General features: G+C 64.2%; 50 protein-coding genes. 26 read left to right on the forward strand and 24 right to left on the reverse strand.

The annotated features are described in order from the left end of the window. Positions 1-156 precede the first annotated feature (156 nt). The 3 genes from GFD32_RS08570 (at position 157) to GFD32_RS08580 (ending at position 1944) form a co-directional block, all read left to right on the forward strand. Positions 157-639, forward strand: coding sequence for an OsmC family protein (locus tag GFD32_RS08570; RefSeq protein ID WP_205599068.1), 483 nt, complete (start codon positions 157-159; stop codon positions 637-639). Between the two features lie 53 nt (positions 640-692). After that, positions 693-1220: a cupin domain-containing protein gene (locus GFD32_RS08575; RefSeq protein ID WP_163576144.1), complete on the forward strand. Its 528-nt coding sequence runs from the start codon at positions 693-695 to the stop codon at positions 1218-1220. A gap of 163 nt (positions 1221-1383) precedes the next feature. Further along, positions 1384-1944 (forward strand): flavin reductase family protein, encoded by a 561-nt coding sequence (locus GFD32_RS08580; protein ID WP_163576145.1) that lies wholly within the window; start codon positions 1384-1386, stop codon positions 1942-1944. Positions 1945-2075: 131 nt separating this feature from the next. On the opposite strand, the gene GFD32_RS08585 is transcribed toward GFD32_RS08580, so the two are convergent. Continuing rightward, a complete protein-coding gene (locus GFD32_RS08585) occupies positions 2076-3005 on the reverse strand; it encodes a LysR family transcriptional regulator (RefSeq protein WP_163576146.1) in 930 nt (309 codons plus the stop codon). A gap of 176 nt (positions 3006-3181) precedes the next feature. On the opposite strand from GFD32_RS08585, the gene GFD32_RS08590 reads away from it, so the two are divergent. The 4 genes from GFD32_RS08590 (at position 3182) to GFD32_RS08605 (ending at position 7535) form a co-directional block, all read left to right on the forward strand. Beyond that, on the forward strand, positions 3182-4171 hold the full coding sequence (locus GFD32_RS08590) for a Bug family tripartite tricarboxylate transporter substrate binding protein (RefSeq protein ID WP_163576147.1): 990 nt from the start codon (positions 3182-3184) through the stop codon (positions 4169-4171). Positions 4172-4195: 24 nt separating this feature from the next. Beyond that, entirely contained in the window at positions 4196-4630 is a 435-nt protein-coding gene (locus GFD32_RS08595) for a tripartite tricarboxylate transporter TctB family protein (protein WP_163576148.1), read from the forward strand. Positions 4631-4661: 31 nt separating this feature from the next. Next, the gene (locus GFD32_RS08600) at positions 4662-6158 is read left to right on the forward strand and encodes a tripartite tricarboxylate transporter permease (RefSeq protein ID WP_163576149.1); all 1497 of its coding nucleotides are present in this window, start codon (positions 4662-4664) and stop codon (positions 6156-6158) included. Between the two features lie 63 nt (positions 6159-6221). Further along, a complete protein-coding gene (locus GFD32_RS08605; protein ID WP_163576150.1) occupies positions 6222-7535 on the forward strand; it encodes an aminotransferase class V-fold PLP-dependent enzyme in 1314 nt (437 codons plus the stop codon). An 85-nt stretch (positions 7536-7620) separates the two neighbouring features. Here the strand turns inward: GFD32_RS08605 and GFD32_RS08610 are convergent, their stop codons facing one another. Continuing rightward, complete coding sequence (locus tag GFD32_RS08610) at positions 7621-8520, reverse strand: LysR family transcriptional regulator (RefSeq protein WP_163576151.1); 900 nt, start codon at positions 8518-8520, stop codon at positions 7621-7623. A gap of 106 nt (positions 8521-8626) precedes the next feature. Here GFD32_RS08610 and mdlC point away from each other — a divergent pair, with 106 nt between their 5' ends. The 3 genes from mdlC to GFD32_RS08625 all read left to right on the forward strand — a co-directional run bounded on the left by mdlC (position 8627) and on the right by GFD32_RS08625 (position 12792). Beyond that, positions 8627-10207, forward strand: a complete 1581-nt coding sequence (mdlC, locus tag GFD32_RS08615) for a benzoylformate decarboxylase (RefSeq protein WP_163576152.1) — start codon at positions 8627-8629, stop codon at positions 10205-10207. Between the two features lie 48 nt (positions 10208-10255). Further along, a complete protein-coding gene (locus GFD32_RS08620) occupies positions 10256-11275 on the forward strand; it encodes a TRAP transporter substrate-binding protein (protein WP_163576153.1) in 1020 nt (339 codons plus the stop codon). A 65-nt stretch (positions 11276-11340) separates the two neighbouring features. Continuing rightward, complete coding sequence (locus tag GFD32_RS08625; protein WP_163576154.1) at positions 11341-12792, forward strand: aldehyde dehydrogenase; 1452 nt, start codon at positions 11341-11343, stop codon at positions 12790-12792. A gap of 50 nt (positions 12793-12842) precedes the next feature. On the opposite strand, the gene GFD32_RS08630 is transcribed toward GFD32_RS08625, so the two are convergent. After that, the gene (locus GFD32_RS08630; protein WP_163576155.1) at positions 12843-13301 is read right to left on the reverse strand and encodes a MarR family winged helix-turn-helix transcriptional regulator; all 459 of its coding nucleotides are present in this window, start codon (positions 13299-13301) and stop codon (positions 12843-12845) included. A gap of 338 nt (positions 13302-13639) precedes the next feature. Between GFD32_RS08630 and GFD32_RS08635 the strand changes: the two genes are divergently transcribed. Continuing rightward, a complete protein-coding gene (locus GFD32_RS08635; RefSeq protein WP_163576156.1) occupies positions 13640-15478 on the forward strand; it encodes a feruloyl-CoA synthase in 1839 nt (612 codons plus the stop codon). A 21-nt stretch (positions 15479-15499) separates the two neighbouring features. Then, positions 15500-15931, forward strand: coding sequence for an acyl-CoA thioesterase (locus tag GFD32_RS08640; protein WP_163576157.1), 432 nt, complete (start codon positions 15500-15502; stop codon positions 15929-15931). A gap of 98 nt (positions 15932-16029) precedes the next feature. Here GFD32_RS08640 and GFD32_RS08645 read toward each other — a convergent pair whose 3' ends face one another. The 8 genes from GFD32_RS08645 to GFD32_RS08680 all read right to left on the reverse strand — a co-directional run bounded on the left by GFD32_RS08645 (position 16030) and on the right by GFD32_RS08680 (position 23128). After that, positions 16030-16500, reverse strand: a complete 471-nt coding sequence (locus GFD32_RS08645) for a MarR family winged helix-turn-helix transcriptional regulator (protein WP_163576158.1) — start codon at positions 16498-16500, stop codon at positions 16030-16032. A gap of 89 nt (positions 16501-16589) precedes the next feature. Beyond that, positions 16590-17237: a maleylacetoacetate isomerase gene (gene maiA, locus GFD32_RS08650; RefSeq protein WP_163576159.1), complete on the reverse strand. Its 648-nt coding sequence runs from the start codon at positions 17235-17237 to the stop codon at positions 16590-16592. Continuing rightward, a complete protein-coding gene (locus tag GFD32_RS08655) occupies positions 17234-17941 on the reverse strand; it encodes a fumarylacetoacetate hydrolase family protein (protein ID WP_163576160.1) in 708 nt (235 codons plus the stop codon). Before GFD32_RS08655 ends, maiA begins: the two co-directional genes overlap by 4 nt. Positions 17942-17994: 53 nt before the next feature. Then, entirely contained in the window at positions 17995-19044 is a 1050-nt protein-coding gene (gtdA, locus tag GFD32_RS08660; RefSeq protein WP_163576161.1) for a gentisate 1,2-dioxygenase, read from the reverse strand. 19 nt (positions 19045-19063) lie between these two features. After that, positions 19064-20266: a 3-hydroxybenzoate 6-monooxygenase gene (locus GFD32_RS08665; protein WP_163576162.1), complete on the reverse strand. Its 1203-nt coding sequence runs from the start codon at positions 20264-20266 to the stop codon at positions 19064-19066. 36 nt (positions 20267-20302) lie between these two features. After that, positions 20303-21562, reverse strand: a complete 1260-nt coding sequence (locus tag GFD32_RS08670) for a TRAP transporter large permease (RefSeq protein ID WP_163576163.1) — start codon at positions 21560-21562, stop codon at positions 20303-20305. 3 nt (positions 21563-21565) lie between these two features. Continuing rightward, a complete protein-coding gene (locus GFD32_RS08675) occupies positions 21566-22081 on the reverse strand; it encodes a TRAP transporter small permease (RefSeq protein ID WP_163576164.1) in 516 nt (171 codons plus the stop codon). Positions 22082-22120: 39 nt separating this feature from the next. After that, positions 22121-23128, reverse strand: coding sequence for a TRAP transporter substrate-binding protein (locus tag GFD32_RS08680; protein WP_240455585.1), 1008 nt, complete (start codon positions 23126-23128; stop codon positions 22121-22123). A 261-nt stretch (positions 23129-23389) separates the two neighbouring features. On the opposite strand from GFD32_RS08680, the gene dctP reads away from it, so the two are divergent. The 6 genes from dctP (at position 23390) to GFD32_RS08710 (ending at position 30527) form a co-directional block, all read left to right on the forward strand. Continuing rightward, positions 23390-24523 (forward strand): TRAP transporter substrate-binding protein DctP, encoded by a 1134-nt coding sequence (gene dctP, locus GFD32_RS08685; protein WP_163576165.1) that lies wholly within the window; start codon positions 23390-23392, stop codon positions 24521-24523. Positions 24524-24589: 66 nt separating this feature from the next. Then, positions 24590-25114, forward strand: coding sequence for a TRAP transporter small permease (locus GFD32_RS08690; RefSeq protein ID WP_163576166.1), 525 nt, complete (start codon positions 24590-24592; stop codon positions 25112-25114). Further along, positions 25114-26412 (forward strand): TRAP transporter large permease, encoded by a 1299-nt coding sequence (locus GFD32_RS08695; protein ID WP_163576167.1) that lies wholly within the window; start codon positions 25114-25116, stop codon positions 26410-26412. Before GFD32_RS08690 ends, GFD32_RS08695 begins: the two co-directional genes overlap by 1 nt. A 121-nt stretch (positions 26413-26533) precedes the next feature. Continuing rightward, positions 26534-28093: an acyl CoA:acetate/3-ketoacid CoA transferase gene (locus tag GFD32_RS08700; protein ID WP_163576168.1), complete on the forward strand. Its 1560-nt coding sequence runs from the start codon at positions 26534-26536 to the stop codon at positions 28091-28093. A 17-nt stretch (positions 28094-28110) separates the two neighbouring features. Next, entirely contained in the window at positions 28111-29301 is a 1191-nt protein-coding gene (locus GFD32_RS08705) for a thiolase family protein (RefSeq protein WP_163576169.1), read from the forward strand. Positions 29302-29462: 161 nt separating this feature from the next. Next, positions 29463-30527, forward strand: coding sequence for a porin (locus tag GFD32_RS08710; RefSeq protein ID WP_163576170.1), 1065 nt, complete (start codon positions 29463-29465; stop codon positions 30525-30527). Between the two features lie 108 nt (positions 30528-30635). On the opposite strand, the gene GFD32_RS08715 is transcribed toward GFD32_RS08710, so the two are convergent. The 10 genes from GFD32_RS08715 to GFD32_RS08760 form a co-directional block, all read right to left on the reverse strand. Beyond that, the gene (locus GFD32_RS08715; protein ID WP_163576171.1) at positions 30636-32075 is read right to left on the reverse strand and encodes an amidase; all 1440 of its coding nucleotides are present in this window, start codon (positions 32073-32075) and stop codon (positions 30636-30638) included. 89 nt (positions 32076-32164) lie between these two features. Beyond that, entirely contained in the window at positions 32165-33388 is a 1224-nt protein-coding gene (locus GFD32_RS08720) for an MFS transporter (RefSeq protein WP_163576172.1), read from the reverse strand. A gap of 14 nt (positions 33389-33402) precedes the next feature. Continuing rightward, positions 33403-34323 carry a SphA family protein gene (locus GFD32_RS08725; protein ID WP_163576173.1) on the reverse strand — a complete coding sequence of 307 codons (921 nt, stop codon included), beginning with the start codon at positions 34321-34323 and terminating at the stop codon, positions 33403-33405. 68 nt (positions 34324-34391) lie between these two features. After that, the gene (locus GFD32_RS08730; RefSeq protein WP_240455586.1) at positions 34392-35387 is read right to left on the reverse strand and encodes a helix-turn-helix domain-containing protein; all 996 of its coding nucleotides are present in this window, start codon (positions 35385-35387) and stop codon (positions 34392-34394) included. A gap of 89 nt (positions 35388-35476) precedes the next feature. Beyond that, positions 35477-37276: an acyl-CoA dehydrogenase gene (locus GFD32_RS08735; protein ID WP_163576174.1), complete on the reverse strand. Its 1800-nt coding sequence runs from the start codon at positions 37274-37276 to the stop codon at positions 35477-35479. A gap of 12 nt (positions 37277-37288) precedes the next feature. Continuing rightward, positions 37289-38074 (reverse strand): 3-hydroxyacyl-CoA dehydrogenase, encoded by a 786-nt coding sequence (locus GFD32_RS08740; protein WP_163576175.1) that lies wholly within the window; start codon positions 38072-38074, stop codon positions 37289-37291. A gap of 18 nt (positions 38075-38092) precedes the next feature. Beyond that, complete coding sequence (locus GFD32_RS08745; protein WP_163576176.1) at positions 38093-38863, reverse strand: crotonase/enoyl-CoA hydratase family protein; 771 nt, start codon at positions 38861-38863, stop codon at positions 38093-38095. A 247-nt stretch (positions 38864-39110) separates the two neighbouring features. Further along, entirely contained in the window at positions 39111-40133 is a 1023-nt protein-coding gene (locus GFD32_RS08750) for a TRAP transporter substrate-binding protein (RefSeq protein WP_163576177.1), read from the reverse strand. A 35-nt stretch (positions 40134-40168) separates the two neighbouring features. Beyond that, positions 40169-41137: a PDR/VanB family oxidoreductase gene (locus tag GFD32_RS08755; protein WP_163576178.1), complete on the reverse strand. Its 969-nt coding sequence runs from the start codon at positions 41135-41137 to the stop codon at positions 40169-40171. Continuing rightward, a complete protein-coding gene (locus tag GFD32_RS08760) occupies positions 41134-42201 on the reverse strand; it encodes an aromatic ring-hydroxylating dioxygenase subunit alpha (protein WP_163576179.1) in 1068 nt (355 codons plus the stop codon). The genes GFD32_RS08755 and GFD32_RS08760 overlap by 4 nt, the downstream gene beginning before the upstream one ends. Positions 42202-42354: 153 nt before the next feature. Here GFD32_RS08760 and GFD32_RS08765 point away from each other — a divergent pair, with 153 nt between their 5' ends. Next, complete coding sequence (locus tag GFD32_RS08765) at positions 42355-43056, forward strand: GntR family transcriptional regulator (protein ID WP_163576180.1); 702 nt, start codon at positions 42355-42357, stop codon at positions 43054-43056. 68 nt (positions 43057-43124) lie between these two features. On the opposite strand, the gene GFD32_RS08770 is transcribed toward GFD32_RS08765, so the two are convergent. Next, positions 43125-44237 carry an NAD(P)-dependent alcohol dehydrogenase gene (locus GFD32_RS08770; RefSeq protein ID WP_163576181.1) on the reverse strand — a complete coding sequence of 371 codons (1113 nt, stop codon included), beginning with the start codon at positions 44235-44237 and terminating at the stop codon, positions 43125-43127. 15 nt (positions 44238-44252) lie between these two features. Then, positions 44253-45671 carry an aldehyde dehydrogenase family protein gene (locus GFD32_RS08775; protein ID WP_163576182.1) on the reverse strand — a complete coding sequence of 473 codons (1419 nt, stop codon included), beginning with the start codon at positions 45669-45671 and terminating at the stop codon, positions 44253-44255. Positions 45672-45880: 209 nt separating this feature from the next. Between GFD32_RS08775 and GFD32_RS08780 the strand changes: the two genes are divergently transcribed. The 5 genes from GFD32_RS08780 (at position 45881) to GFD32_RS08800 (ending at position 50596) form a co-directional block, all read left to right on the forward strand. Continuing rightward, positions 45881-46888: a helix-turn-helix domain-containing protein gene (locus GFD32_RS08780; protein WP_163576183.1), complete on the forward strand. Its 1008-nt coding sequence runs from the start codon at positions 45881-45883 to the stop codon at positions 46886-46888. Positions 46889-47139: 251 nt separating this feature from the next. After that, positions 47140-48168 (forward strand): TRAP transporter substrate-binding protein, encoded by a 1029-nt coding sequence (locus tag GFD32_RS08785; protein ID WP_163576184.1) that lies wholly within the window; start codon positions 47140-47142, stop codon positions 48166-48168. A gap of 6 nt (positions 48169-48174) precedes the next feature. Further along, positions 48175-48702: a TRAP transporter small permease gene (locus GFD32_RS08790; protein ID WP_163576185.1), complete on the forward strand. Its 528-nt coding sequence runs from the start codon at positions 48175-48177 to the stop codon at positions 48700-48702. Beyond that, on the forward strand, positions 48692-49981 hold the full coding sequence (locus GFD32_RS08795; protein WP_163576186.1) for a TRAP transporter large permease: 1290 nt from the start codon (positions 48692-48694) through the stop codon (positions 49979-49981). The genes GFD32_RS08790 and GFD32_RS08795 overlap by 11 nt, the downstream gene beginning before the upstream one ends. Positions 49982-50152: 171 nt before the next feature. Continuing rightward, complete coding sequence (locus GFD32_RS08800) at positions 50153-50596, forward strand: hypothetical protein (RefSeq protein WP_163576187.1); 444 nt, start codon at positions 50153-50155, stop codon at positions 50594-50596. A 64-nt stretch (positions 50597-50660) separates the two neighbouring features. Here GFD32_RS08800 and GFD32_RS08805 read toward each other — a convergent pair whose 3' ends face one another. After that, positions 50661-51554, reverse strand: coding sequence for a helix-turn-helix domain-containing protein (locus GFD32_RS08805; RefSeq protein ID WP_163576188.1), 894 nt, complete (start codon positions 51552-51554; stop codon positions 50661-50663). Between the two features lie 162 nt (positions 51555-51716). Between GFD32_RS08805 and pobA the strand changes: the two genes are divergently transcribed. Together pobA and aroQ are read left to right on the forward strand one after the other, a co-directional pair. Then, on the forward strand, positions 51717-52901 hold the full coding sequence (gene pobA, locus GFD32_RS08810; RefSeq protein WP_163576189.1) for a 4-hydroxybenzoate 3-monooxygenase: 1185 nt from the start codon (positions 51717-51719) through the stop codon (positions 52899-52901). A 128-nt stretch (positions 52902-53029) separates the two neighbouring features. Then, entirely contained in the window at positions 53030-53470 is a 441-nt protein-coding gene (aroQ, locus tag GFD32_RS08815; RefSeq protein WP_163576190.1) for a type II 3-dehydroquinate dehydratase, read from the forward strand. The last annotated feature ends 308 nt before the right edge of the window (positions 53471-53778 follow it).

Below are 53778 nucleotides of genomic sequence, written 5' to 3' on the forward strand. Positions count from 1 at the left end.
GATCGAGTACATCGAGATGGAGTACAACAGCTGCCGGCTCCACTCGACCCTGGGCTACCAGACGCCGAGGGAGATTGAACTGGCAGCTGCGGCTTGAAAATGTGTCCGCTCTGACTTGACCAGAACAAGGACAGCCTTAACCGACACTATCTCGATGTGCCAGAGGATGCCTGGATCACCGATCACGCGCGGGCGATGCCCGGCGAGAAGAAAGACTCGGTTCACGGAGCCGTCGAGCTGGCCAACAGCGGGGGCGTTCGCCACCAGTACGGTATCCACAGCGCCGTGGGTGGCGACCACGATGCCCCGAACCCCGGAGACTACCTTTGCGCCGCGCTGGCGGCCTGCCTGCACTCAACGCTGCGCATGGTGGCTAAGCGCCTGGGCGTGACCATTCTGAACAGCGAGGTCATGGCCACAGCACAGGTGGATGTACGCGGGGCCCTGATGGTGGATTCAAGCGTGCCGGTGGGATTCCAGCGCCTGCATTGCGATGTGAGCCTGGAGGTGCCCGACGATACCGGCCAGCGAACTCTCAACACCCTGATGGCAAGCGCCGAGCACAGCTGCGTTGTATTCCAGACGCTGCAAAGTGGCACCAAAGTGACCACTGACTGGTGCATCGGCCAGATGTCCTGAAACCGGTAACGGCGCAAGACCATGTTTCAACGAGAGCGAACGGGAGAGATTTTATGATCCATACACAAAAATTAGTCGGAATTGCCACCATCTTGATGGCTTTGACTGTCAGTGCTGTCGCTGAGGCAGATGAACCGAAGCCGATCGCGGCGGAGCCGCTCACCCAGCGACACGTCTTTGACGGCGATGTCTCAGTCAGGATCACCCAGAAACTGGAAGGACTACCTGAACAGGCCATCTCGTTTGACGATGCATCGCATCTCACGGTGGTGCGGTTCACCATTCAGCCGGGCGCTGTTTTCCCATGGCACACCCACCCGGGCACGGTACTGATCACCGTCACTGAGGGCGACTTCGAGTTCATTTTCGCGGAAGACTGTGTGAATCGGAAGTACGGCCCCGGGGGCGCGTTGGTGGATCCGGGCGACACCGTCCACACGGCGCTGAACCCGAGCCGCACTGCGGAGACCGAGGTGGTTGCCGTGCTACTCGGTGCCCCCGCCGAAGGGGCGCTGACCCTTCCGGTTGATAAGGAACGGAGCGACGCCCTGGACACGGAGTGCGGCATCAAACGCACCTGATTCGGCGTGTGCGCCGGGCCAGGTCCTATTGAATCTGCAGCAGGGCATCCTCGATGTCCTTGCTGCACTTATATCAAGACACCCGCTGGCTGGCCGAACCCTGCCTCCCCTGCGGCTGCTACACTGTTGTCGGTATCGATAACCGCTGATTGGATGCGCAATCATGAGCGAACGTGTCGAGAAAGCGTCCGTGCCTCTGGAAAAGGTGCGCCGCTACCTGGAGCCGGGGCCCATCGTGCTGGTCTCGTCGGCTTGCGATGGGCAGCACAACATCATGACCATGGGTTGGCATACGGTGATGGCGTTCTCGCCGTCGCTGGTGGGCTGCATCATCTCTGGCGGCAACCACAGTTTCGAGATGATCCGCCGTAGCCGCGAATGCGTCATCAACCTGCCGACGACGGCCTTGACCGATCAAGTGGTGGGCATCGGCAACAGCAGCGGTGCCGAGGTCGACAAGTTCGAGCAGTTCGGGCTGACTGCCCAGCCGGCGGAGCGGGTGGGCGCCCCGCTGATCGATGAGTGCCATGCGCACTTCGAATGCCGCCTGTTTGACGACTCCCTGGTGGAGCGCTACGACTTCTTCATCTGGGAAGTCGTGTCGGCCCGCGCGGCGGTAGCGCCCGAGTACCCCGAGACCCTCCACTACACCGGCGACGGTGTCTTCATGGTGGCCGGCGAGATCATCGACCGGCGCGAGCAGTTCTTGCCCCAGATGCTGTAGGTCTTGTCCGACACGGCCATGGGCTTCCCCCCTCCCGCTCCCCAATCGCTTCGATGATGCTCTCGCAGAACCAGCGCTGTGAGGGGGAGCGGTTGGCCTGGGTCTGCCAGTGCAGCGCGACTTTGGCTGCGTCAATCACGTACGGTGCGTTTCTCGGACAAGAAGAAGGGGCGGGTGAAGTCGGCTGCGTCGCCGAGGCGCTGGGCGAGTTCCTCGAGCAGTCGGATACGCACTCCACCATGGTATAGCGCGTAGTAGCCGATCATGGGCAGGCGAGGGGTGGTCTCGAGAATCTCCAGCCCCTGCTCGCGGGCGAAACGCTGGACACAGAGTTTTGGCAATACGCTGATGCCACGCCCCGCCGCGACTAGGCCAACCAGCGCCAGCAGGTTATCGGCAGTCAGGTTGGCGGCGGCCATGCCCTGGTGGGAGAGCCAGCGATTGACGTCCTGTGCGAATCCGGAGCGCTTACCCTGGCTGATGAGTGTGTAGCGTTCGAGCGCTCCTATCGGGATGGGGCGAGGACCGTCCACCAAGTTCTCTCTGGCCATGAAGGCCATCTCCACCTCTTCCAGTAACAGGGCTTCCACGCCCGGCTGGGCGAAGGCCTCGGGGACCTGCGGTATCACCACCAGGTCCAGTTCTCCGTCCTGAAACTGCTGGTACAGGGTACGGCTCATGTCGATGGTGATGTCCAGCCGGATGTCGGGTCGCTCTGTGGTGTAATCCCTGAGGAAGCCCGGTAGCCAGGTAAGGGCGGCCAGATCGGTGAAGCCGATACGCACACGATGCAGTGTGCGCTCGGGTTGCTCGTTAAGCTCGAGGATCCGATTCGCGCCATCGAGCGTCGTGTAGGCCAGTTCCAGCAGCCGTTCCCCTTCCTCGGTTAGCCGCGCGTTGCGGCGTGAGCGGTCGAAGATGCAGAGGCCGGTGGCCTGCTCCAGCTCGGAGATGCGCTTGGAGACGGTGGACTGCGTTGCGTTGAGGCGCTGGGAGGCACGCTCGAACGTGCCGAGCTCGACCACCTGAACGAAAGTTTCGAGCTGCTTGAGGGTCAACATGGCGTCGCCGAATAATGAAAATTTCGACTTATAATATATGCAATTTATTCGCTTTTTTGAAAGAGTGGAGTGCTTTTAAGTAGTGGGTGAGTGCTCTTCGGCGTCAGGCTAGGGCTGGCCCCCGCCCAGCTACCTGTGCTGGCCATGAAAATATAACAGCAATAAGGAGTTAGAAGATGAAGACTCAACCCGTATCGATGCGAAAGGTGATGCTGGGCGCGATGACGGCGCTGCTTACGAGTGGCCTGAGCACAGCGACACTGGCAGCTGACTATCCCACCAAGCCAATTCAAATGATTGTCTCCTTTGGAGCAGGGGGCAGTACCGACACCATGGCGCGCATCTTCGCCAAGTACGCCGAGGAGGAGCTCGGCCAACGGGTAGTGGTGGTCAACCGGCCTGGTGCGGGCGGTGAACTGGGCTGGGTACACCTAGCCAATGCCGAGCCGGATGGTTACACGATCGGCCTGATCAACTCGCCAGTGGTGGAGGTATACCCCTTCACTCGCGAGGAGACCGTCGGCTACTCGCTTGACGAGATTCGGCCTCTCGCTAATGTGATTACCGATCCCGGTGTACTGGCGGTCGCTGCCGACAGTCCCTACCAGTCCCTGGATGACCTGGTCGCCGCAGTGCAGGACGATTCGGAATCGGTGGTTATCTCCCACGAGGGCGTTGGGGGGGACGATCATCTCGCCGCACTCAACTTCGCCGAGGAGGCGGGCATCGACCTGAGCTTCGTGTCCTACAACGGCAACGCCGAGGCGACCGCCGCGCTGCTGGGCGGCCACATCACCGCCTTCGAGGGCAACATGTCGGAAGCGGCAGCCCAGATCCAGGAAGGCAAGGTACGTGGGCTGGCGGTATGGGCCGACGAGCGGGTCGAAGCCATCGCCGATGTGCCCACCGGCAAGGAGCAAGGCTATGACGTCCAGTCCGCCGCGTCGCGTGGATTCGCCGTGCCGGCGGATGTGCCTCAAGACATCTACGACACCCTGCTGGACGTGACTCGCCGTGTCGTCGAGACCCCGGAATTCCGTGCTGAGATGGAGCAGCTCAACATGCCGGTCAACCCCATCTATGGGGAGGAGTACGTCGACTTCATTCAGGACAGCCACGATCGACTGAAGGCGCTCTGGGAGAAAGATCCCTGGATCGAGCAGTGATAGGACGCGCGGAGAGATAATCCCATGACTCTCGATACAATCGACCGTTGCGTGGCCGTGCTGGTGGGAGCGATGTGTGCGGCTGCGGTGGTCATGGGCCTGGGAATGCGAGGCGACGCGGGGGTCTTCCCCGTGATCGCCGGCACGTTGGGGGTGTTGGCCTGCGCGGGGATCGTGCTTGGCACCCTTCGCCGCCGTATCCCTGACGAGCTTCCCTCGCCGTTGGCATGGCAGCGCTTCACCGTATGGTGCTTGTGCGTGCTGGGGCTGCTCGGGCTGATGATCATGGCCGGCACCTTCGTTGCGTTGCCCTTGTTTCTGCTGGCCAGCTTGCGTTGGTTGGGCCACTTGCGGTGGCCAGCGGCCCTAGCCATCGCCGTGGCGTTCTCTGCCGTGATCTACGGGGTCTTCGTATACCTGCTGTCCGTGCCCCTGCCTGCCGGCTGGCTGGCAGGCTAGACGGCAGGCGACCTCAGCCAAGAGGCTTCCTATGGATGTACTGTTTCTTGCCCTCGGCAATGTGCTGACGCCGATGGCCTTGCTGACGCTGTTTCTCGGCACCCTGGCCGGCATGGCAATCGGCTCGCTGCCGGGGCTCTCCTCGACGATGGGCGTGGCCCTGTGCATTCCCATTACTTTCAGCATGCCGCCGGATCTGGCGCTCATCCTGCTCGGCGCGGTGTACGTCAGCTCGGTCTATGGCGGGTCGGTGACGGCGATCCTGTTGCGAACCCCGGGCACGGATGCCTCCATCGCCACCGCCCTCGATGGCTATCCGCTGGCCGAGGCCGGGCGGGGCGGCGAAGCGCTGGGCATGGCGACTCTCGCCTCGTTGTTCGGCGGGCTTTTCAGCGTGATCGTGCTGATCGCCATCGCCCCGCCGCTGTCCACCGTGGCGCTGGCCTTCGGCCCTCAGGAATACACCATACTAGCGATCTTCGGGCTGGTGACCATCGTCGGTGTGGCGTCGGATCGTCCGCTCAAGGGCGTTCTCTCGGCGGCGGTGGGGCTGGTACTGGCCTGTGTCGGTCTGGACGCCTTTACCGGCATGCAGCGCTTCACCTTCGGCTATGGCGAGCTATTCGATGGGGTGCCGCTGCTGCCGGTATTGATCGGGCTGTTCTCGGTCTCTCAGGCTTTCAACCTCTGCGTGCCCGAAGGCGGGGGCGTGCTGACGGGCAAGGGGCAGCCGCTCGAGGGGCGCCGCCTGCCGCTGTGGCACGATATCCGGCGCTGTCTGCGTACCCTGTTGCGCTCCTCGGTGATCGGTTCGATAGTCGGCATTCTACCCGGGGCCGGTACTAGCATTGCCTCTTTCATCTCCTACAACGAGGCGCGTCGTCACTCCCCGACTCCTGAGCGTTTCGGCAAGGGGGAGTTGGAAGGGGTGGCGGCCTCGGAGTCGGCCAACAACGCCGTGACCGGCGGCACGCTGATTCCCACCCTGACACTGGGCATTCCCGGCAATGCGGTGACGGCCGTGTTCGTCGGCGGCTTGACCATCCACGGCATGATTCCTGGGCCGAGCCTGTTCACCCAGCACGCTGAGACCACCTACACCCTGATCCTGTCTCTCTTCCTGGCCAACATCCTGTTTGCGGTGACTGGCCTGTGGTTGTGTCGCTATCTGGTGGTGGTGACCAAGGTACCAGGTGCCGTGCTGGGGCCGATGATCCTGATATTCAGTGTGATAGGCACTTATGCGCTGCGCAACGAGGTCTTCGATGTCTGGCTTGCGGTAGCCTTCGGCGTGCTGGGCTTCTTCATGGAGCGCTGGCGCTACCCCGCCGCACCTCTGGTGATCGCCCTGATCCTCGGTCCCATCCTCGAGGTCAACTTCCGCCGCTCGATGCAGATCGCTCACTGGGACCTGACTACCTTCTTCACCCGGCCCTTGTCACTGACGCTGTGCCTGCTGGTGGTGCTGGCGCTGGCGTATCCGCTCTGGACCCAGTGGCGTCGGGGCCGCAGCAGCGCCCAGCACTGATTCCCACTGCTTTTTCTAGGAAGGCCAGGGCGCCCATGGGCCTGACCGATGGAGATTTCGACCATGACGACAACGCCAACCTCCACCGCGACCGCACACCAGCCCCTCGCGGCGGAAGGTGCTTTTCTTCCGCGGGAATTGCTGAGCCAAGTACGGGGGCACTTCCTTCACGTGGATACCTGCCCCTTCACTGGAAAGCGGGTGTTCTTCGAGAATGCGGGTGGCTCGTTGACGCTCGAGTCGGTGGTAGCGCGCAGTGCCGAAGTTGCCGGCATTCCCGACAACGAGCACCGCGATAACCCCGCTTCCCATGCCGTGTCGCGGATCGTTTCCGCTGGGCGCGACGACCTGGCCACCTTTCTTGGCGCCAGTGGTGGGGTCATCTTCGGTGGCGAGACCGGTACTGAGTGCCTGTTCCGCGTGATCCGCGCCGCGGCACTCGCCGCCGAGGCGGGCGGCAGCATCGTCGCGTGCTCGGTGGAGCATCCTGCGACCTATGATGCCACCGCCCAGTGGGCGCGCCGCACCGGCCGCGACTGGATCGAGGTTCCCTTCGATGTCGAAACCGGCCGAGTGACGGCGGCGCACTACGCCGATTGCGTGCGTCCGGATACCCGCATCGCGACCATTCTGCATACCAGCCCGGTCACTGGCATGAGCATGGACGTCGCCGAGATCGCGCGAACCATCCGTGCCGTGGCCCCCGAGTGCACGATCATCGTCGACGGTATCCAGCATGCGCCCCATGGGTTCCTGGCCGTCGATGACTACGGTGTCGATGCCTATGTCATCTCGCCCTACAAGGCGTACTGTCGCTTCAACAACGGCTATGCATGGCTCTCCGATCGCCTGAGCGTGGTCGATCATGATCGGCTCTCGGGCAAGCCCGCCGATGCTTGGGAGTTGGGTAGCCGCGACCCGTCGGCCCTGGCCGGGGTCAGCGCAATGGTCGACTACCTCACCTGGCTGGGCGGACACTTTACCGAGGAGCCGTCTCGTCGTGCTTGTTTGGTCGCCGCCGGCGAGGCGATGTGCGCCCACGAGCGCGCTCTTGTGCATCGGTTGCTCCATGGCGGTGCGGGTCAGACCGGGCTGGTCGACTACCCTGGGCTACACCTGATTGGCCCGGTGGATTCACCGTACCGCGAGGGTGTGGTGTCGTTCGCCGTCGAGGGAGTCGATGCCAAGCAGGTGGTTGCCGAACTTGGGGCGCGGGGCATACGCGTCCATGCGCGAAGCGACGACGTCTACTCCGGCAACATCTTGCGCCCGCTTGGGCTCAAGGCGGTCACCCGAGTCTCGCTGGCGCATTACAACAGTGCCGACGAGATCGACGCCTGCCTGGTGGCCCTGGCTGAAGTGCTGCCGCGGCCGTAAAGCCTCTCCCTGTCGCCATGTTTTGCCCCAAGGCATGGCGACGACCGACCCTATTTGGCTTACGCTTTGCTTCACTCACCCAGCCTCAGCACCCCCGCTCCCCAATCGCTTCAATGATGCTCTCGCAGAACCAGCGCTGTGAGGGGGAGCGGCTGGCGTGTGCCTGCCAGTGCAGGGCGACCTCGAACTCGGGCACCTGAAAGGGCAGTTCTTGGATGGTCAGCGGCGAACCCTGCGTGAAACTGGCGGCGACCTGCAACGGCATGATCGCCACCAGGTCGCTGTCGTGGAGCACCTTCGGCAGTACCGAGAAGTGCGGGATCTCGAGGCTCACCTTGCGCTGAATGCCGCGTTGGCGCATCACTTCTTCCACCATCCCGTGCCCGGAAGACGAGGTCACGGCGACGTGGCGCGCGGCCATGAAGCGCTCGCGGGTCAGGGGGCCTTCCCCGAAGCGCTCCGGGTTGAGCAGGCACACGTAGCGGTCCTTCAATAGCACATGGCGCGCTATTGCCGTCCCCGTCAGCGGGCGGCTGCAGATCAGCGCATTGACCCGGCCGGCCGCCAGCCACTCCTCGGCGTGTTCGATCTCCAGCGGTACCACTTCCAGCTCGGCTTGCGGCGCCTGGTCGTGCAGGTGGCGCATGAGCGTCGGCAACAGCGCCATCTCCCCCAGGTCGGTCAGCGCCAGTCGGAAGCGGCGGGTACAGGTGGCCGGGTCGAAATCGCGGCTGCTCTCGATGGTGTCCTGAAGCTGCTGCAGGGCGTCACGCAGCGAGGGGTAGAGCTGGCGTGCCGTCATGGTGGGTTCCATGCCTTGGCGGGTACGCACGAACAGGCGGTCTTCGAACAGGTCGCGCAGCCGGGCCAGCGCATAGCTCACTGAGGGTTGGGTGACGTAAAGACGCTCGGCCGTCTGGGTGACGCTGCCGGTTTCGTACAGGAGCACGAAGGTGCGCATGAGGTTGAGGTCGACGTGGTTCATTGCATAGACACATTTTATTTTTGATAGAAAAAGTATCGATTTGCTCGATTGTAGCAGTGCCGGCTAGCGTGAAGGCACGTACTGCACCAAGGACAAGGAATCGAGCATGCCGAGCGTTCACGCCGTCACCTATTCGCTCCTGCGCCGCCAGGGCATCACGACCGTCTTCGGCAATCCCGGCTCCAACGAACTGCCGTTCCTCAAGGGGTTTCCCGAGGACTTCCGCTATGTGCTGGGGCTGCACGAAGGGGTGGTGGCCGGGATGGCCGACGGCTACGCGCTGGCCAGCGGCCGGCCGGCGTTCGTCAATCTGCACGCCGCGGCGGGCACCGGCAACGCCATGGGGGCGCTGACCAACGCCTGGTATGCCCACTCGCCGCTGGTGATCACCGCCGGGCAGCAGGCGCGTTCGATGATCGGCGTGGAGTCGATGCTGGCCAACGTCGAAGCGCCGCAACTGCCCAAGCCGCTGGTCAAGTGGAGCTACGAGCCGGCCTGCCCCGAGGACGTGCCGCGTGCCCTGAGCCAGGCGATCCACAGCGCCTCGCTGCCGCCGCGCGGCCCGGTCTATGTCTCGATTCCCCATGACGACTGGGATCGCGACGCCGGAGAAGACGCCGAGCTGGTGGTGGCGCGCGAGATCGACCACGCCGGGGTGCCGTCATCCGTGCAGATCGAGCGATTGGCCGAACGGCTCGATGCCGCCGACAACCCGGTGCTGGTGCTGGGGCCCGAGGTCGATGCCCGCCAGGCCAACGGGCTGGCCGTGGCGCTGGCCGAACGCCTGCGTCTGCCGGTATGGGTGGCGCCTTCCGCCTCGCGCTGCCCCTTTCCCAACCGTCATCCCTGCTTCCGCGGCGTGCTGCCGGCGGCCATTGCCGGTATCACCGCACACCTGGAGGGGCACGACCTGATCGTGGTCGTCGGCGCCCCGGTGTTCCGCTATCACCAGTATGCACCGGGGCGTTACCTGCCCGAGGGGGCGCGGCTGGTGCACGTGACCGGCGATGCTGTGGAGGCGGCCCGGGCGCCCATGGGCGATGCCCTGGTGGGCGACGTTCACGCCACCCTCGAGGCGCTGCTGCCGCATATCGCGCCGAGCGAGCGGGCCATGCCCGAACCGTTGCTGAAGCCGGCTGCGGTTGAGGATGGCGAGGGGCGCCTGGCGCCGGCCAACGTATTCGACACCCTCGATGCGCTGGCGCCGGAGGATGCCATCTACGTCAAGGAGTCGACCTCGACGGTGGAGCTCTTCTGGGAGCGCGTCGCGATGCGCGAGCCCGGCAGTTACTTCTTTCCCGCTGCGGGGGGGCTCGGCTTCGGTCTGCCGGCGGCGCTGGGCGTGCAGCTCGCCCAGCCGCAGCGTCAGGTGATCGGCGTGATCGGCGACGGTTCGGCCAGCTACGCCATCACCGCGCTGTGGAGCGCCGCGCGGTACCGGATTCCGGCGGTGCTGATCATTCTCAGGAATGATACCTACGGCGCCCTGCGCGGCTTCGCCCGCCATATGCAGGTGGACGACGCCCCCGGGCTCGACGTGCCGGACATCGACTTCTGCGCACTGGCGCGCGGCTATGGGGTCGAAGCGCGCCTGGCCGATTCCCGCGATGCCCTGGCGGCAGCGCTGCAGGAAGGTTTCGCCATGGACCGACCGCTGCTGATCGAGGTGCCGACCCTGCCTTCCTGACGAGGCCGGGGACAGCCGATACAACGACAAACAAGAGAGGACACCGTCATGAAACACGCCATCTCACGCCTGATGATCGCCACGTCCGCGCTGGGGCTGTGCGCCTCGGTCGGTGCCGAGACCACCCTGCGCATGGCGCATCTCTGGCCGGAAGGTTCGGCGGTCAATCAGGATATCTACCAGGCCTGGGCGGAGCAGGTGGAGCAGGATTCCGAGGGTCAGCTCAAAGTCGAGATCTATCCCTCACAGACGTTGAGCAAGGCCGATCAGGCCTATGACGCGACGGTCAACGGCATCGCCGATATCACCGTCACGCTGCAGGGCTATACCGCCGGGCGCTTCCCGCTCACCGAGATCGTGCAACTGCCCGGTATCGTCAACAGCGCCTCCCAGGGCGCATGCATCCTGCAGACCCTCTTTGAAGAAGGGGACATCGCCGGGGAGTACGACGACACCCGGGTGCTGTTCCTGTTCACCACTGGGCCGGCTTACCTGCATACCCGCGACACCGAGATCCGCACGCCGGCCGACCTCGAAGGCCTGCGCATCCGTCGCCCCAGCGAGGTGGCCGGCGAGATGCTCGCCAGCATGGGCGCTCAGCCCCTGGGCATGCCGGCGCCGGACATCTTCACCTCGCTACAGCGCGGGGTGATGGATGGCCTGAGCTTTCCCTGGGAGGCGATGAAGGTGTTTCGCATCAACGAGCTGACGAACTATCACCTGCAGGTGCCGTACTACGCCGGCACCATCGTGGCGACGATGAGCCAGGCGAGCTACGAGCGGCTTTCCCCCGAGATGCAGGCGGTGATCGACGAGAACAGCGGCATGGAATGGGCCCTTCGGGCAGGGCAGGTCTTCGATGCGCTCGACGAGGCCGGGCGCGAGGAAGCCGTGGCCCAGGGCGACACCATCCACGAGGTGGAGGCTCCGCTCGACGACCCCGACTGGTCCGGTCCGCTCGAGCAGGGTACCGAGAACTATCTCGAGCGGCTCGAGGAGCGTGGTCTGGACGAGGCCCGCGACATTCATCGGAAGGCGCTGGCCTTGCGCGAGCAGTGCGAAGCATGAGCGCTAGCGTTAGGATGCTAACGAGCCCACGAGAATGGCTCACGAATAACGATCTGGAGCACGCCATGAATACCCTGGAATTGCTGATCGGCGGCCAGCCCCGGCCCGCCCACGAGTCCACCACCTTCGAGCGCGCCAATCCGCTGAGCGGCCAGGCCGTTACCCAGGCGGCGGCCGCTTCGGTCGAGGATGCCAAAGGGGCGGCGGACGCCGCGGCGAAGGCTTTCGAGACCTGGTCGCAGAGTGGCCCCGGCGAGCGCCGCGCCAAGCTGCTCAAGGCCGCCGACCTCATGGAAGCCCGTCAGGCCGAGTTCATCGAACGCATGGTGGACGAAACCGGCGCCACCCCGGGCTGGGCCGGCTTCAACGTGATGGTGGCCGCCGGCATGCTACGCGAGGCGGCATCGTTGACCACCCAGGTGCAGGGCGACGTGATCCCTTCCGACGTGCCCGACAACCTGGCCATGGGCGTGCGCGTGCCGTGCGGCGTGGTCGTGGGCATCGCGCCCTGGAACGCGCCGATCATCCTCGGCACCCGGGCCGTGGCCACGCCGCTGGCGTGCGGCAACACGGTGATCCTCAAGGCCTCGGAGCAGTGCCCGGCCACCCACCATCTGATCGGCGAGGTGCTGGTCGAGGCGGGGCTCGGCGACGGAGTGGTCAACGTGATCACCAATGCGCCAGCGGATGCCCCGGAGGTGGTGGAAGCGCTGATCGCGCATCCCGAGGTGGCGCGCATCAACTTCACCGGCTCCACCGGGGTGGGGCGGATCATCGCCGAGAAGGCCGCGCGCCATCTCAAGCCGGTGCTGCTGGAACTGGGCGGCAAGGCGCCCCTGCTGGTGCTGGACGATGCCGACCTGGATGCCGCCGTGGATGCGGCGATCTTCGGCGCCTTCTTCAACCAGGGGCAGATCTGCATGTCCACCGAGCGGCTGATCGTCGATGCCTCGGTCGCCGATGCTTTCGTCGAGAAGCTCGCTGCCCGTGCCGCGGCGCTCGAGGCCGGCGATCCGCGTGACGACGGCAATGCGCTAGGTACCCTGATCGATGCCGAGTCGGGGCACAAACTCAATGCGATGCTCGACGATGCCGAAGCCAAGGGGGCGCGTCTGGCCAGCGGCGGCAGAGCCGACGGCGTGATCATGCAGGCCACCGTCGTCGATGGGGTGATGCCCGACATGCGGCTGTATCGCGAGGAGTCCTTCGGGCCGGTGGTGGCGGTGATCCGCGTCGACGGCGAGGAGGAGGCCGTTCGGGTCGCCAACGACAGCGAGTACGGCCTGTCGGCGGCGGTGTTCAGCCGCGACACGGCGCGCGCCCTCAAGGTGGCCGGACGCATCCGCTCGGGCATCTGCCACATCAATGCCCCGACCGTGCACGACGAGCCGCAGATGCCCTTCGGCGGCGTCAAGTCCAGCGGCTACGGCCGCTTCGGCGGCAAGGCCGGCATCGAGGCGTTCACCGAGCTGCGCTGGCTCACGCTGCAGCTAGGGCCACGGCACTATCCGATTTGACCCTTGGTTGCCGAGCGGCCTTCGCAAGGCTGAGCGGGCTCGAGCCCCGCTCAGCCTCCCTTCCGGGCCTCGATGATGCGATCGAGCAGGCCCAGGAGCCACTCACGCTCTCCCTCCTTCATGAAGGAATCGAAGTTCTCTTCACCCGCCGAGACCTTGCGATTGAGCCGCTCGGTGAAGGTCTTGCCCTTGTCGGTCAGGTAAAGCGCATAGGAGCGGCGGTCATCCTTCGACTTGCGCCGCTCTACGACTTCCATGCTCTCGAGCTTGTCGATGGCCGCCACCATGGCGGAGCGGTCCACGTCCAGGGCCGTGGACACGGCGGTCTGGGTGAGCCCCGGGTTGTGATAGATGATGGCGAGGATGCTGAACAGCCCCGGTGTGATGCCTTCCTGGGCGCAAGCCTCGAAGAACACGTCGAAGTAGACGAGCTGCGCCCGGCGTAGCTTATAGCCGAGACGCGATTGCAGCATGGAGTAGTCGATACCGTTCTGGTCGTCGTTGCTCATAGATTGGTCGGCCCTGACGTTGGGTGAGCCACGCGGCGGCAAGCAGCAATCAGCCTATCGAAAACCGGTCGGTTAGGCCCGTTAGCGCATCAAACTTTAGTCGTGTCTCGACCAGTGAGTTCGTGACCGAGACATGCTGTCATGCGCATATCATGCTGATATTGAAAGATTATTTTGCCTTCCGTTGGCCCCATTAAGCAGAATGTTATGCCGGCAAAATGTTTGACATGCCAACAGTTTAAAAAAATACTGGGTTGCATGTTACCAAGGCTCCCAAGCCGAGGGTAGCGAGATGCCCCTTTCGATGCTGATAACGATCACAAACAGCAGGAGCGCCCATGTCTTACCCCTTCCGCGATGTCCGCTTGGGCACCGCCACGGCCAAGCTGATCCCGCGCGCTGACGGAACCCAGCTTCTCAACGTCGAGGAGCCCCTAGGCGATTACCCTGACACCCTGCTCGACTGCCTGGAACGCTGGGCCGACGAGGCGCCCGACCGCACCTTCGTCGCACGACGCGGTGCCAGCGGCGAATGGCAGCGCCTGAGCTATGCCGAGACCCTGACGCGAGTGCGCTGTCTGGCGCAGGGGCTGCTGAACCACGGCCTGAGCGTCGAGCGGCCCCTGGCCATCCTCAGCGGCAATTCCATCGAGCATTTGCTGCTGGCGCTGGCGGCCATGTACGTGGGCATTCCCTTTGCCCCCGTCTCGCCGGCCTATTCGCTGGTCAGCCGCGATTTCGGCAAGCTGCGCCATATCGTCGAACTGCTCACCCCCGGCATGCTGATGGTCGACAAGGCCCAGGATTTTGCCCCTGCCGTGGCGGCGGTGCGGCCGGCCGACTGTGACTGTCTCGCCGTCGACCCGGCAGGCCATACGGGTATGCGTGCCTTTGGCGAGCTGCTGGAGACGCCCGTAACCGCGGCGGTGGATGAAGCCCGCGCGGCCGTCACCCCTGAAACCATCGTCAAGATCCTGTTCACCTCCGGCTCCACCGGCATGCCCAAGGGGGTCATCAACACCCACCGCATGCTCTGCGCCAATCAGGAGATGCTGGCCTCCCTGATGCCTTTCATGCGCGATGAGCCTCCGGTCCTGGTGGACTGGCTGCCCTGGAACCACACCTTCGGTGGCAACCATAACGTCGGCATCGTGCTCTACAACGGCGGGACCCTCTACATCGACGATGGCCGCCCCGTACCGGGCGAGTTCGAGACCACTATCGCCAATCTGCGCGAGATCGCGCCGACGGTCTACTTCAACGTGCCCAAGGGCTTCGAGATCCTGGTGGATTACCTCAAGCGCGAGGATGACCTGCGCGAGACCTTCTTCTCCCGCCTCAATCTGATGTTCTTCGCCGCGGCGGGGCTCTCCCAGCACATCTGGGACGAACTCGACCGCTTGGCCATCCGGACCCTGGGCTGCAAGGTGGGCATGCTGACCGGCCTGGGCGCTACCGAGACCGCCCCCTCGGCGATGTTCGCCTCGCTGGAGGAGTCCCGCTCCGGCGTGGTGGGCCTGCCGGCGCGTGGGGTGACGATCAAGCTGGTGCCCAACGGCGGCAAGCTGGAGTGCCGGGTGCAGGGGCCCAGCGTGATGCCGGGCTACTGGCGTCAGCCCGAGATCACCGCCAGGAGCTTCGACGAAGAGGGGTTCTACTGCCTGGGCGATGCGGTCAAGTTCATCGACCCGGACGACCCTCAGCGCGGCATGCGCTTCGACGGGCGCATCTCCGAGGACTTCAAGCTGGATACCGGCACCTGGGTCAGCGTCGGGCCGCTGCGGGCGCGCATCATCGAAGCCGGTGCCCCCCATGTGAAGGACGTGGTGATCGCCGGGCTCGATCGGCCCTATGTCACGATCATGGTATTTCCGGACCTGGAGAAGTGTCGTGAGCTGGCAGGACTGGGCCGCGAGGCCGATGCCGCCACGGTGCTGGCCAGCCAGCCGGTGCGCGAGCGCTTCCTGCAGATGCTGCGCGATCTGGACGCCCACAGCACGGGCAGCTCCACGCGGGTGCGCCGAGCGGTGCTGCTCGACGAGCCGCCGCGGCTGGATGCCCACGAGGTCACCGACAAGGGCTCGATCAACCAGCGGGCCGTGCTCGACAACCGCGCCGCCGTCGTCGACGAGCTGTATCGCGAACCATCGCCGCCGCATGTGCTGAGTCTCGACTGAGAGGCACCCAGGATTTTCTCCATGCCGACTCATACCCATGTTAGGACCGTCGAGTGGGGCGACTGCGATCCGGCGGGGATCGTCTTCCATCCCCGCTATCTGGCCTATTTCGATCATGCCACCAATCTCTTGTTCGCCAGTGCCGGTCTAGCCTTGTCGACGCTGCAGGAACGCTTCGAGGCGATCGGCTACCCGGTGGTCGATCTGCGCAGCCGCTTTCTCACGCCCTGCCATTACGGTGATGAGGTTCGCATCGAGACGCGGATCGTCGAGTTTCGCAACAGCAGCTTCGATATAGACCATCGCTTGTATCGTGGGGATGCCTTGGCCGTGGAGGCGACGGTGACCCGCGTTTGGGTGGGACGACATCCACGGAATGCCCAGCGCTTGCAAGCTCTGCCGGTGCCTGAGGAAGTGAAGCAGGCCTTGCAGCAGGTAGAGGGCTATCCGTGATGCGATGTTGCTCACTGCGCCCTCGGCAAGCTGATCTTGAAACCGGATTGGAGGTGATAAGCCCCTGGCGTTCTTCTCCGTGATGGAGCGTTAGAGGCTCAGCCGGCGTTGCGGATCGGTACTCGGCTCAGCGCGTTGTTCTCGTCGGCCATGCGTTGCAGCAGGCTGCACAGGGTCTCGCGCTCCTCCTCGGTCAGTGGGCCGAGGATCTCGTCCTGGGTCTGGAGCACGGCGGGCTCGGCCTCCATGCGCAGCGTCTCTCCCTCGGGCGTGAGGGTGACAATCATTGAACGGCGATCCTCGGGATTGCGCTGCCGGGTGACCAGGCCGCGCTCCTCGAGCTTACGCACCACCACTGCCACGGTATTGCGGTCCAGAGCGGTGTGACCGCCCAGGGTGATCTGATCCAGTGGCCCTTTCTCGTCCAGGGCGGAGAGCACCACATACTGCAACTGGGTCAAGTTGTACTCTTCGCACTTCCTGAGGAAGATCGCCACGCTGATCTGGTGGCAGCGCCTCAGCAGGTTGCCGGGGAGAGAGTTGGCTTTGGTGAGGGGCGATCCGGTCATGATGGCGATTCTCGATGAAGCGTAAGCGATAAGGACGCTGTGGCCGGGTGCGTGGGCAGTCGGCCACGGTGCGGTACTGCTGCCCCGTTTCACCCGGCATGAGGGTGGTTCTCTGGCAGGGCATCGACGAAGGCAGGCAACTGCAGACAGTTGTCATAGATGTTTTGCAGGACAGGGTAGCGCGACATGTCGACGTCGAAGCGGCGGTTGTTAGCGACCTGGGCGAACAGACAGAGGTCGGCCAGGCCGGGGGCATCACCATAGCAGAACTGACTGCGCCGGACATCGCCGGCCAGCTGTTTCTCCAGGGGGGGGAAGCCCTGGTCGACCCAGTAGCGAAACCATGCGCCCACTGATTGCTCGTCAGCACCTAGCTCGCCGCCGAGGTATTGCAGCACTCGCAGGTTGTTGACCGGATGGATATCGCAGGCGATGGCGTGTGCCAGCGAGCGCACCCAGGCGCGATCCAGCAGGTCGCTGGGCAGCAGGGGCGGTTCGGGGTGCGTCTCGTCCAGATACTCGATGATCGCTAGGGACTGGCCAAGCACGCTGCCATCTTCGAGCTGCAGGGCCGGCACCAGGCCCTGCGGGTTGAGTGCCAGGAAGCCTTTGGACTGGTGCTGCCTGTCGCGCAGCACATAGGAGACGTGCTCGTAGGCCAGCCCCTTGAGGTTCAGGGCCGCGCGGACCCTGACCGAGGCGGAGCTGCGAAAGAAGTTGTGCAGGACCAGGCTCATATCCCCTCCCGCGGCGCCACGATGGTGATCGAATGATCGCCCACGCCGTCGATGCCGCCGGTAACCTTGTCGCCGACCTGCAGCGGGCCAACACCGGCCGGGGTGCCGGTGTAGATCAGGTCGCCGGGCTGAATGCGCATGGTGTGAGAAAGGATGGAGACGATCTCTTCCACGTCCCAGATTAGATCGGCGATATCCTGGTCCTGCTTGATCTCGTCGTTGACCGCCAGCCAGATGCGGCCGGTAGTGGGGTGCCCGATCTCGCTGGCCTTGCGCAGCGGCGAGATCACTGCGGATTCGTCGAACGCCTTGCCCCAGTCCCAGGGCCGCCCCTTCTCGCGGGCCTCGAGTTGCAGGTCGCGGCGGGTCAGGTCGTTGCCGGCAGCATAGCCGTAGATGTATTCCCTGGCCTTGTCCGTCGGAACCTGGAATCCGGCCTTGCCGATGGCCACGACGAGTTCCATCTCGTAGTGGAAGTTCTGGGTCTCAGGCGGATAGGGGACGTCGCTGCCGTCCGGAACGATGGCATCGGCCGGCTTGGTGAAGAAGAAGGGAAATTCGCGGCTCGGGTCGCGACCCATCTCGCGGGCGTGGGCTTCATAGTTGCGGCCCACGCAGAAGATACGGCGCACCGGAAAGCGTTGGTCGTCACCTTCGATGGCGACGCTGGTAACGGGGTAGGGTTCGAAAACGTAGTCTGTCATGGTGATGGCACCTGTTCTTGGGTAGTGGCTTGGTTTGGGGCTTTCCAGGCGTCTTACTGAACGCCGCGGTTTTCGCGCCAGATCCCCAGCTTTTGCTGGGCGACGCGGTCGGAGTAGCTGAACAGCACGGCGTCCTCGTCGGCCTCATGTACCACCGGGGACCAGCTGGGTACCACGAAGATATCCTTGGGCTTCCAAGCGAAGGTGGTGTCGCCGATGGTGGTGCGGCCGGTGCCCTCGACGACGCTGAACACCGTGGCGTCGGTACAGCGGTAGCCGGCGGTCTTGAAGCCCTTGGGCAGCAGCTGCACGAAGGGCGCGATGGTGGGCATGGCGAAGCCGCCGTCTACCGGATTGACATAGCGCATTTTGAGACCGTGGCAAGGGTCCCACTCGTCACGCTGGCGCATGGTCTCCAGCGCCTCGCGGGTGCGCTCGTAAGGGTAATTGAAGATGGGCGAGGCCAGACCGCGCTTCTCGAAGTCAACCGGCAGCATGTTGGCGCCGTAGCGTGCCAGCGAGTCGCCAGTGGGCCTGGTGATCGCTTGCATGTCCTCGTTCAAGCTCTCGGCGAAGGAGGCGTCATAGAACGAAACCATGGGGATATCCAGACCATCCATCCAGATCATCGGTTGGTCGGACTCGTTGCCGTGGTCGTGCCAGGCCCAGGGTGGCGTGATCACGAAGTCGCCTTCTTGCATGATCGTGCGCTCGCCGTTGACCGCGGTGCAGGCACCGCCACCGTCCATCACGAAGCGCAGTGCCGACTGACTGTGGCGGTGTGCCGGGGCTACCTCTCCGGGCATCACCAGCTGCAGGCCGGCATACAGTGAGGTGGTAATGCGGCTTTGCCCGCGCAGCCCGGGGTTCTCGAGGATCAGTACCCGGCGCTCGGCTTCCTTGGCGGTGATCAGCTCGCCGGCCTCCATCAGCAATTGCCGGGCCGTTGCGAAGTCCCAGAGGTGCGGCTCGCAGCCGCTCCTGGGGGTAGGGGTGATGATATCACTGAGCACGTTCCACAGAGCGCTGAAGTCCTGCTTGGCAAGTTTCTCGTAGTAGGCCTCGCGCTCGGGCGAGCGTTGCGGCTTTTCGGTAAGCGACATGGTCTGTTCTCCTATGAACTCAGCTGTCTTGTGACGTGGTGACGTTGCTCAGGCCGCTGCCGCCGTAGAGCCACTCGATGCGATCGTAGAAATCGTCGGGACTCATGGCGCGCATGGTGGCGTTGCGCATGGCCGCCTTGCCGTCGGCCGGGTGGTAGATGTACTCGCCCATCAGGCGTGAGTAGGTTTGCACTCGGGCGGTGCGTGAGAATCGGTCGTTGCGGTAGGCCTCGAAGGCGTTACCCAGGTCTTCCTTATCGCCGAGGTGATAGGAGAGGCAGACGGCGTCCTCCATGGCCATGCAGGCTCCCTGGGCCATGTACTGCAGCATCGGGTGGGCGGCGTCGCCGAGCAGTACCACACGGCCGTCGATCCACTGCTCGTTGGGATCGCGGTCACATAGCACCCACATCTTCCAGTCCTTGCCGTGCTCGATGATCTGGCGCGGACGCTCGGCGATATGCGCGAAGCCTCGGTAGACCTCTTCCTTGGTCACCGGCTTACCGGCCACCGGCTCGGGGGCGTCGTTGTGGTAGGTCACCACCAGGTTATAGACCTCGCCACCCTTGAGCGGGTAGTGGACGATATGGCACTTGGGGCCGGCCCACAGCGTGGCGGCGTTCCAGCGCAGTTCCTCGGGCATCTGCTCGGTGGGGATCACCGAACGGTAAGTGGTGTGTCCCGAGACCCGTGGCGCGCCGTCGCCGACCAGCTTCTGGCGGATCGGCGACCACAAGCCCTCGGCGCCGATCAGGGCGCGGCCGGTGAATCGCTCGCCGTTTTCGAGGATGGCGATGACACCTTCGGCGGACTGTTGGTAGCCCTCGACTCGCGAGCGGGTACGAATCTCGATCAGATCGCTGGCCTCGCAGGCATCCAGCAGCACCTTGTGCAGATCGGCGCGATGCACCACTGCATAGGGGTTGTTGAAGCGCTTGCGGAACTTGTCGCCCAGGGGGATGGCGGCGATCCGACGATCCTCGATAGCATCCATCAGTAGCAGGTCATCGATGTAGACCGCCTTGGCGCGCGCTTCGTCGCCGACGCCGAGGTAGTCGAAGGCGTGGAAGGCGTTGGGACCGATCTGGATGCCGGCACCGATCTCGCCGAGCTCGGGGGCTTGCTCCAGCACCAGGGAAGGAACGCCCTGGCGGGCCAGCCCCAGGGCGGCGGCCAGGCCGCCGATGCCGCCGCCGGCGATGATGATGGTGTCGTTGCTCATATGAGGCACCTCTTTCGTTCGGTTGCGGTAGGGCGTCTAGCGGAAGACGCTCACGACCCAGGGGTTGAGGATGATCAGGAGAATCACTAGGCAGGCCGCCAGGATGAAGGGCGTGATCCATAGGGTGATGCGCGACAGGCTGACGTTGCTGATCGCCGAGGCGACGAAGAGTCCGGCGCCCACCGGGGGCGTCAACAAGCCCAGGGTCAGGGTCATGCAAGTGACGATGCCGAAATGCACGGAATCGATGCCGTAGCTGCCCTGGGCCACCGGCAGCAGGATCGGCACCAGAATGATCAGCGCGGCGATGCCGTCGAGCACCATGCCGACCAGTAGCAGCATCACGAACACCAGCAACATGAATAGCAGCGGGCTCTCGGTGGCATCCTGCATCAGGCTGGCCACCTGCTGGGGGATCTGGTTGTAGACCAGTACCCAGCCGAAGGCCTTGGCCGCGGCGATCAGGAACAGCACGATGGCGGTGTTGCGGGCGGTACGGGCCAGTACCCCGGGCAGGCTCGAGGCCTTGAGGTCACGGAACAGCACCCCGCCGATGAGCAGCGCCATCAGGGTGGCTGCGGCCGCAGACTCGGTGGGGGTGACGATGCCGAAGGCGATGCCGCCGACGATCACCAGGGGTATGCTCAGGGTCAGGATGGCATTGCGGGTCGCTAGCCAGCGGTCGACGGGATCCCGCTCGCCATTGGGTTCCTTACGGGCGCGGCGAGCGATCAGCGCGATCAGGCCGCAGATCAGGATGAACAGCACCAGGCCGGGAATGATCCCTCCCATGAACATGGCGCCGATGGAAACCTGGGCGATGACGCCGTAGATGATGAAGATCATCGACGGTGGAATGATCGGCCCGAGTAGGCCGGCGCCGGCGGTCAGGGCTGTGGCGAACCCCTTGTCGTAGCCGTCGCGCTCGAGCTCCGGGGTCATCACCCGACTCATGATGGCAATCTGCGCGGTGGCCGAACCCATGATGGAGGCCAGCATCAAGTTCGAGGTCAGCGAGACATAAGCGATGCTGTGGGGGAGCCAGGCGAACCAGGCACGGGCCGCCTGAATGATGCGCCGGGTAATCCCGCCCTCGTTCATGATTTCGCCGAGCAGAATGAACAGCGGGATGGCCAGCAGATCGAACACTTCCAGCGAGCCGAACAGCACCTGGGGAAGGCCCTCCAGGATGCGGTAGTTGCCGGTGTTGATCACGAAGGCAAAGGTGGAGGCGAGTAGCACGAAGGCAATCGGCATGCCCAACAGCATCAGCAGGATGAAGACGGCGAGGGTCATGGGTCAGGTCTCCTCGTCGTCGTTGGCCAGGACGAAGGCCGTACGCGAGCGGTCCGGAAGCCTGGCGAGAATATGAAGGATCCCGGTGACACAGAAGATCGGCACGATCAGATAGAAATGCCACTTCGGCCAGTCCAGCGTGAGGGCGATGTCATAGGTGACTGAGGGTGAGCGAATCCAGCCTACGGAGTACCACAGCAGGGTGGCCAGCACCGCCAGGCAGATGAGTTCGGTGAGCCTGTAACTGAAGCGTTGCCACCTCGTCGGGAGCAGCCCTATCAGCATGGTCAGACGGACATGCTGGTCGTAGTGGACGGCCACCGACATGGCCAGAAAAGCCATCCACACCAGGATGTAGACCGCCAACTCCTCGGCGAAGAATATTGGGCTGCTGAACGCGTAGCGGGCTACCACGTTGACGATCAGCAGCACGCTAAAGGCGACGATCAGCAAGCTACAGAGCATTTGTTCAAGTCGCGCCAGCCTTCGGCTGGCGCGGGTAAGTAAGGTCGTGGTCATCGCGATCACCCGTGGCTCAGGAGGGACGGGGGGTTTGGCTCATTCGCCGTCTTGCAAGGTCGAGACCTCCTGTTGGAAGGCCTGGATGATGGGGTGCTCGCCAAACCGCTCGTCGAATGCCTGGTTGGCGGCATCGAAGACGGGCTCGGCCTCCTCGAGGGTGAAGACATTGATGGTGTCTTCCAGGTAGGCCAGGTTGCTGGCCTCCGCTTCGATCTGAGCCTCGGTGCCCCAGGTCAGGGCTTCTTGCATGGCGTCATCGAGCAGGACGCGCTCCTCCTCGGATAGCGACGACCAGGTGGCCTGGCTGATCACCGATACGGCCGGGAAAGCCATGTGGTTGGTTAGGGTCAGGTGTGTGGCCACCTCGTAGAAGCCGGAGCCCACGAGGGCATCCAGATCAATGTCCACACCGTCGAGCATGCGGTTTTGCAACCCTTGATAGACGTCGGGCAGATGAACCGGGGTCGGCGTGGCACCGGCGGCTCGCCACCAAGTCTGCATGGCCGGGATGGGGATGATGCGGACCTTCTCGTTGTCGATGTCGTCGAGGCTCTCTACGCGCTCGTCACGCATCAGGATGTGGCGCATGCCGGCGAACGTGTAGCCGAAGGCGTGCAGGCCCTTGTCGTCCAGTTGATCCAGCATCTGCTGGGCGGCATCGGTCTCGGTGGCTGCGGAAGCTGCTTCGACACCATCGAACAGGAAGGGGCTGAACCAGCCGACGAAGGCCGGCTCGCGTTGGCTGGTGATGGCAGTGGTCATGATGCCCATATCCAGCAGACCGGTTTCCATCTGCGAGAACATCGCCGGTTCGTCTCCCAGTTGACCGGCCGGAAAGGTGGCGATGGTCAGCTCGCCGTTGCTGCGTGCGGCGACATCTTCGGCGAACCGTTCGGCAGTTTGAGTCCAGATGTGTTGCGGGGGGGTGATGAGCCCCATTCTCAATTCCTTGGCCAGTGCCGGGGCGCTGGCGGTGAACAGCGAGGCGCTCAGGAGTGCGGTGAATAGACGTTGGCGTGTCAGAGGGCGTGTAGTGCTTGTCATTGTCTTGGCCTTCGTTGGTGCAGGATCGATTCGCACGGTCAAAAGTTGACCTAGATCAGTATTGTGATCATCAGTATTGTGATCAATTCGACGAAAGTCGAACCGCTCTATCGCAAGCGGACCAGCAGGCGGGAGAAGGGGCTTATACCAAAGTTGGGTATCGGAGAGGGCCTTGCGCTGGACTATAATCCAGAAACAAATAAGTGGTCATTACCATTGTTTTGTAAACCAACAAATATAACCCAGCCGTCGAGGTGACCCATGACAACACGCCCCCTGCTCACAACCCTTGCCGTCGCCGCTACTGCCGGTAGCCTGGTGCTGAGCGTCCAGGCTCAGGCCCGTGATCTACGCATGGCCCCCGGGGTGCCGCCGGCGCATCCCGCCTATGACCCGATGTTCACCGAATTCGCCGAGCGCCTGGCCGAGAAGACCGATGGCGACTTGACGGGCAACCTCTTGGGGACCGAGGTGGCCAACATCGGCAACATGCGTAACGCCATCAAGAGTGGCCTGGTGGAGGTGGGGCTCTTCCTGCCGGCCTATTTCCCGGCCGACCTGCCCGAGATCAACCTGGTCGGCGACTTGGCGTTCCTGGGCACCAACCCGCATGCCATGGGGGCGGCGATGACCGAGTACATCGTCACTTGTGGCGAGTGCCAGGAGGAGCTCAAGGAACTGGGCATCGTCTATACCAGCTCCCATGCGTCCGACCTCTACCGGATCCTCAGCACCGAGCCGGCGAACTCCCTTGACGATATCCAGGGGCTGCGCATGCGCGTCGGTGGCCCTCAGTATTCTCGCTGGGCGGAGGCAGTAGGCATCTCGCCAGCGACCATTCCGGTGGGTGAACAGTATGAGGCGCTCTCGCAAGGAGTGATCGAGGGCACCATTGCGTCCATCGCGGATATCATCTCCTTCCGGCTGGATGACGTGCTGAATTATGTCACTGATGTCGAATTGGGCACGTTCCACAGCACCATTTCCCATGCGGTCGGTCAGCAGGCCTGGAGCTCGCTTCCTGCCGAGCAGCGTGAGGCGCTGATCCATGCTTCCGTGGAAGCGAGTGCGGCCATCACCCAGCGCTGGGGCTATGAGATGGCGGATGAAGCTCGCAACATCGCGCATGAAAACGATATCGAGATTCTCGAGCCCGACCCTGAATTGCTGAAAGCCACCGAAGCCTTCCTCGAGGAAGACCTGGTCCATGCCGCCGAGCAGGCCGAGGAGCGCTATGGCGTCGCGGATGCCGCAGAGAAGGTCGAGCGTTTCCAGGGCCTGGTGGAGAAATGGACCGAGATCGTCGAGGAGGTCGACGAGGAGCCCGACGCCGTCGCTGACGCCATGAAACGTGAGATTTGGAGTCAGGTGGACTTTTCCACCTACGGAACCTGATTGCATACGTCTCGGGGGCGGTATTTGCCGCCCCCCGTGCCAGCCTAGGCTTTAGGGGACGCGTTCATGGCCGTTTTGTATCGCCTGACCAATCAGGCTGCCGTCGGACTGGCGATGCTGGGTACTCTTGGCATCCTGCTGATGGTGATTCACGTCACGCTGGATGTGTTGCTGCGTTCGGTTTTTTCGGTATCGATTCCGGCAACCGTGGAGCTGGTGACTCGCTACTATCTGATCACGCTGGCACTGCTGCCGCTGGGTTGGGTGGAGTGGCGCCGCGGGATGATTGCCGTGGAGGCCCTGGAGGGGCTCATGAAACCGTGGCTGGTGCGCCTGTCCGACGTGCTGGTGTCGCTGCTTTCGGCCGCGGTCTATGCCGTTCTGGCCGTGGCCACTTGGGACAAGGCGATGGAGCAGTACGATATCGGCTCCTACGTCATGTCGCTCAACTTTCCCATGCCGGTCTGGCCGACCTACTTCGCCTTGCCCGCTGCCTTTGCCCTGGCGGCGGTGGTGTGTGTGGTACGGCTGCCGTTCCTGGCCAGGGATGCGGCCTATCCCTCCAGCACGTCAGATGAAAGGGGATCTTGATGTCCGTTGACGTTGGCTTCTACGGCCTCGCCATTTTAATGCTGCTACTGGCGCTGCGGGTGCCGGTGGCGATCTCGCTGGTCGTGGTTTCGCTGGGCGGCATGACGGTGATGTTAGGCTGGGATACCGCCATCGGGCAGCTTTCCTCGGCGCCCTACGAGTTCATCGCCAAGTGGACGCTCAGTGCGGTGCCGATGTTCCTGCTGATGGGTTTCGTCTGCTATCACACTGGCCTTACCAATGGTCTCTTCAGTGCCGCCAAGGTAGTGTTTCGCTGGCTGCCTGGCGGGGTGGCGATCTCCAGCATCGTGGCTAGCTCCGGCTTCGCCGCGGTGAGCGGCTCGAGCGTGGCCTGTTCGGCAGCCATGGGGCGCATCGCCATTCCCGAGATGGTGCATGGCGGCTACAAGCCGAGCTTCGCCTGCGGCACCATCGCCGCCGGTGGCACCATCGGCGCACTGATTCCCCCCAGCATCCTGATGATCGTGTATGGCGTCTTCGCCCAAGTTTCCATCACTCAGGTGTTCCTGGGGGGAATTACCATCGGCTTGCTGACGGCGGTCAGCTACAGCATCGTGATCCTGATGGTCAGCTGGTTCCGGCCGGACATCGTGCCGCGGGAAGCCGTGGGGGCTCGCGACATCACTGTCCGACGGGCACTGCTCGACATCTGGCCGGTGCTGGTACTGGGCGTGCTGGTGTTCGGTGGCCTGTTCTCGGGGGTGTTCACCGCCACCGAGGCGGGAGCGGTAGGAGCCGCTGGGGCGATTCTCATCGGCCTGCTGCTCAGGCGCCTGAATGGCCGGGCGATGAAGGCCGCGCTGCTCGAAACGCTTTCGACCACCTCGGCGCTGCTGATCATCGGCGTCGGGGCCAGCATGTTCACCCTGTTCCTCAGTCTGAGCGGCCTGGCCGGCTACATCACCGGAGCGGTGACGGGCTGGGAGCTCTCCTATCTCGAATTGATGCTGGTGGTGGTGCTGATTTACCTATTTCTGGGGCTGTTCATGGAGCCCTTCGGCGCCATGCTGGTGACCCTGCCCGTGCTGCTGCCGGTCTTCGAGCTCCACGACGTGAGCCTGATCTGGTTCGGCGTGTTGCTGGTCAAGTTGCTCGAGATCGGCATGATCACCCCGCCAGTGGGCATGAACATCTTCGTCATCAAGGGGGTTGCGGGCCAGTACGCCTCCTTGGTGGATATCTTCAAGGGCGTGGCGACCTTTCTGGTGGCCGACATCGTGGTCGTCGCGCTGGTCATCTTCTATCCCCAGATCGTGCTGGTGCTGACCGGCGGCTGATACGAGGAGGGAAGGTACCTGACGCTCACCGTTGGTAACTCGAATATGAGGTTATTAGTTTGTTTATTCAACAATATATTGAATCTCCAATATTTAATGCCTCCTCAGGAGGGCCGAAAGCGTGAACAAGATCATCGACAGCACTACCGCGGCGGGCCTGATTCAGGATGACGACACCGTCGTCTGGACCACCGCCGGCCTAAGCGGATTCGCCGAAGCCGTGGCCACGGCCCTGGAGGCGCGCTTCCTGGAGACAGGCACGCCTCGCAACCTCACCGTTGCCCACAGCTGTGGCTGTGGCGACGGCAACACCCGCGGCATGAACCACTTGGGCCATGCCGGGCTGGTCAAGCGCTTGATCAGCGGCCACACCGGTCAGGCCCCGCGCATGGGCGAGCTGCTTCGCGAGAACCGCGTCGAGGGCTACCTGCTGCCCCAGGGCGTGCTGGCCCATTTGTGGCGCCACATCGCCGGCGGCAAGCCCGGCGTGCTCAGCAAGGTGGGGCTGGGCACCTTCGTCGACCCGCGCCTCGAGGGTGGCAAGGCCAACGCCGCCGCCGAGGAGGACCTGGTCAAGCGGGTCGAACTCGAAGGCGAGGCGTGGCTGCTCTATCGAACCTTTCCGGTCGATGTGGCGGTGATTCGTGCCACTACCGCCGACGAGCGCGGCAACCTGAGCATGGAGCGTGAGGCGTTGCTTCTCGAGCAGCTCTCCATGGCCCAGGCAGCGAAGAACAGCGGCGGCATCGTCATTGCTCAGGTGGAGTACCTGGCCACCCAGGGCAGCCTTCACCCCAAGCAGGTCAAGGTGCCGGGCGACCTGGTCGACTACGTGGTGGTGGCCGAGCCCGAGCACCACATGCAGACCATCACTACCGGCTACAACCCGGCGCTTTCCGGCGATCTCAAGATGCCGCTGGGGGGAATCAAGCCGCTGCCCATGGATCCGCGCAAGGTGATCGCTCGGCGCGCCGCCATGGAGTTGGTACCTCGGGGGATCGTCAACCTCGGTATCGGCATGCCCGAAGGGGTCTCCAGCGTGGCCGCCGAGGAGGGCGTCAGCGACCTCATGACCCTGACCACCGAACTCGGCACCTACGGCGGCGTGCCCGCCAGCGGCGGCGACTTTGCCACCGCCTACAACGCCGAGGCGATCATCGACCACGGCTACCAATTCGACTTCTACGACGGCGGTGGCCTCGACGTCTGCTTCCTCGGCCTGGCCCAGACCGATCACGAGGGCAACCTCAACGTCAGCAAGTTCGGCGACAAGGTGGTGGGGCCGGGCGGTTTCATCAACATCAGCCAGAACGCTCGCAAGGTGGTGTTCTGCGGCACCTTCACCAACGGCGGCGAGCTGGCGATCGAAGAGGGCCGCCTGCGCATTCGCCAGGAGGGCCACCGCCGCAAGTTCGTTCAGCGCGTCGACCAGATCACCTTCAGCGGCCGTTATGCCCAGGAGACCGGTAAGCCGGTGCTGTTCGTCACCGAGCGCTGCGTTTTCGAGCTGATCGACGGCGAAATCACCCTCACCGAGATCGCCCCGGGCCTCGACGTCGAACGCGACATCCTGGCGGCCATGGACTTCGTGCCGCGCATCGCCAGCGAGCTGCGCGAGATGCCGGCGGCGCTCTTCCAGCCCCAGTGGGGCGGCCTGCGCGAGCACCTGGCACGCGACTGAGCATCAGGAGATAAGACATGTTCAAGAACGCCTACATCCCCTACGGCGGCTACTACACCACGCCTTTCTGCAAGTGGATGGGCAGCCTGGCCAACGTCAACGCCATCGAGCTGGGCGCGGCCACCAGCAAGCGCTGGTTCGCCAGCCGCGACATCGACCCCACGATCATCGACTACCTCTACCTGGGCGTTTCGGTGGGGCAGAAGTCGATCTTCTACGGCGCTCCCTGGGCCGCGGCCATGATGGGTGCCGGCCAGGCGCCGGGCCAGAACGTCACCCAAGCCTGCGCCACCGCGACCACGGCGGTATTCAATGCCGCCCTGGCGGTGGATGCCGGCAGCTTCGAGACCACCTATTGCCTGCTCGCCGACCGCCCCTCCAACGGCCCGCACACCATCTGGCCCAACCCCAATGGGCCGGGCGGCGAGGTGATCGCCGAAAACTGGAACATGGACAACATCGCCGCCGACCCGGCCACCGGCAAAGACATGCTGACCACCGCCGAGAACGTCGCGCGTGAGCATGGCTTCTCCCGCGAACAGGCCGACGAGCTGACCCTGAGGCGCTATGAGCAGTATGCCGAGGCGCTGGCCGACGAGCGAGCCTTCCAGAAGCGCTACCTGTTTCCCGTCGAGGTCGCGGTCTCGCGCAAGGAGGCCAAACTCGTCGAGGCCGACGAGGGCGTGACCGCTACCAGTGGCGAGGGCCTAGCCAAGCTGCGGGCGGTGCAGCCCGACGGTATCCATACCTACGGGGCCCAGACGCACCCGGCCGATGCCAATGCCGGCATCGTCGTCACCACCCGCGAGCGCGCCCGAGAGCTCAGCACGGATCCCCAACTGGCCGTCCAGGTGGTGGCCTACGGTCATGCCCGTACCAAGCCGGCGCACATGCCCATGGCCCCGGCCACCTCGGTGCAGCGCGCCCTGGATCAGGCGGGCCTGACCCTCGACCAGATCAAGACGATCAAGAATCACACCCCGTTCATCGCCAACGACCTGCACCTGGCCAAGGCGCTGGGGCTCGACGCCCACAGCTTCAACAACTACGGCACCTCGCTGGTGTACGGGCACCCCCAGGCGCCGACGCTGGCGCGTCTGCTGATCGAGGCCATCGAGGAGGCCGCACTCAAGGGTGGCGGCTACGCCCTAGTCACTGGCTGTGCGGCCGGCGACTCGGCCGCGGCGCTGATCGTCAAGGTGGGCTGAGTTCTTTCCGGTCGTTCCGGCCGGGAGAGCCCGCCAAGGGATCTGGCGGGCGTGAAAGCAAAAAAGCAAGGGATATGACTTGGACGTTGTCGCTCACGGTTTCCATGTCTTCCCCTGACATTGGAGCCGGATCAATTAGAACAATCTGGAGTTCAATCAAGATGGTAAATACAAAAAGGCTGGCCATGGTGGTCGCGATTTCAGCCATTTCTGCACAGGCTAATGCCCTGGATCTGGGAGAGGTCGGTGGAGCCAATCTCAGTATCGGAGGCTATGTGAAAGCGGAGGGAATCTTTACTGACCCTGATGGCGGTGATAGCTCTTTCGACGCCAGTGCTCGCCAATCACGACTCAATTTCAAGGTGGATAAAGATGTCGAAGGCCACAGTGTAACGGCATTCTTAGAAGGCGACTTTTGGGATAATGCCACGGACGACAGCGATACCAGCTACGCCATGCGGTTACGCCACGCCTACATTCAAGTCGACGACCTGACCCTCGGGCAGACCTGGACGGGCCAGTTCTTCGCCAATGCACCATTCGATGTGGAGATCCTCGACTTCTACGGTACCGGTGTCGGTAGCGTTTCCGGCAGCGGCGCGGTGGTACGGCCCGATGTGGTCCTGCACTACACGCCGGGTGGATTCCGCTTCAGTCTTCAGGATCCGGTCTATACCGATGCCGACTTCCCGGACATGGTCGCATCCTATACGCATCGCACCGAGTCGGGACACGCCTTCAACGCGGCCGTCACCGGACGTGAGGTCGAGACCGGCATCGACGACTCGAAATTCGGCGCCGCGTTTTCGCTCGCCGCCAAGTTCAACTTCGGCGATACCTCGCTTGCCCTGAGTGGCTACACGGGCAAGGGCAACAACGTTTACTCCGGGTGGGGGTATAACGGCGCGACGAACCCGAGCACCATTGCCGCGAAAGGGGAAGTCGATGCCTCTGGCGACCTGGTGAGCACGACCGGCTTGAGTGCAGGTCTGAGTCATCGATTCAATGAAAAGCTTCGGGGAAACATTCGCTATGCCCAAGTGGAGGCGGATGAAGTGGCGCCGACCGTTGCCGACGATACGCTCGAAATGATGAACGTCAACCTGATCTACACTTACCTGCCCAATCTGGACTTCGGTATCGAGTGGCGTGACCGTAACGCAACGACGATGCCGCTGCGTCCGGGCGGGCAGCAGGTGGAGCTGATGGCGATGTACAAGTTCTAGCAGGCGTCCATCGCCAAATCGTTCGTTCCTTGTTTCGATCGTTTCATTGGGGCGAATCATCGGGTGTTCGATGATTCGCCCCTTTTTCGTTGGCAAGTTGGAAGTATTTCATGCCGAGCAGGCATTCACCGGCGGCCGGCGTTGCGCCCAAGGCTGCAGCTCCTCCAACTGTTGGGCTAGAGCCAATAGGGTCGTTTCGTCGCCGAAGCGGCCGGCAAAGTGGGCGCCGATCGGCAAGCCACCATGTGTCCAATATAGCGGCACCGACATGGCGGGCTGGCCGGTGGCATTGAACAGTGCCGTGAAGGGCGAATAGCTATGGAAGCACTCGATCAGCGTCGCCAGGTCGGCCCGGTCGTCGCTGACGTCAAGGGTTCCGATGCGAGGTGGTTCGCGTGTCAGCGCCGGGGTCAGTATCAGGTCGTAGTCATGCATGAAATTGGCGAAGGTACGGCCGAGAGCGTGGATCCCTTCGATGGCTTGTACGTACTGCACTGCGCTGATACTGCCTTTCTCCCTGAGGTAGATGCGGGTGCGTGGCTCCAGCTCGTCCTCACTGACCGGCGTACCGCGCATCTGCCCGAGCAGGTCGAGGTAATTGCGGGTATTGGGGCCAATGATGTCGAAGGCCTGATCCAGGAACTGGGGAAGGTCCACCGGCAGGTTGGCGGGAATGAGCTGATGACCCAACTGCTCGCACAGGGCGGCGGAGTGGCGCACGGCCGCCAGGGCATCCGCTGACGATGGCCAGGGTTCGAGGTGCTCGACCAGGGCGATCCTGAGCGGCCGCAACGGGCGCTGCATCGCCTCGACATAGCTGGACGGCCGGGCCGGGGCGGCGTAGGGCGCGCCCAGGTCGCTACCGGCGGTGGCATCCAGCAGTGCCGCGCTGTCGCGAACCGAGAGGGTAATGGCATGGGCCACACTCATGCCGCCCCAGCCCTCGCCGACCAACGGCCCGCTGGGCATCAGGCCGCGGCTGGGCTTGAGACCGAACACGCCGCAGCAGGAGGCGGGCACGCGCAGGGAGCCGCCGCCATCGTTGCCATGGGCGAAGGGAACCGCGCGGGCAGCCACCAGTGCCGCCGTGCCGCCGCTGGAGCCCCCGGCGCTGTGCTCGAGGTTCCAGGGATTGCGGGTGGCACCGAAACGGGTCGATTCGGTGCTGTAGGAAGTTCCGAACTCGGGCGAGGTGCTGGTACCGGCGAAAATGCAGCCGGCCCGGCGCAGGCGGCTGACCAGCTCGTCGTCCCTTCCCGGGCGTGCTTCACCCAGGGCCTGGGAGCCGTTGGTCATGCGCGCCTCGGCGAGTGGTGCGAACAGATCCTTCACCAGGGTGGGAACGCCGCTGAAGGGCCCTGCGGCCGGCTGCTGCTCTCGGGCCTGGTCGTAGAGCGTTTCCGCAATGGCGTTGAGCTGTGGCTCGACCTTCTCCAGGCGCTGGATCGTTGCCTCCAGCAGCTCGCTCGCCTGGAGGTCTCCGCCTTTGATGAGCGCCGCCAGGGCCGTGGCATCCGACTGGTCGATCAACGTTTGGATATCGTGCATGGGGTTACCCGTTTAGTGGGAGAGAACATTGCCATCCTTGGCTGAGTCAGTGTCCGCTGGGTTGAGGCCCACACGTCAGGGTGCAGTCTTCAAGAGACCGAGGTTGGAGACGTTTGGGTCGAACGGCTGGCGCGCAGTTGCGCCAGCAGCCAGAGGCAGGCACCACCCAGGCTGGCCAGGGCGAGTGCTGTGATCGCGCCGCGCAGGTCGGTGCTCAGGGCGGCGATCACTGCGGCGACCACCAGGGGACTGGCGAACTGGCCGATGTAGAGGCTGGCGGTGAAGCCGCCCATGCCGCGGCCCTGGGTGCGGGGAGTGAGGGCGTTCATCACTGGGGCCATGGCGTTGGGAACCAGCATGCCGGCGCCGATGCCGTGGATGAAAACCGCCAGCAGAACCACGTTGTAGCTCTGGGCCTCGGACAGCAGCCACAGCCCCAGCGCCAGTAGCGCCAGCAGTAGGGCATTGCAGCCGCTGGTGCCGAGCCGGCGGCGCATCAGCGGCCACAGCAGCGAGCCCATCAGCGTGGAGAGCAGGCCGAACCCGGCCGCCATGCCGATCAGGGTGCTCGAAGTAACGCCAAGACCAACCAGCAGGATCGGCGTCTGCACCGTCACGATGAAGCCCAGCACCATGCCGGAGAATATCAGTAGGTAGCCCACCAGCAGGGTGGCCTTGTTGACCCGGCCCGGCGTGAGTTCCTCCGTCACTTGGGGCGTTTTCCGGATCGGCTCCCACAATATCTTCAGCATGGCGGGAATCAGCAGTAGCGGCAGCAGATAGAGATAGAAGGGGGTACGCCAGGAGTGCTCGCCCAGGATGCCGCCGACGACGAAGAAGAGGGCTCCCATCACACCGATGGTGACCACCTGGTAGTTCACGTATTTCAATCGCTCGTCGCCCTTCCAGTAGTCGGCGATCAGCGCGGCGCAGCAGGTCATGATCGCCGCCTCGGCGCAGCCGAACAGCAGGCGGACGCCGACGAGGGCGGTGAGGTCGTTCAGCAGTGCCGGGGTGGCGCCCAGTAGGGCGTAGAGCAGAGTGGCCAGTATCAGCAGGTTCTTGCGGCCGAAGCGGTCTGCTAGCCAGCCGGCAAGCGGAGCGCAGAGCGCGATCGCCAGTGCTGGGCCGGTGATGGCCAGCGGTACCAGGAGTTCAGCGTTCGGTTCCACTGGGCCGAATTCCGCGAATAGCTTGGGCAGGACCGGTGAGACCATGACCGAGCCGACGATGGTCAGACCGCTGCCCAGCACGATCACAGCCCCTTCCCGCCGCCCCGTGGCCTGACGGGGACTCACATTGTGATCTGTCATGATGAGACTCCTGGTCAGAAGGTTTTGCCGATGCGCAGCGCCACGGTATAGCCCTCGGCCCGGTTGCGAGCCTCGAACTCCTTGTAGGCGTGCAACGAGACCGCAGGCAAGCCGGGCTGGAAGAAGCTGAGGGCTGGCCCCAGTGCCAGGACCTGGGCGCGGTTGCCGTCAGTCAGTCCCGGCCCGTCGTCATCGGTGAGCTGGTGGTAGTAATAACCGCCGATGCCCGCCGTCCAGTTGCCGATTTGCTGGCCCAGGGCGAAGTCATGGCGATACTCCACGCCGCTGCGATAGTCGGTGTCGCGGTTGCGGGTATTGACGTCGAGCTGGAAGCTCGAAGAGATCTCGAAACCGCTATCGGAGATGTAGGTGGCATTGAGAATGGGCGAGAAGGTCCAGTGATTCAGGCCAGGGGAGACCAGGCGGTCCTGGTCGTAATCGCCGGTGGGAGCCTGGATCTGGAACTGGGTGTTGATGCCCAGGTTGGGGGCCGGATTCCACTGCAGGATCAACGGCAGTACCTGGAGGTCGGCCTGGCGGAACAGCTCGGCGCTGTCGGAGACGGTGCCGAAGGGGGTGGGGACCTCCAGTGAGGCATCCATCGCGAAGAACGGCAGCACCGCCCCCCAGCCGTATCTGGCGCCGAGGATCTGCCGGTCGGTCATGCGCAGGTAGGCCAGCCCGATGGAGAGCAGGTCCAGGGAGAAGTCCACCGGCTGATCGTTGCCGCTGCCGTCCTTGAGCGTGTTGGTGGAGTAGAAGGCGGTACGCAGGCCGAAGGTGCCGACAGGGGAGGGCGGAGGCATGAAACCGGCGCCGAAGTCGTACAACCCCGCCGGCGTGGTGGGGGAGCCATTCTCCGTAGCATGACCGCTTGCGGAGAAGAGGATCAGGGCCGCGCCGAAAAGGGCGGACGTCAGGTTGGAATAACGCATGGGGCAACTCTCTTGGTGTGTTTGTTGTGGTTGTCAACAAACACCTTACCGAGAGCGCCGGAAGCGGGTTATCCGTATTCGGCAAAATCGCGCTTGGCGCGCTGCAGGGTATCGGAGGGACATTCACCGAACAGGCGGCGATAGTCGGCGGCGAAACGGCTCAGGTGCCAGAAGCCCCAGTGTGCGGCGATATCCTGCACGTTCCGGGACTCGCCGGCCTGCAACAGGTCGCGGTGGGCGGCATTGAGGCGCAGGGCTCGAAGGTAGGCCACGGGATTGATGCCCAAGGTCTCCTGAAAGCAGTACTGCAATTTGCGGCGGCTGGCGCCGACCCGATTGCACAGATCGACGATGGAGGGAGGTGCATCGCAATGCGCCAGCGCGTAGTCGCAGGCGCGGTCGACGATACGTTTGCGTGCATGGGGTGCCAGCAGCGTGATGCGTTCGTTGTCGATCAATTCGAGAAAGTGCATCAGCACCATGTCCCGAAAACCGCTGCGAATGGCGGCGTGGGTCAATAGTGCCTGACTGCGCGGGCTGTCGCCCTGCATGACACTGAGAACCAGTGGAGTCAGCTCGTCCCCATCAGGGTGACTGGACAGCCGATAGCAGTGGGCCTCCGTGGGCAGGTTCAGACTACGCTGCTGGTGCTCTTGCACCGCCTCGAGTAGCGACTCGTCGATGGTGACGCGTAGCAGGTCCAGATAAGCGGGCGCGCGCACCTCGGGGAGTCGGTCGCTCTGGGCCGTCAGCAGACACGGACCACTGACGGCATGGCCATCGCAATGGAAGTCGGGATCCCTGGTTTTGAGTGGCAGGCTGAAGGTAACCGCATTCGACCAGGCGTTGCCATTTTTGACGATGGCCTGGTTGGCCTGGTCGCGAGCCACCTGCATACCTTCCAGGTGAAGCTCGGTCACGCTGCCTGCGAAGCGCCCGGGGGTGACTTGATCGTAGCGGCACTGCCAGCCGCTGAACTGCTGAGCATGTTCCTCGATATCGCTGCTCTGGCTGTGGCGGAAGCCTGGAAACGGTGCCGTGGGGGGGACGGTCTCGTGCATCATGGAACGTCTCCGTCATTTGTTGTTATTCGTGCTCATGCTATGCGGCTTCGAGTCGCTTCGCTAGCGGTGCTGGCTCAACGCGTTCTCTCTCAGAGTTTTCTCCCGTAAAGCCCTCTCTCGGATAAACGGCTCAGCACCGCTCCGGCGTGGCGCAGGGTATGGCCGTGGGCATGGGCCTGGGGGGCCTCGGTGGCCATATAGAAGCGGGCCAGTTCGGTGAGGCCCCGCAGGTACTCGGCCTCGCCTTCACCGGCATCAAGACGGACATCCGAGGCCAGCGCCAGGCGTGCCATCTGCCAGGCACCGCAGACGATGCCGAGCAGATGCAGTAGCGGTACCGCTCCCGCATAGAGCTCGGCCGTGTCGGCGCGGTGTTCGAGCAGCCAATCGGTGGTCTCGCCGAGCAGGATCGCTTGGTCGTGGAGTGGCTCCGCGAGGTCGCCGAGTCGTTCATGGGTGGCGAGATGCTCAGCGGTGGTATGAATATCGGCGATCAGTTCACGCAGCGTGGCGGCGTCCTCACGCAGGATCTTGCGGCCCAGCAGGTCGTTGGCCTGGATGCCGGTGGTACCCTCGAAGATGGTAGTCACCCGAGCGTCGCGAAACAGCTGGGCGACCCCAGTCTCCTCGACGTAACCCATGCCGCCGAACACCTGGATCGCCTCGTCGCACAGGTCGTTGCCCACCTCGGTACACCAGCCTTTGGCCACCGGCATCAGCAGGTCGACGTAGCGGCGGTGCTTGTCGGCGACGTCTGGATCCGGATGGTGGCGGGCGATGTCGAACCAACTGGCGGCGGTGTAGAGCAAAGCGCGCATGGTCATCAGCCGGGCGCGCATCGAGACCAGCATGCGCTTGACGTCGGGGTGAGCGATGATCGGCCCGCCGCTCTCGCCGGTCACGATATCGCGGCCCTGAACGCGCTCCCGGGCATAGTTCAACGCCGCCTGGTAGGCGCGCTCGCCCAGCGCCACACCCTGTACCCCGACGTTGAAGCGGGCGTCGTTCATCATCACGAACATGGTCGCCAGGCCCTGGTGCGGCTCGCCCACCAGATAGCCGATGGCGCCGCCGTCGTCGCCGTAGCTGAGGGTACAGGTGGGGCTGCCGTGGATGCCCATCTTGTGCTCGATGGCGATGCAGCGGATGTCGTTGTGTTGTCCCGGCTCGCCCCGTTCGTCGAGCAGGTACTTGGGTGCCAGGAACAGCGATAGCCCCTTGACCCCGGGAGGGGCGTCGGGCAACCGGGCCAGCACCAAATGCACGATGTTGGGAGTCAGCTCGTGCTCGCCGTAGGAGATATAGATTTTCTGTCCGAATAAGCGGTAGGCCCCGTCATCCGTGGGCTCGGCACGCATGCGGGTGGCGGCCAGGTCCGAGCCGGCCTGGGGCTCGGTGAGGTTCATGGTGGCGGCCCACTCGCCGCTGACGATCTTGTCGAGCCAGGTGGCCTTCTGTTCCTCGCTAGCGGCGATCGTCAGCGCCTCGGTCTGGCCCACGTTGAGCTGGGGCAGCATGGCGAAGGCCATGTTGGTGGAGAACCACATCTCCCAAACCGGGGTGGAGACCAGCTTGGGCATGCCTTGGCCGCCATGCTCCGGCGGCAGCGAGAGGCCGATCCAGCCGGCGTCGCGGAACCGGTCGTAGGCCTCCTGCCAGCCGTCGGGAACGATTACCTGGCCGTCGACCAGGCGGCAGCCCTGACGGTCACCGGCTTGATTGAGGGGGGCGAGTACGCCGCTGGCGAACTTGCCGGCCTCTTCCAGCACGGCGCTGACCAGATCCGGCGAGGCGTCCTCGCAGCCGGGCAGCTCGGCGATGGCCGTGAGGTTGGCCAACTCGTCGAGGATGAACTGCATATCGCGCAGCGGGGCTTGGTAATCGAGCATGATGGCCTTTCCTTATCGTGGGGCCATGCGTATCGAACCATCCAGGCGAATGGTCTCGCCGTTGAGCATGGGGTTGTCGACGATATGGCAGGCCAGGCGCGCGAATTCGTCGGGCTCGCCCAGGCGGTTGGGGAAGGGGATCGACGCCGCCAGCGACTGTTGTGCCTCCTCCGGCAGCGCCTCCATCAGCGGGGTCTTGAACAGCCCTGGGGCAATGGTCATCGCGCGGATGCCATGGCGGGCCAGTTCTCGGGCAATGGGCAGGGTCATGGCGACGATGCCGCCTTTAGAGGCCGCATAGGCGGGCTGGCCGATCTGGCCGTCGAAGGCGGCCACCGAGGCGGTGTTGATGATCACCCCGCGCTCGCCGTCGGCTTGGGGCTCGCCCTTGGCCATGGCGGCGGCGGCCAGGCGCAGCATGTTGAAGCTGCCCAGCAGGTTGATATTGACGATGCGCGAGAACGCTTCCAGTGGCAGGGGGTCGCCGTGGCGGTCGACCACCTTGGCGGGGTCGCCGACCCCGGCGCAGTTGACCAGCCCCTGCAGGCCGCCGAAGGTCTCGAGAGCCTGGGCCACCGCGGCCTCGGCATCGGCTTCGCTAGTCACGTCGGTGCGCTGAAAGAGCGCGCGGTCGGTGGGAGTTCGTGCGTTCAGCTCGCGCGCCAGCGCCTCGCCGCGCTCGGCATTGAGGTCGGCGATCACGACATTGCCGCCCGCCGCGTGCAGGGCTCGCGCGGTGGCTTCGCCGAGACCCGAAGCGCCACCGCTGACGATAAAGGTGTTGTCCTGGAATTTCATCTGTCCACTCCTTCCCAATCAGGTACGTGGGCCCTGGCCCTTTTTCTTGAAGAAGCTGCCAATGCGTTCGGCGACCTCGGGACTGGTCTGGGTCAGGGCGGCGGTCAGCGACTCCACGAACAGGCCGTCGTCGCTGGCCATGTCGTCGATGCGCGAGATGGCCGAGACCATGGCCCAGTTGGCCATGGGCGCGTTCTGAGCGATGCGCTCGGCGAGTTGACGGGCCTTGTCGAGGCTTTCACCTTCACCGACCACGTAGTGGGAGAGGCCGAGACGTTGGCCTTCGTCGGCTTCCATGACGCGACCGGTGAGCATCATTTCGCACAGACGGTCGGGGCCAATGATGTTGGCTACCCGCACGGAGGCACCGCCGCCGACGAAAATACCGTGGCGCCCTTCGGGAAGCTGGTAGACGGTATTGGCTTCGGCGACCCGTACATGGGTGGCGGTGGCCAGTTCCAGCCCGCCGCCGATCACCGCGCCCTGCATGGCGGTGACCACTGGAATACCGCCGTTCTGCAGCCGGTCGAAAATGCGATGCCAGCTACGAGAGTGCTGGACCACGCCGAAGGGGTCGCGATGCTGATGCTCGGCCAGATCGAGCCCGGCGCAGAAGTGCTGGCCTTCGGCGGCCAGTATGATGACTCGGGTACCTTTCGGCGTGGCGACCAGCGCCGTTTCCAGGGAGCCAAGCAAGCGGTCGCTGACGGCGTTGCGTTTCTCGGGCCTGGCTAGGGTGATGGTATAGATGCTGTCGTCCAGTGACGTTTTGACGAGGGGCTCGGTCATCAGTGGCCTCGTGATGGCGATTGGGCAATTGAGAGAGTGAAAGCGGCTGCGACCGGAATGTCGGCAGCTAGTTGTGGTAAAATACTGTTGTTCACCTAAACAATAGGTAGACTACAACAGTCTCGCTATTGGGTCATGCTGGTATGACTGCGACTTTGGTCGCATGCCGTGACGAAGCCAGAGAGGCGGGCAAACGAAAAACGGCAGCCCGTAGGCTGCCGTTCGTTTGGAAAGGAAATGCTGGAGATCAGGCTCGGCATTCGTCCTGCAGGGCCGTTGCGGCGTCATAGACCGCTTTGGCTTCCTCTCCCGTCTCTTCCAGATAGCGGTCGATGGTCTCCTGCAGGACGGGACCCCATTCGGGATGATCGAGGGCGTCTTCGATGACCAGGAACTCGTGGCCGGCTTCTTTGGCTTCTTGGCGTCCTTGGCGGATCAGCTCGTCGTAGACGTCTGCGGCGCGCAGCGACCACTCCATGCCGCTGTGTTCGTCGATGACCCGTTGGAGATCTTCGGGCAGGCGGTCATAGCTGCGCTGGCTCATGGTCGCGAACAGGGAGAGATCGTAGAGGGGCACTTCGGTGTGATGGGAAGCCAGTTCGTTGAGTCGGAACGTTTTCATGCCTTCCCAGTTGAAGCTCAGCCCATCGACCACGCCGCGCTGCATGGCGGTGAAGACGTCGGGGGCCGGCATGCCGACTGCCTGGGCGCCGAGGCGGTTGAACATGTCGCCGACCACCGGCGTGGGACGGCGCAGGCGTAGCCCCTCCAGGTCCCGGGGCGTCTCGACCAGGCGCTCACGGGTGTGCAGGTAGCCGGGGCCGGTAGTGAACAGGAACAGTGGCCGGGTATCGGCATACTCCTCGTCGAAGTGGCCTTGGTCGTAGAGCGACTGCAGGATGCACGAGCCCTGGCGGCTGCTGGCCGAGACGCCGGGGAGTTCGGCCACTTGGGTCAGCGGAAAGCGCCCGGCGTTGTAGCCCTGCGCCGAGGCCCCGATGTCGGCGACGCCGGTGACGGCGCTCTCGTAGGTCTTGTCGGATTTGGCCAGGGTCTGGCTGGGGTAGACCTCCACCTCGAGGCGCCCCTCGGAAGCTGCCTCGACGCTCTCCGCCCAGGCCTGGAACAGCTCGCGGTCGATCAGCGAGCCGCCTGGCCAGACGTGGGCGATGCGCAGCGTGGTCGTCTCGGCCAGGGCCGGCGTGGCGACGAGTGCGGCGGCCAGTACGCTGGAAAGGGCAATACGGTTCACGGTCTTGCTGGGTGTCATGGGGTATTCCTCTTGTCGTTATGTCGTCGAAACGCTTATAAGTCCAGCACCAGGACCTGGCTCTTGGCGCGTGAGCAGCACGGCGTGAATTGGTCGTTGGCGGCGTGCTCGTGGTCTTCCAGGTAGAGATCGCGATGGTCGGGTTCGCCCTCCAGCACCCGGGTCAGGCAGGTGCCGCAGACCCCCTGCTCGCAGGAGACCATGATCTCGATGCCGTTTTCGGCGAGTACTTGATGCACCGTCTTGTCGGCGGGCACGGTGAAGCTGGCGCCGCTGCTGGCGATCCTGACCTCGAAGCTGTCGTCGTCCGCGGTATCGACGATGGCGCCGGTGAAATACTCGGTGTGCAGCCGCTCGCCGGGCCATCCCTTCTCCTTGCAGGTCGACAGCACCGCATCAATGAAGCCGCTGGGGCCGCATACGTAGACATGGGCGTCGGGATCCGGCGTGCCGAGCAGTGCCTCGAGATCCAGCCGCTGTGATGGCTCGCCATCGTCGAAGTGGAAGTGCACCCGGTCGGCGAAACGGGAAGCGGCGATACGCTCGCGGAAGGCGGTGCGCGCCGGAGAGCGGGTGCAGTAATGCAGTTCGAAGTCAGCGTTGGTGTGGGCCAGGCGCTCCGCCATGCACAGCAGCGGCGTGATGCCGATGCCGCCGGCCAGTAGCAGGGTGCGGCTGGCCGGCTCGAGCGGGAAGTGATTCTTGGGCGCACTGATCTGCAGCAGGTCGCCCTTGCGGATGTCGTCGTGCATGGCTACCGAACCGCCACGCGAGGCTGGTTCGCGCAGCACCCCGATCAGATAGCGGTCCCGCTCTTCGGGGTGGTTGCACAGGGAGTACTGGCGAATCACGCCATCCTTGACCCGCACGTCGATGTGCGCGCCGGCACTGAACGCCGGCAGCGGGCGACCATGAGGATCGGCCAGCTCGAAGGTGACGATATCCTGGGCCTCATCGTGACGGGCCTTGACCTCGACGATGAGGGAGAGCGCTGCACTGCTCATGCCGAAGCCTCCTCCTCGGTCGGCGTGCGCTCCTCGGCAAGGACTCGGTCGATGATGCGCCGGGCCTGGACGCCGCCGCCGTCGATGTTGAGCTTGAGCAGCTGGCGCTCGGGATAGCGCAGCAGGTTGCGCTGCTGGGCCTCGAGCATCTCCAAGTCTTCGGCGAAGATCTTGCCCTGGCCTTCGCGGATCCTGTCGGTGAGTTCGGCGTCCTCGGGTTTGAAGTTGCGTGCCATGCCCCAGAAGTACCAGATCGAGGTATCGGTTTCGGGAGTGATGAAATCGACCACGATGCTCGAGGCCTTGACCTCCGCCGGGGCGTCATAGCCGCCGTGGCCGGCATGGGCCACGCCCACGTCTATGTGCACGTGGCTCGGCGGGGTGAAGCGGCAGATCTGCCAACGGTCCACCGGTACGTCGTCGGCCAGACCGCAGCCGCGCAGGGCGGCTTGCCAGAACGGCGGCGCCGGGATGTTTTCCATGTGGCGGCTGGTGATGACTTCCTCTCTGTCGACGGACGTCTCGGGCGCGGCCTCCTCGATCTCCGGCTGGCCGATGCTGGAGGCGTGCACGTAGGTCTCATGGGTCAAGTCCATGAGGTTGTCGATCATCAGCCGATAGTCGCATCCTACGTGGTAGAGCCCACCGCCAAAGGCCCAGTCGGGGCTATCGGCCCAGTGCAGCTCGGGGATCAGGCTCGCGTCGGCTCTTTCGGGGTCGCCTGGCCAGATCCATACGAAACCGTAGCGTTCTTCCACCGGGTAGGCGCGGATGCTCGGGAAGCCGCGAACGCGTTGTCCGGGCATGCTGGAACACTTGCCGTCGCAGCCCATCTCCAGGCCGTGGTAGCCGCAGACCAACTGACCGTTGCGTACGAAGCCCAGCGAGAGCGGGGCGCCGCGATGGGGGCAGAAGTCCTCGACGGCAGCCACTCGACCCTCGTCGCCACGGAAGAAGACGATCGGCTCGTTGCAGATGGTGCGCCCCAGCGGTTTGTCCTCGATCTCGTCCGGGGTGCAGGCGACGTACCAGGTATTCTTGGGGAAGGGGGCCTGATGAGTCATGGTCAACTCCTTGCTATCGTGTCACGGGAACGTCGTTTTGAGTGCTTTTGGATCCAAAAGTAAAGAATGGTAGGGGTTTTGGGTCAAGTTATGCTTTAGTTGGATCCATAAACGGTTGCTGACACAAATCATTGACAATGACGGGATAAGCCAGTGACGAGCAGTAGCAACGTGGTGAGTCAGCTTCGCAAGTTGATCAGCGAAGGGGTCTATCAGCCGGGCGAGCGTATCGGCGAGGAGCGGGTGGCCGAGCAGCTGAGCGTGTCGCGTACGCCGGTGCGCCTGGCCTTCCGGACTCTAGAGCAGGAAGGCCTGCTCGAGCGGGCTGGCAAGCGGGGCTTTCAGGTGCGCGAGTTCACCGAGGGCGACGTGCAGTGTGCCGTCGAAGTGCGCGGCGTGCTGGAAGGGCTGGCAGCCCGCCGGCTCGCTGAACGGGGAGTCGCGGCAGAGCTGGATGCCGAACTGGAATTTTGGATCCAAACGGGGCGGGAGCTATTGGCCAAGGGCTTCTTGGTCGAGGCGGATATCGAAGGCTGGAGCGAGCTTAACCGACGCTTCCACGAGTCGATCGTCCAGGCAGCGGGAAGCCCGGTGATCGGCGATGCCATTGCCCGTAATAATCACCTTCCTTTTGCTTCTGCCGACTCCATCATCATCGACAGCCAGGCTTTGGAGAAAGAGTATCGCAAGCTGCAACAGGCCCAACTGCAGCATGAACTGGTCGTTCAGGCGCTCCGACAGGGCGAGGGAGCGCGTGCCGAGATGTTGATGCGTGAGCATGCCTTCATTGGATTGCGCTATGCGGAACTGCTGGGGTTGGGAAGCGGGGGCAGTCGCCCGCGAGATGTCGACTGAGCGCGGTCGGGCGGCGAAAGCGCCGCCCGCCGGCACACCGTCTGGCGGGCGATGCGCCGGCCTTGGCTTCATTGCGGCGTGGGGAAGCGCACGACGGGCTTGACGATTCGGCCGTGCTCGGCGTCGTCGATGGCCTGGTTGATCTGCTCGAAAGCGTAGTAGGTCACCAGGCGGTCGAACGGGAAGCAACCCCGTTCGTACAGGCGGATCAGTACGGGGATGAAGTGATCCGGGAGCGAGTCGCCTTCGACGATGCCCCTCAGGCTGCGGCCCGCCGACATCATGTGACTCAGGTTCAGCTCAAGCGTGCTGCTGGGATCGGAGGCGCCGAGGATACCGCAGGTGCCGCGGGGGGATAGCGCTGCCACGGCTTGCTGGATGACCGGTGCGAGGCCCGTGGTATCGAGGGCATGATCGACACCAGCACCGCCCGCGGCTTGACAGATCTGTTCCACCAGCCCTTGGGAGTCTGCCGCGAAGGCATGGCTGGCGCCGAGTTCCAGCGCCAGCTCCAAACGCTGTCGGTTGCGATCCACCGCGATGATGGGGGTCGCCCCGGCGATGACGCCGGCCATGATGGCCGATAGGCCGACTGACCCTGTGCCGAACACCACTAGTGAATCGCCCGGTGCGACCCGCAGTGAATTGAGTACAGCGCCGGCGCCGGTTTGCACGCCGCAGGCTAGAGGTCCCAGCAGCTCCAGTGGAGCCGAGCGAGGTACCTTGACGATGTTGCGTTCATGGCACAGGGAATGGCTGGCGAAAGAGGACTGGCCGAAAATGTTGCCATGTACCATCTGGCCCGCCTGTGACAGGGCGCTCGACCCGTCCGCTCGGGTACCGAAGAAGTTGCGCGGGAAGAAGTCGTGACAGTAGCTGGTTTGGCCCTTGTCGCAGCTGGCGCAGTGGCCGCACGAGTTGTAGGTCATGACCACATGATCGCCGACGGCGACCTTGCTGACGCCGCTGCCCACCCGTTCGACGATGCCAGCTCCCTCATGGCCCAGCACCACTGGCTGTGGTGTGGGGAGCTGCTGATCGCGCATGGCGATATCGGTATGGCAAATGCCGGTGGCCACCAGGCGCACGAGGATCTCGTCGGCGCGGGGCGATTCGAGCTGCAGCGTCTCCAGAGACAACGGGGCTTGCGGTGAGCGGGCAATGGCTGCGCTGATTTCCATAGCGGTGTACTCCTTTCATTGGGCTGGCTTGGCGACCACGACCGACTGGCTGGCGGTGTATTCGTGCAGCCCCGCCTCGGCAAATTCCACGCCGATGCCGGACTGCTTGTGGCCGCCGAAAGGGATGTGCGGGGCCATGGCAAAGTGCTGATTGACCCAGGCGCTGCCCGTTTCCAGCCGGCTGGCGATCCGCTCGCCCCGCTCGATGTCCCGCGTCCATACCGAGCCGCCCAGGCCATAGGGCGAGCGGTTGGCGCGGCGTACCGCATCCTCGACGTCGTCGAAGCGCAGCAGCGAGCGCACCGGGCCGAAGATCTCCTCGTCCACCACCGGATTGCCCTCCTCGATGTCCCGGATCAGCGTCGGCTCGACGTAATACCCCGGGCCGTAGGTGTGGCCGCCGGCGATGACGCGCCCGTACCGGGGGGCGAGCTCGAGAGCCCGCTTCACCGCTTCGAACTGGCGGCGGTTCTGCACCGGGCCGAACTGGGTGGCCGGGTCCAGTCCATCGCCCACCTTGGCTGCACGCGCCAGTTCGGCGAGCGCGTCGCACATCGGTTCGTAGATGGCGGCGTGGATATAGAGCCGCTTGATCGACATGCACACCTGGCCCGAGTTGACGAATGCCAAATCGAACAGCTGCGGGGCAACGGTTGCCACGTCCACGTCGTCGAGCACGATGGCGGCATCGTTGCCGCCCAGCTCCAAAGTGAGGCGCTTTAGGCTGTCGGCGGCGGAGCGCATTACCGCGCGACCGGTGGCGGTGGAACCGGTGAAGGAGATCTTGTCGATGTCCGGGTGGCCGGCCAGCATGGGGCCGATATCTCCGCCATCCGGCAGGATGTTGACCACTCCCGGTGGAACCAGATCGGCGATGAGTTCGCCGAGGCGAAGCGTGGCGAGCGGGGTGGTGGGACTCGGCTTGACCAGGCAAGTGTTGCCGGCGATGAGCGCGGGGCCGAGCTTGTAGCAGGCCATCACCAGGGGAAAGTTCCAGGGCACGATGGCGGCCACAATACCCAGAGGGCGACGGTGCAGTTCGGCGCGCTGTTGCTCGTCGTCCTGCAGTATGCGCGGTGAGAGATCGGCCTCGGCGAAATAGCGCAGGATCGCCGGTGCCTGCAAGGTTTCCACCTTGGAGCCTGACAGGGGTTTGCCCTGCTCGAGGGTGATCCAGCGCTCCAGCTCCTCGGCATGGGCCTCGATGCGATCGGCGATGTCTCTCAGCACCTGGCGACGTTGCTCCAGCGGGGTGTCCCGCCAGGCGGGCCAGGCCTTGCGGGCAGCGCGGATGGCATGCTCGGCCTCTTCGGGGGTGGCGCGGGGGCAGTAGGCTACCACCTCTTCGTTGCCGGGGTTGATCACCGCCATCTGGCGAGCGCTCGTGGTCAACTCGCCGTCGATCAGGGCATGGAAGGCATGGGAGGTGGGCATGGCGTGCTCCTGTTGTTGTTCATGTCTGGGGTAACGGCCATTCAGTCACGCCATGCCATGCCGGTCTTGCATTTCCGTGCAGAGACGTTGTCGATCTCTGCAGCGAGCGCTTGCCAAGTCGGACCGTCTTGGATCACTCTCTGTATGTCAACGTTGTTGTAAGTGGCAATAAATAACGTCAATAACAAATTGCTGCGGAGACGCCGAAGATGAACGCCTTCGTCCCTCGACGCGATGGGCGTCCCGCTGGGATGCCGTCGCCTGACCCAGCCGACGCCAGCCAGTGTTCTACCAGCCTGCGCACCACCAGCCTGGAGCGCTTCGTCAGCGCCAGCGGAGCCCATCTGCCGCCCTTGGAAGTGGTGCCCCAGACGCCGAAATTCCGGGCCACTCTAAGGGGCCGGAACCTGCAGAGAGGCCAACTGATCCAGCTCGCCAGTTCGCCGGTGCGGGTCACGCGAACGCCGCGCATGGCCCGCCATACCAGCGGCGCCCACGCTTTCAAGCTGGTGTGGCAACTTCGTGGCGGGGCCGAGATGGAGCAGGGCGACCGCGCCATCCGCCTGGGCGCCGGACAGATGGCGATCTATCGCCTCTCGACGCCCTACCGGCTGCACACCTTCGGCGATTATCGCGTACTGATGCTGAGCCTCGATTTGGCCGACATGCCGGAGTGGCGGCAGTTGGCCGAACGCTGCCAGGGGCAAGTGCTACCGTGGGACGCCGCCGTGCAGGGAGCCCTGGAGGCACTGCGCTCGCAACTGGTGTGGGGTGACGACCCGATGGTGGCGAGGGTGGAGGAGATGGCGCTCGAACTCGTCTTCGATTTCCTCTGGCGGGGTCAATGGCAGCAGTTGCACTGCGCCCCCATGCCGAGCGCGCGACTGGTCAGGGCACGGCGCCTGGTACTGCAGCGGCTCGCCGATCCGGCACTGGCCCCGGAGGACCTGGCGCAAGCCTTGAACCTGTCGATGCGCGCGCTCTATGACGAGTTTCGTCGCCACCAGTTGGCGCCGCCAGCCGCTTTCATCCGCGAGCTGCGTTTGGATCACTGCTACTTGGCGCTGCTGGACGCGGCGAATCGGCGCCACACCATTACGCACATCGCCCTGGAGCATGGCTTCGTCGACGGTGCGCACTTCGCCCGGATATTCCGCCAGCGTTATGGGATATCCCCCATCGAGCTACGCAGACGTCAACAGGAGAAGAAGCATTGATGCTGCGAGGCTCCTGCCAGGCGAGTGCGAGGACCCTTGAAAAGTCCAATCGAACATTTCCTTTGTCCTATTTTGTGGGAAAAAGAACGTTATTGAAGTGAACGTGGCAGTGAAAAATCCAAGCCACATAGACTAATGTCGATTGTTCAGGAGAGGCGGCCGTGGGGTAGGTTATTCGTTATGCCGAACTCATGTTCGTTTTGCGAACAAATACGTGGCGATCAACGATAATGACCTCCCGGAGGCTCCCCATGAACCGTGTCCTATCCCGCTGCCTGCTGGTGGCATCCATTGCCAGCCTCACCGTGGCCTCGGCGCAAGCCGCAACCACCCTGCGCATGGCGCACTTCTGGCCAGGTGCCTCCGGCATCAACCAGGATATCTTCGAGGCCTGGGCCGCGACGCTCGAGGAGGAGTCCGGCGGCGAGCTCGATGTCGAGATGTTCCCTTCCGGCACCTTGGCCAAGCCGGATTCCATCTATGAAGCGGCGGTCAACGGCATTGCCGATATCGGTGCCACCGCCCAGGGTTACACCGCCGGTCGCTTCCCGCTGTCGCAGATCGTCGAGTTGCCCGGCGTGGCGACGACGGCGACGCAGGGTGCCTGCGTGCTGCAGACCCTCTACGACGAGGGGCATCTCGACGAAGAGTATGCCGACACGCGGCCGCTGTTCTTCTTCACCACCGGCCCGGGCGGCATCCACACCATCGACACCGACGTCCAGGAGCCTGCCGATCTCGAGGGGCTGCGCATCCGTCGTCCCACCGCCGTGGCCGGCGAGATGCTCGAAAACATGGGCGCCAACCCCGTGGGCATGCCGGCACCGGACATCTATACGGCCATGCAGCGCGGCGTGATCGATGGCCTGAGTTTCCCCTGGGAGGGCCTGAAGGGCTTCCGCATCAACGAACTGGTCGAGTACCACACCGAGGTGCCGTTCTACACGCTGATCTTCGTGGCCACCATGAACCAGCGCACCTATGACGGCCTGAGCCCCGAGCAGCAGGCGGTGATCGACGCCAACTCCGGGATGAAATGGGCCGGGAATGCCGGCGAGGTCTTCGACCGCCTCGACGTGGAAGGCAAGCAGGAGGCGAAAGAGGCCGGCCACACCATTCGCGAGATCGACAATCCCCTGGAGCATCCGGACTGGCAGAAGCCCCTGCAGGACGGCATCGACAGCTACCTCGCCGAACTCGAGGAACGCGATCTGCCGGGGCGCGAGGTCTACGAAGCGGCGCTGGCGGCCAGCGAGTCCTGCGCTGCCGAGCAAGGGTAAGCCGTGATGATGCCCTCCCTGGAAAGGGCCAGCCATTGGCTGGCCCTTGTCTGTCATCTCGTGGCCGGCATCGCCCTGTTGGCACTGCTGACGGTGACCATCGCGGATGTCGGTACCCGCTACCTGCATCGAATCACCGACGGCGCCATCGCTCTGCGGGTTTCCGGCAGCGTGGAACTGGTCAGCTATTTGATGCTGTTCTCGCTGCTGGCCGCCATGGCGGCCAATGTCGAGAAGAGCCAGGTGGTGGTGGAGGCGTTCTCGCACGGGCTTTCGTCCAACCTCAAGAACCGCCTGCACGGCGTCTATCTGCTGGGGTTCGCGGCACTCGGCCTGATTCTGTTCATTGGCCTGCTCGATTCGGCCGCGGCGGCGACGCGCCACGGCGAGGTGACGCAGGATCTACGCCTGCCCATGGGGCCCATCTACTATCTGGCTGCCGCGCTCAGTCTGCTGCTCGGGCTGCGCAGTCTGATCCATGCACTGCTCAGTGCGGTGTTCGGTGCCGACGGGGAGGTGTCCCATGGGGAGTGAAGCGATCGGAGCCCTGGGGCTAGGCCTGTTACTCCTCCTCATGGTGCTGCGGGTGCCGGTGGCGTTGACCATGCTGGTCGTCGGAGTGGTGGGTTTCGCTCAGATCATCAGTTGGGACGCGGCCATCGCCCAGCTCAAGACGGTGCCGGTGGAGGTGCTCTCCAACTACAGCTTCAGCGCCGTACCCATGTTCATCTTCATGGGGGTGCTGGCTGCGCACTCCGGGATGGCCGGCAAGCTCTTCCATTCGACGCGGGTGATCTGCGGTGGCTGGAAAGGGGGGCTGGCCATCGCCGCGGTGGGCTCCTGCGGGGTCTTCTCGGCGATCTCCGGCTCGTCGCTGGCCACCGCCAGTACCATGACCCGGGTCGCCCTGCCGGAGATGGAGCGCTACGGGTACAACCGCGGTCTGGCCACCGGAGCGCTGGCCGCCGGCGGCACCCTGGGCATCATGATTCCGCCCTCCATCGCGCTGTTGATCTACGCCATCCTCACCGAGCAGTCGGTGGGGGACATGTTCATGGCAGGGCTGGTGCCCGGGCTGATGGGTCTGGTGATGTATGCACTGACCGTGAGCGTGGTGATGCGCCTCAGGCCGTCGATGGCGGTGGCCGGCGAGCCCACCGCCTGGAAGGAGAAGCTGGCTTCGCTCGGCGGTCTGGTACCGTTCTTCGCGGTCTTCTTGGTGATGATCCTGGGCATCTACTTCGGCGCCTTCACTCCCACCGAGGGGGCGAGCGTGGGGGCCTTCGCGACCCTGCTCTATGCCCTGGTGAAAGGGCTGCGCGGCGCCGAACTGTGGCGCAGCGTGCAGGAGACCCTGGCACTCTCCGCGGTGGTGTTCTTCATGCTGGTGGGCGCCGAGACGCTGGGCTACTTCATCTCGGTGTCGCGTATCTCCTTCTCGATCAGCGATATGCTGTTCGCGGCGGAGTTGTCACCGTTCGTGGTGGTGCTGTGCATCCTGCTGCTCTATTTCGTGCTCGGGATGTTCATGGACTCCATCGCCATGCTGGTGATCACCGTGCCGGTGGTGTTCCCGATCATCCAGTCGTTGGGCATCGACCCGGTGTGGTTCGGCATCGTCACCGTGCTGACCGTGGAGCTGGGCCTGATCACCCCGCCGGTGGGCATGAACGTGTTCGTGATCAAGGCCATGGCACCCCACGTGGGGCTGGGCGAGATCTTCCGCGGCGTGGCGCCGTTCATCGTTTCGGACTTCGTGCGCCTGGCGCTGCTCATCGCCTTCCCGGTGCTGACCACGCTCTTCCTGATCTGAGTGTGCCGTCGGCCAGCATGCAACGCCCCGGCGACCGTCGGGGCGCTTCGCGATAACTCCCCGGTTATGCCATCTCGCCGAAACCTCAATTGGCACGTCAGGCGGTGCGGTTCATGCTGTTGGCATGAGGGCAGGCCGGCGACGGCCGCCACGGGCGATTCGGAGGTGGACATGAGCGACAAGCAGAGCGAACGTCAGGGCTGGCTGGCCCGCCTGGAGGAGCGCCTGTTCGCGGCATCGATGCCGCAGTTGGTGCAGGGAATGCGTAACGAGGCTGCCACGAGCTACCGCGAGATGGTGCGCGATCTCGCCACCCCCATGGCACCGGCCTTCGAACGCGAGGTGGCGCGCACCCTGAACCGCGGCGGCGATCGCGAGCTGATCCCTGCCGAGACCTTGATGCCCGAGATGATGCAGCGTTTCGACTTGGCCGCTGAGGATTTCGGCGCCGACGAGACGACCCACTTCGCCGAACTGCAGGCGGTGTGCAATCGCTGCCCGACAGTAGGGCGCTGCTGGAGAGCGATGCGTGGCGGTGAAGGTTGGGCAAAATGCCGGGGCTTCTGCCCCAATGCCGAGGCCTTCGAAAAGAAGATGCTGGCCGTCGCTGGCTGAGCCCTTGCAGCGCTACCCCGCGCCCCCGGAAGGCATGGCTTTCCGGGGGCGCTTGCGTTGCGTGTCAGGGTTCGGGCTGGCGCTGGCGAAATTCCCGCGGCGACAGGCCGGTCAGGCGCTTGAAGAAGCGGGTGAAGTAGGCCGGTTCCGAGAAACCGAGGCTGTCGGCGACTTGGCTGATGGTCATGTTGGTGTAGGTCAGTTGGCGCTTGGCTTCCAGCAGCAGGCGCTCGTGCAGCAGCTGAAGGGCGCTGCGCCCGGCCAGTCGCCGGCACAGGGTGTTGAGATGGGCGCTGGTCATGCCCAACTGGTCGGCGAATGCCTCGATGCTGGGCTGCTGGCGGAACTGGGCCTCGATCAGCGCCTGGTAGTTCGTGAGGTGTTGGCTGGCGCGATCATGCTGGCGTCGCAGCGACCGGCTGCCATCCAGCACTCGATGATCGGCGCAACGTGACAGCTCCACCACCAGGGCTTGGGTCAGAGCCTCCAGCAGGCGGTCGCGCCCCGGGGCCGGATGGCGGTACTCGGCGGTGATCTGAGTCACCAGGGTGTCGATCCGGCTGGCAGCCTCGAGTCCGGTCAGCGAATGGGCCGCGGCGCGGTCGAGCACGCCGGCTCGTTCGGCCAGCAGGCCTTGCAGACGCTCGACCAACGGCTTGGCCAGGGTGAGGATTTGCCCCCCGATATCCGGCGAGAACTGGAAGCCGTGGATGCTCATCGCCGGCACCACGATGGCCAAGGGAGCCTGTAGCGGCCGCGTGCTGCCTTCCAGTTCCAGTGCCACGCTGCCAGCGGTGACGTGCAGGACGTGTACGAGGTCGGCGTGGCGGTGGGGGCGGATCCGCCAGTCATGGAGGCGACTGCGCTCGGGGATCGACTCGCAGTGGAGTAGATCCGGGGTGGGCCAGTGGCGGGTCTCGCCATACAGCTTGAAGACGGGGACGGCGGTGTGAGACATGCGGGCTCCGGCCAGCAGAGTGCGACCAAAGTCGACCCATTATGCTGGAATTGTCCAAGCAATTCTGCCAATAGTGCCTTATAGGGGGCTGGTTTTCAGTGAAAAATGCAATCCGGTAGGCGAACATTTGTTCACTGAAAAGACGACAACGGAGCCACCCCCATGAAAACACAGGTTGCCATCATCGGTGCGGGCCCCTCGGGCTTGCTGCTCGGCCAGCTGTTGGCTCGCCAGGGCATCGACAACGTGATTCTCGAGCGGCGCAGCGGTGAGTACGTGCTCAGTCGCATTCGCGCCGGGGTGCTGGAGCAGGGCATGGTCGACCTGCTGCGCGAGGCCGGCGTCGCCGAGCGCATGGATGCCGAGGGCATGGTGCACGATGGCGTCGAACTGGCCTTCGACAACCGTCGGGTGCGGGTCGACCTGGCCGGGCTGACCGGTGGAAAGACGGTGATGGTCTACGGCCAGACCGAGGTGACCCGCGACCTGATGGAAGCTCGCCAGGCCATTGGCGCCACTACCCTCTACGAGGTCGACGACGTCCAGCCTCATGGCCTCCAGTCGGAGACCCCCTACGTCACCTTCGAAAAGGATGGCGAGACGCATCGCCTCGACTGCGACTACGTGGCCGGCTGCGATGGTTTCCATGGCATTTCGCGCCAGTCGATCCCCGCCGATCGAATCAAGACATTCGAGCGAGTCTACCCCTTCGGCTGGTTGGGGCTGCTTGCCGACACTCCACCGGTGGCCGACGAGCTGATCTACGCGCGGCATGACCGCGGCTTCGCGCTGTGCAGCATGCGCTCGGCGACGCGCAGCCGCTACTACGTGCAGGTGGGCCTCGACGAGAAGGTCGAAGACTGGTCCGACGCGCGCTTCTGGGAGGAGCTCAAGCGCCGCGTACCGGAGGACGTGGCCGACAGCCTGGTCACCGGCCCTTCCATCGAGAAGAGCATCGCTCCGCTGAGAAGCTTCGTCGTCGAGCCCATGCAGTACGGCCGCCTCTTTCTGGTGGGCGATGCCGCGCATATCGTGCCGCCCACCGGCGCCAAGGGGCTCAACCTGGCGGCCAGCGACGTGAATGCCCTCTATCGCGTGCTGGTGGCGGTCTACCGGGAGGGGCGCACGGAGCTGATCTCGCGCTACTCCGAGGTAGCGCTCAAGCGCATCTGGAAGGCCGAACGCTTCTCGTGGTGGATGACCTCGCTGCTGCACAAGTTTTCCGACGAGGAGGACTTCGCCACCCGCATGCAGCAGGCCGAACTCGACTACCTGGCGAGTTCCACTGCGGGGCTGACCACCATTGCCGAGAACTACGTGGGGCTGCCCTACGAGCCCTTGAGGTGACGTCATCGCGGGTTGGTGGCCGGTCGCTGGAAGCCGAAACGCCCGATCTATTGGCCTACCGCGACAATATTCGTATTCTGGAAGCACTGGAAGCGACCGGCCGGGTGCCGGTATGAGGAAATGACGACATGAACAAGGTGCTGGTGCTACACGGCCCCAATCTCAATCTGCTGGGCTCCCGCCAGCCGGAGATCTACGGCCGCGAGACCCTTGGCGACATCGACAACGATCTGCGCCAGCGGGCGGTGCTCGCCGGTTGGGAAGTCGACTGTTTCCAGAGCAACCACGAAGGAGCGCTGATCGATGCCATCCACGCCGCCCGGGAGGATGGCACGCGGGCGATCATCATCAACCCGGCGGCCTACACCCACACCTCGGTGGCGATTCTCGATGCCCTCAACGCCTTCGATGGCCGGGTGATCGAGGTGCACCTCTCCAACGTGCACCGGCGGGAAGCCTTTCGCCACCACTCCTACGTGTCGCTTCGCGCGGACGGGGTCATCGCCGGGCTCGGATCTCAGGGCTATCGGGCGGCACTCGATGCCGTGATCGCTGCCACGCAAGCGTGACCCAAGTGACGAGCACGTCTTCGCCTATGAGAGCCATGCACAGGCTTTATTGGCTTGCGGGGCGGGGCTCCGGATAAGCTGCGGTCATTCGGTTCCGGCAGGCATGCAATCTCGTGTCTCACCGAGCCGATCCCCTGCATGACACTATCGCTTGGTTGCCCGTCACTCCCCTGGCGGGCCCTTTTTTGGTTCTTCGCAGACTGGCGTGAAATGAGCAGGGCGCTGAGCGAGGTCAGGATAGAGAAACGGCGGTAAATCCGAGTAAGCTGATATTCGCCAAAACGTCAGCCTACGGACACCGCCGTTGC

The sequence above is a fragment of the Halomonas faecis genome, from assembly GCF_010993975.1.
GTDB lineage: Bacteria > Pseudomonadota > Gammaproteobacteria > Pseudomonadales > Halomonadaceae > Halomonas > Halomonas faecis.

What these genes read in the sequence shown, in the direction of transcription:
- GFD32_RS08640 (WP_163576157.1), top strand. Translation starts at nt 15,500, where the DNA reads ATGCCGACTCATACCCATGTTAGGACCGTCGAGTGGGGCGACTGCGAT.
- GFD32_RS08730 (WP_240455586.1), bottom strand. Translation starts at nt 35,387, where the DNA reads ATGATGCACGAGACCGTCCCCCCCACGGCACCGTTTCCAGGCTTCCGC.
- GFD32_RS08715 (WP_163576171.1), bottom strand. Translation starts at nt 32,075, where the DNA reads ATGCACGATATCCAAACGTTGATCGACCAGTCGGATGCCACGGCCCTG.
- GFD32_RS08675 (WP_163576164.1), bottom strand. Translation starts at nt 22,081, where the DNA reads ATGACCACGACCTTACTTACCCGCGCCAGCCGAAGGCTGGCGCGACTT.
- GFD32_RS08575 (WP_163576144.1), top strand. Translation starts at nt 693, where the DNA reads ATGATCCATACACAAAAATTAGTCGGAATTGCCACCATCTTGATGGCT.
- GFD32_RS08800 (WP_163576187.1), top strand. Translation starts at nt 50,153, where the DNA reads ATGAGCGACAAGCAGAGCGAACGTCAGGGCTGGCTGGCCCGCCTGGAG.
- GFD32_RS08745 (WP_163576176.1), bottom strand. Translation starts at nt 38,863, where the DNA reads ATGACCGAGCCCCTCGTCAAAACGTCACTGGACGACAGCATCTATACC.
- mdlC (WP_163576152.1), top strand. Translation starts at nt 8,627, where the DNA reads ATGCCGAGCGTTCACGCCGTCACCTATTCGCTCCTGCGCCGCCAGGGC.
- GFD32_RS08740 (WP_163576175.1), bottom strand. Translation starts at nt 38,074, where the DNA reads ATGAAATTCCAGGACAACACCTTTATCGTCAGCGGTGGCGCTTCGGGT.
- GFD32_RS08605 (WP_163576150.1), top strand. Translation starts at nt 6,222, where the DNA reads ATGACGACAACGCCAACCTCCACCGCGACCGCACACCAGCCCCTCGCG.
- GFD32_RS08780 (WP_163576183.1), top strand. Translation starts at nt 45,881, where the DNA reads ATGAACGCCTTCGTCCCTCGACGCGATGGGCGTCCCGCTGGGATGCCG.
- GFD32_RS08760 (WP_163576179.1), bottom strand. Translation starts at nt 42,201, where the DNA reads ATGACTCATCAGGCCCCCTTCCCCAAGAATACCTGGTACGTCGCCTGC.
- aroQ (WP_163576190.1), top strand. Translation starts at nt 53,030, where the DNA reads ATGAACAAGGTGCTGGTGCTACACGGCCCCAATCTCAATCTGCTGGGC.
- GFD32_RS08770 (WP_163576181.1), bottom strand. Translation starts at nt 44,237, where the DNA reads ATGGAAATCAGCGCAGCCATTGCCCGCTCACCGCAAGCCCCGTTGTCT.
- GFD32_RS08695 (WP_163576167.1), top strand. Translation starts at nt 25,114, where the DNA reads ATGTCCGTTGACGTTGGCTTCTACGGCCTCGCCATTTTAATGCTGCTA.
- GFD32_RS08790 (WP_163576185.1), top strand. Translation starts at nt 48,175, where the DNA reads ATGATGCCCTCCCTGGAAAGGGCCAGCCATTGGCTGGCCCTTGTCTGT.
- GFD32_RS08635 (WP_163576156.1), top strand. Translation starts at nt 13,640, where the DNA reads ATGTCTTACCCCTTCCGCGATGTCCGCTTGGGCACCGCCACGGCCAAG.
- GFD32_RS08690 (WP_163576166.1), top strand. Translation starts at nt 24,590, where the DNA reads ATGGCCGTTTTGTATCGCCTGACCAATCAGGCTGCCGTCGGACTGGCG.
- pobA (WP_163576189.1), top strand. Translation starts at nt 51,717, where the DNA reads ATGAAAACACAGGTTGCCATCATCGGTGCGGGCCCCTCGGGCTTGCTG.
- GFD32_RS08705 (WP_163576169.1), top strand. Translation starts at nt 28,111, where the DNA reads ATGTTCAAGAACGCCTACATCCCCTACGGCGGCTACTACACCACGCCT.
- GFD32_RS08680 (WP_240455585.1), bottom strand. Translation starts at nt 23,128, where the DNA reads ATGACAAGCACTACACGCCCTCTGACACGCCAACGTCTATTCACCGCA.
- GFD32_RS08805 (WP_163576188.1), bottom strand. Translation starts at nt 51,554, where the DNA reads ATGTCTCACACCGCCGTCCCCGTCTTCAAGCTGTATGGCGAGACCCGC.
- GFD32_RS08630 (WP_163576155.1), bottom strand. Translation starts at nt 13,301, where the DNA reads ATGAGCAACGACGACCAGAACGGTATCGACTACTCCATGCTGCAATCG.
- GFD32_RS08590 (WP_163576147.1), top strand. Translation starts at nt 3,182, where the DNA reads ATGAAGACTCAACCCGTATCGATGCGAAAGGTGATGCTGGGCGCGATG.
- GFD32_RS08725 (WP_163576173.1), bottom strand. Translation starts at nt 34,323, where the DNA reads ATGCGTTATTCCAACCTGACGTCCGCCCTTTTCGGCGCGGCCCTGATC.
- GFD32_RS08665 (WP_163576162.1), bottom strand. Translation starts at nt 20,266, where the DNA reads ATGAGCAACGACACCATCATCATCGCCGGCGGCGGCATCGGCGGCCTG.
- GFD32_RS08755 (WP_163576178.1), bottom strand. Translation starts at nt 41,137, where the DNA reads ATGAGCAGTGCAGCGCTCTCCCTCATCGTCGAGGTCAAGGCCCGTCAC.
- GFD32_RS08600 (WP_163576149.1), top strand. Translation starts at nt 4,662, where the DNA reads ATGGATGTACTGTTTCTTGCCCTCGGCAATGTGCTGACGCCGATGGCC.
- GFD32_RS08610 (WP_163576151.1), bottom strand. Translation starts at nt 8,520, where the DNA reads ATGAACCACGTCGACCTCAACCTCATGCGCACCTTCGTGCTCCTGTAC.
- GFD32_RS08585 (WP_163576146.1), bottom strand. Translation starts at nt 3,005, where the DNA reads ATGTTGACCCTCAAGCAGCTCGAAACTTTCGTTCAGGTGGTCGAGCTC.
- GFD32_RS08720 (WP_163576172.1), bottom strand. Translation starts at nt 33,388, where the DNA reads ATGACAGATCACAATGTGAGTCCCCGTCAGGCCACGGGGCGGCGGGAA.
- GFD32_RS08775 (WP_163576182.1), bottom strand. Translation starts at nt 45,671, where the DNA reads ATGCCCACCTCCCATGCCTTCCATGCCCTGATCGACGGCGAGTTGACC.
- GFD32_RS08620 (WP_163576153.1), top strand. Translation starts at nt 10,256, where the DNA reads ATGAAACACGCCATCTCACGCCTGATGATCGCCACGTCCGCGCTGGGG.
- maiA (WP_163576159.1), bottom strand. Translation starts at nt 17,237, where the DNA reads ATGAGCCTGGTCCTGCACAACTTCTTTCGCAGCTCCGCCTCGGTCAGG.
- gtdA (WP_163576161.1), bottom strand. Translation starts at nt 19,044, where the DNA reads ATGTCGCTTACCGAAAAGCCGCAACGCTCGCCCGAGCGCGAGGCCTAC.
- GFD32_RS08735 (WP_163576174.1), bottom strand. Translation starts at nt 37,276, where the DNA reads ATGCTCGATTACCAAGCCCCGCTGCGCGATATGCAGTTCATCCTCGAC.
- GFD32_RS08645 (WP_163576158.1), bottom strand. Translation starts at nt 16,500, where the DNA reads ATGACCGGATCGCCCCTCACCAAAGCCAACTCTCTCCCCGGCAACCTG.
- GFD32_RS08795 (WP_163576186.1), top strand. Translation starts at nt 48,692, where the DNA reads ATGGGGAGTGAAGCGATCGGAGCCCTGGGGCTAGGCCTGTTACTCCTC.
- GFD32_RS08670 (WP_163576163.1), bottom strand. Translation starts at nt 21,562, where the DNA reads ATGACCCTCGCCGTCTTCATCCTGCTGATGCTGTTGGGCATGCCGATT.
- dctP (WP_163576165.1), top strand. Translation starts at nt 23,390, where the DNA reads ATGACAACACGCCCCCTGCTCACAACCCTTGCCGTCGCCGCTACTGCC.
- GFD32_RS08595 (WP_163576148.1), top strand. Translation starts at nt 4,196, where the DNA reads ATGACTCTCGATACAATCGACCGTTGCGTGGCCGTGCTGGTGGGAGCG.
- GFD32_RS08785 (WP_163576184.1), top strand. Translation starts at nt 47,140, where the DNA reads ATGAACCGTGTCCTATCCCGCTGCCTGCTGGTGGCATCCATTGCCAGC.
- GFD32_RS08750 (WP_163576177.1), bottom strand. Translation starts at nt 40,133, where the DNA reads ATGACACCCAGCAAGACCGTGAACCGTATTGCCCTTTCCAGCGTACTG.
- GFD32_RS08580 (WP_163576145.1), top strand. Translation starts at nt 1,384, where the DNA reads ATGAGCGAACGTGTCGAGAAAGCGTCCGTGCCTCTGGAAAAGGTGCGC.
- GFD32_RS08710 (WP_163576170.1), top strand. Translation starts at nt 29,463, where the DNA reads ATGGTAAATACAAAAAGGCTGGCCATGGTGGTCGCGATTTCAGCCATT.
- GFD32_RS08655 (WP_163576160.1), bottom strand. Translation starts at nt 17,941, where the DNA reads ATGACAGACTACGTTTTCGAACCCTACCCCGTTACCAGCGTCGCCATC.
- GFD32_RS08625 (WP_163576154.1), top strand. Translation starts at nt 11,341, where the DNA reads ATGAATACCCTGGAATTGCTGATCGGCGGCCAGCCCCGGCCCGCCCAC.